This window comes from Micromonospora sp. CNZ286, from assembly GCF_014207755.1.
The window spans coordinates 2,922,050-2,978,116 of sequence record NZ_JACHIZ010000001.1; the positions used below are offsets into that span (position 1 = coordinate 2,922,050).

At 73.9% G+C, this 56,067-nt stretch carries 53 protein-coding genes, 1 tRNA gene and 1 riboswitch (1 of these 55 running past the window's edge); of the genes, 27 read left to right on the plus strand and 27 right to left on the minus strand.

All coding sequences use genetic code 11. The features are described from left to right. On the plus strand, positions 1-332 hold the end of the coding sequence (locus FHX31_RS13095) for a tyrosine-protein kinase domain-containing protein (protein WP_013286555.1). 1,117 nt of this gene lie to the left of the window's left edge; only the last 332 of its 1,449 coding nucleotides appear in the window; its start codon lies beyond the left edge, outside the window; the stop codon is at positions 330-332. On the opposite strand, the gene FHX31_RS13100 is transcribed toward FHX31_RS13095, so the two are convergent. After that, a complete protein-coding gene (locus tag FHX31_RS13100; protein WP_486481673.1) occupies positions 313-894 on the minus strand; it encodes an arsenate reductase/protein-tyrosine-phosphatase family protein in 582 nt (193 codons plus the stop codon). The genes FHX31_RS13095 and FHX31_RS13100 overlap by 20 nt on opposite strands. Positions 895-1,017: 123 nt before the next feature. Here FHX31_RS13100 and FHX31_RS13105 point away from each other — a divergent pair, with 123 nt between their 5' ends. From FHX31_RS13105 to FHX31_RS13140, 8 genes are all read left to right on the plus strand, one after another. Next, positions 1,018-2,259 carry a glycosyltransferase family 4 protein gene (locus tag FHX31_RS13105; RefSeq protein WP_184976283.1) on the plus strand — a complete coding sequence of 414 codons (1,242 nt, stop codon included), beginning with the start codon at positions 1,018-1,020 and terminating at the stop codon, positions 2,257-2,259. Between the two features lie 102 nt (positions 2,260-2,361). Continuing rightward, the gene (locus tag FHX31_RS13110; protein ID WP_184976285.1) at positions 2,362-4,146 is read left to right on the plus strand and encodes a DUF4012 domain-containing protein; all 1,785 of its coding nucleotides are present in this window, start codon (positions 2,362-2,364) and stop codon (positions 4,144-4,146) included. Positions 4,147-4,159: 13 nt separating this feature from the next. Continuing rightward, positions 4,160-4,780 (plus strand): hypothetical protein, encoded by a 621-nt coding sequence (locus FHX31_RS13115; RefSeq protein WP_013286551.1) that lies wholly within the window; start codon positions 4,160-4,162, stop codon positions 4,778-4,780. Positions 4,781-4,878: 98 nt separating this feature from the next. Beyond that, on the plus strand, positions 4,879-5,295 hold the full coding sequence (locus FHX31_RS13120) for a protein-tyrosine phosphatase family protein (protein ID WP_013286550.1): 417 nt from the start codon (positions 4,879-4,881) through the stop codon (positions 5,293-5,295). A gap of 101 nt (positions 5,296-5,396) precedes the next feature. Continuing rightward, positions 5,397-6,683 (plus strand): D-alanyl-D-alanine carboxypeptidase family protein, encoded by a 1,287-nt coding sequence (locus FHX31_RS13125; RefSeq protein ID WP_184976287.1) that lies wholly within the window; start codon positions 5,397-5,399, stop codon positions 6,681-6,683. A gap of 62 nt (positions 6,684-6,745) precedes the next feature. Next, positions 6,746-7,909: an MGDG synthase family glycosyltransferase gene (locus tag FHX31_RS13130; RefSeq protein ID WP_151016309.1), complete on the plus strand. Its 1,164-nt coding sequence runs from the start codon at positions 6,746-6,748 to the stop codon at positions 7,907-7,909. Continuing rightward, a complete protein-coding gene (locus tag FHX31_RS13135) occupies positions 7,906-8,628 on the plus strand; it encodes a polysaccharide deacetylase family protein (protein ID WP_184976289.1) in 723 nt (240 codons plus the stop codon). Before FHX31_RS13130 ends, FHX31_RS13135 begins: the two co-directional genes overlap by 4 nt. A gap of 100 nt (positions 8,629-8,728) precedes the next feature. Further along, positions 8,729-10,009 (plus strand): D-alanyl-D-alanine carboxypeptidase family protein, encoded by a 1,281-nt coding sequence (locus FHX31_RS13140; RefSeq protein ID WP_184976291.1) that lies wholly within the window; start codon positions 8,729-8,731, stop codon positions 10,007-10,009. Positions 10,010-10,024: 15 nt separating this feature from the next. Here the strand turns inward: FHX31_RS13140 and FHX31_RS13145 are convergent, their stop codons facing one another. Then, positions 10,025-11,050: a LacI family DNA-binding transcriptional regulator gene (locus FHX31_RS13145; RefSeq protein ID WP_013286545.1), complete on the minus strand. Its 1,026-nt coding sequence runs from the start codon at positions 11,048-11,050 to the stop codon at positions 10,025-10,027. Positions 11,051-11,249: 199 nt separating this feature from the next. Between FHX31_RS13145 and FHX31_RS13150 the strand changes: the two genes are divergently transcribed. The 3 genes from FHX31_RS13150 to FHX31_RS13160 are packed head-to-tail and all read left to right on the plus strand — an operon-like array spanning position 11,250 to position 13,636. Beyond that, entirely contained in the window at positions 11,250-12,215 is a 966-nt protein-coding gene (locus FHX31_RS13150) for an acetylxylan esterase (protein WP_013286544.1), read from the plus strand. Positions 12,216-12,275: 60 nt separating this feature from the next. Continuing rightward, entirely contained in the window at positions 12,276-13,085 is an 810-nt protein-coding gene (locus tag FHX31_RS13155; RefSeq protein ID WP_184977781.1) for a M15 family metallopeptidase, read from the plus strand. A 44-nt stretch (positions 13,086-13,129) separates the two neighbouring features. After that, entirely contained in the window at positions 13,130-13,636 is a 507-nt protein-coding gene (locus FHX31_RS13160) for a DinB family protein (RefSeq protein ID WP_184976293.1), read from the plus strand. 24 nt (positions 13,637-13,660) lie between these two features. Here the strand turns inward: FHX31_RS13160 and FHX31_RS13165 are convergent, their stop codons facing one another. After that, positions 13,661-14,434, minus strand: a complete 774-nt coding sequence (locus tag FHX31_RS13165; RefSeq protein ID WP_013476636.1) for an alpha/beta hydrolase — start codon at positions 14,432-14,434, stop codon at positions 13,661-13,663. Between the two features lie 147 nt (positions 14,435-14,581). On the opposite strand from FHX31_RS13165, the gene FHX31_RS13170 reads away from it, so the two are divergent. The 4 genes from FHX31_RS13170 to FHX31_RS13185 all read left to right on the plus strand — a co-directional run bounded on the left by FHX31_RS13170 (position 14,582) and on the right by FHX31_RS13185 (position 17,402). After that, positions 14,582-14,974 carry a hypothetical protein gene (locus FHX31_RS13170; RefSeq protein ID WP_013286540.1) on the plus strand — a complete coding sequence of 131 codons (393 nt, stop codon included), beginning with the start codon at positions 14,582-14,584 and terminating at the stop codon, positions 14,972-14,974. Positions 14,975-15,050: 76 nt separating this feature from the next. After that, positions 15,051-15,725 carry an HAD family hydrolase gene (locus FHX31_RS13175; protein ID WP_013476637.1) on the plus strand — a complete coding sequence of 225 codons (675 nt, stop codon included), beginning with the start codon at positions 15,051-15,053 and terminating at the stop codon, positions 15,723-15,725. A gap of 374 nt (positions 15,726-16,099) precedes the next feature. After that, positions 16,100-16,172, plus strand: a tRNA-Glu gene (locus FHX31_RS13180). A 30-nt stretch (positions 16,173-16,202) separates the two neighbouring features. After that, positions 16,203-17,402, plus strand: coding sequence for an RtcB family protein (locus FHX31_RS13185; protein WP_184976295.1), 1,200 nt, complete (start codon positions 16,203-16,205; stop codon positions 17,400-17,402). A gap of 32 nt (positions 17,403-17,434) precedes the next feature. Here FHX31_RS13185 and FHX31_RS13190 read toward each other — a convergent pair whose 3' ends face one another. From FHX31_RS13190 to FHX31_RS13210, 5 genes are all read right to left on the minus strand, one after another. Next, a complete protein-coding gene (locus tag FHX31_RS13190) occupies positions 17,435-17,599 on the minus strand; it encodes a hypothetical protein (protein ID WP_013286537.1) in 165 nt (54 codons plus the stop codon). Beyond that, positions 17,596-17,814 (minus strand): helix-turn-helix domain-containing protein, encoded by a 219-nt coding sequence (locus FHX31_RS13195; protein ID WP_013476639.1) that lies wholly within the window; start codon positions 17,812-17,814, stop codon positions 17,596-17,598. Before FHX31_RS13195 ends, FHX31_RS13190 begins: the two co-directional genes overlap by 4 nt. Next, positions 17,814-18,293, minus strand: coding sequence for a DUF2975 domain-containing protein (locus tag FHX31_RS13200; RefSeq protein ID WP_013476640.1), 480 nt, complete (start codon positions 18,291-18,293; stop codon positions 17,814-17,816). The genes FHX31_RS13195 and FHX31_RS13200 overlap by 1 nt, the downstream gene beginning before the upstream one ends. A 31-nt stretch (positions 18,294-18,324) precedes the next feature. Further along, on the minus strand, positions 18,325-18,966 hold the full coding sequence (locus FHX31_RS13205) for a dihydrofolate reductase family protein (RefSeq protein ID WP_013476641.1): 642 nt from the start codon (positions 18,964-18,966) through the stop codon (positions 18,325-18,327). 82 nt (positions 18,967-19,048) lie between these two features. Next, positions 19,049-19,642, minus strand: coding sequence for an HD domain-containing protein (locus FHX31_RS13210; protein WP_013286533.1), 594 nt, complete (start codon positions 19,640-19,642; stop codon positions 19,049-19,051). 148 nt (positions 19,643-19,790) lie between these two features. Between FHX31_RS13210 and FHX31_RS13215 the strand changes: the two genes are divergently transcribed. The 6 genes from FHX31_RS13215 (at position 19,791) to FHX31_RS13240 (ending at position 24,690) form a co-directional block, all read left to right on the plus strand. After that, the gene (locus FHX31_RS13215; protein WP_230649811.1) at positions 19,791-20,744 is read left to right on the plus strand and encodes a TolB family protein; all 954 of its coding nucleotides are present in this window, start codon (positions 19,791-19,793) and stop codon (positions 20,742-20,744) included. Positions 20,745-20,856: 112 nt separating this feature from the next. After that, positions 20,857-21,633 (plus strand): class I SAM-dependent methyltransferase, encoded by a 777-nt coding sequence (locus FHX31_RS13220; RefSeq protein WP_151014580.1) that lies wholly within the window; start codon positions 20,857-20,859, stop codon positions 21,631-21,633. A gap of 55 nt (positions 21,634-21,688) precedes the next feature. Beyond that, a complete protein-coding gene (locus FHX31_RS13225; protein ID WP_013286530.1) occupies positions 21,689-22,690 on the plus strand; it encodes a hypothetical protein in 1,002 nt (333 codons plus the stop codon). Beyond that, the gene (locus FHX31_RS13230; protein ID WP_151014578.1) at positions 22,687-23,340 is read left to right on the plus strand and encodes a sulfurtransferase TusA family protein; all 654 of its coding nucleotides are present in this window, start codon (positions 22,687-22,689) and stop codon (positions 23,338-23,340) included. The genes FHX31_RS13225 and FHX31_RS13230 overlap by 4 nt, the downstream gene beginning before the upstream one ends. A gap of 15 nt (positions 23,341-23,355) precedes the next feature. Then, the gene (locus FHX31_RS13235; protein ID WP_013286528.1) at positions 23,356-24,258 is read left to right on the plus strand and encodes an inositol monophosphatase family protein; all 903 of its coding nucleotides are present in this window, start codon (positions 23,356-23,358) and stop codon (positions 24,256-24,258) included. A 24-nt stretch (positions 24,259-24,282) separates the two neighbouring features. Continuing rightward, complete coding sequence (locus tag FHX31_RS13240) at positions 24,283-24,690, plus strand: VOC family protein (protein ID WP_047891941.1); 408 nt, start codon at positions 24,283-24,285, stop codon at positions 24,688-24,690. 14 nt (positions 24,691-24,704) lie between these two features. Here FHX31_RS13240 and FHX31_RS13245 read toward each other — a convergent pair whose 3' ends face one another. Further along, a complete protein-coding gene (locus FHX31_RS13245) occupies positions 24,705-25,481 on the minus strand; it encodes an SDR family oxidoreductase (protein WP_184976297.1) in 777 nt (258 codons plus the stop codon). Positions 25,482-25,619: 138 nt separating this feature from the next. Between FHX31_RS13245 and sigJ the strand changes: the two genes are divergently transcribed. Next, the gene (gene sigJ, locus FHX31_RS13250) at positions 25,620-26,480 is read left to right on the plus strand and encodes an RNA polymerase sigma factor SigJ (protein ID WP_091043477.1); all 861 of its coding nucleotides are present in this window, start codon (positions 25,620-25,622) and stop codon (positions 26,478-26,480) included. A gap of 17 nt (positions 26,481-26,497) precedes the next feature. Here the strand turns inward: sigJ and FHX31_RS13255 are convergent, their stop codons facing one another. Both FHX31_RS13255 and FHX31_RS13260 read right to left on the minus strand, forming a co-directional pair. Next, positions 26,498-27,397, minus strand: a complete 900-nt coding sequence (locus FHX31_RS13255) for a GNAT family N-acetyltransferase (RefSeq protein WP_184976299.1) — start codon at positions 27,395-27,397, stop codon at positions 26,498-26,500. Positions 27,398-27,473: 76 nt separating this feature from the next. Then, a complete protein-coding gene (locus tag FHX31_RS13260; RefSeq protein ID WP_184976300.1) occupies positions 27,474-28,706 on the minus strand; it encodes an SLC13 family permease in 1,233 nt (410 codons plus the stop codon). 107 nt (positions 28,707-28,813) lie between these two features. On the opposite strand from FHX31_RS13260, the gene FHX31_RS13265 reads away from it, so the two are divergent. Next, entirely contained in the window at positions 28,814-34,588 is a 5,775-nt protein-coding gene (locus tag FHX31_RS13265) for a WD40 domain-containing protein (RefSeq protein WP_184976302.1), read from the plus strand. A 71-nt stretch (positions 34,589-34,659) separates the two neighbouring features. Here the strand turns inward: FHX31_RS13265 and FHX31_RS13270 are convergent, their stop codons facing one another. From FHX31_RS13270 to FHX31_RS13310, 9 genes are all read right to left on the minus strand, one after another. After that, entirely contained in the window at positions 34,660-35,307 is a 648-nt protein-coding gene (locus FHX31_RS13270; RefSeq protein ID WP_184976304.1) for a GNAT family N-acetyltransferase, read from the minus strand. Between the two features lie 296 nt (positions 35,308-35,603). Then, positions 35,604-36,839 carry a glycoside hydrolase family 16 protein gene (locus FHX31_RS13275; RefSeq protein WP_013286517.1) on the minus strand — a complete coding sequence of 412 codons (1,236 nt, stop codon included), beginning with the start codon at positions 36,837-36,839 and terminating at the stop codon, positions 35,604-35,606. 114 nt (positions 36,840-36,953) lie between these two features. Continuing rightward, positions 36,954-38,234, minus strand: a complete 1,281-nt coding sequence (locus tag FHX31_RS13280) for an MFS transporter (RefSeq protein WP_013476650.1) — start codon at positions 38,232-38,234, stop codon at positions 36,954-36,956. After that, entirely contained in the window at positions 38,231-38,806 is a 576-nt protein-coding gene (locus FHX31_RS13285; protein ID WP_013286515.1) for a helix-turn-helix domain-containing protein, read from the minus strand. Before FHX31_RS13285 ends, FHX31_RS13280 begins: the two co-directional genes overlap by 4 nt. 47 nt (positions 38,807-38,853) lie before the next feature. After that, positions 38,854-39,402 carry a DinB family protein gene (locus tag FHX31_RS13290; protein ID WP_013476651.1) on the minus strand — a complete coding sequence of 183 codons (549 nt, stop codon included), beginning with the start codon at positions 39,400-39,402 and terminating at the stop codon, positions 38,854-38,856. A 42-nt stretch (positions 39,403-39,444) separates the two neighbouring features. Continuing rightward, a complete protein-coding gene (gene smpB, locus FHX31_RS13295) occupies positions 39,445-39,936 on the minus strand; it encodes an SsrA-binding protein SmpB (protein WP_013286513.1) in 492 nt (163 codons plus the stop codon). Beyond that, positions 39,909-40,583 (minus strand): lysoplasmalogenase, encoded by a 675-nt coding sequence (locus tag FHX31_RS13300; RefSeq protein WP_091327482.1) that lies wholly within the window; start codon positions 40,581-40,583, stop codon positions 39,909-39,911. Before FHX31_RS13300 ends, smpB begins: the two co-directional genes overlap by 28 nt. Continuing rightward, on the minus strand, positions 40,580-41,407 hold the full coding sequence (locus FHX31_RS13305; protein ID WP_013476653.1) for a sterol desaturase family protein: 828 nt from the start codon (positions 41,405-41,407) through the stop codon (positions 40,580-40,582). The genes FHX31_RS13300 and FHX31_RS13305 overlap by 4 nt, the downstream gene beginning before the upstream one ends. Then, positions 41,404-42,132, minus strand: a complete 729-nt coding sequence (locus FHX31_RS13310; RefSeq protein ID WP_013286510.1) for a FadR/GntR family transcriptional regulator — start codon at positions 42,130-42,132, stop codon at positions 41,404-41,406. The genes FHX31_RS13305 and FHX31_RS13310 overlap by 4 nt, the downstream gene beginning before the upstream one ends. Positions 42,133-42,269: 137 nt before the next feature. Here FHX31_RS13310 and htpG point away from each other — a divergent pair, with 137 nt between their 5' ends. After that, on the plus strand, positions 42,270-44,162 hold the full coding sequence (gene htpG, locus FHX31_RS13315) for a molecular chaperone HtpG (protein ID WP_184976307.1): 1,893 nt from the start codon (positions 42,270-42,272) through the stop codon (positions 44,160-44,162). A 382-nt stretch (positions 44,163-44,544) separates the two neighbouring features. Here htpG and FHX31_RS13320 read toward each other — a convergent pair whose 3' ends face one another. From FHX31_RS13320 to FHX31_RS13330, 3 genes are read right to left on the minus strand one after another with little or no spacing between them, the layout of a single operon-like run. Beyond that, complete coding sequence (locus FHX31_RS13320) at positions 44,545-45,243, minus strand: SDR family oxidoreductase (protein WP_091327494.1); 699 nt, start codon at positions 45,241-45,243, stop codon at positions 44,545-44,547. Between the two features lie 31 nt (positions 45,244-45,274). Further along, positions 45,275-45,751, minus strand: a complete 477-nt coding sequence (locus FHX31_RS13325; RefSeq protein ID WP_123110652.1) for a winged helix-turn-helix transcriptional regulator — start codon at positions 45,749-45,751, stop codon at positions 45,275-45,277. Between the two features lie 46 nt (positions 45,752-45,797). Beyond that, positions 45,798-47,360 (minus strand): LLM class flavin-dependent oxidoreductase, encoded by a 1,563-nt coding sequence (locus tag FHX31_RS13330; RefSeq protein ID WP_091327496.1) that lies wholly within the window; start codon positions 47,358-47,360, stop codon positions 45,798-45,800. A 170-nt stretch (positions 47,361-47,530) separates the two neighbouring features. After that, positions 47,531-47,676, plus strand: a riboswitch (cyclic di-AMP (ydaO/yuaA leader). Here FHX31_RS13330 and FHX31_RS13335 point away from each other — a divergent pair. Together FHX31_RS13335 and FHX31_RS13340 are read left to right on the plus strand one after the other, a co-directional pair. Continuing rightward, positions 47,675-48,334: a LysM peptidoglycan-binding domain-containing protein gene (locus tag FHX31_RS13335; protein ID WP_030273245.1), complete on the plus strand. Its 660-nt coding sequence runs from the start codon at positions 47,675-47,677 to the stop codon at positions 48,332-48,334. It overlaps the preceding riboswitch by 2 nt. A gap of 188 nt (positions 48,335-48,522) precedes the next feature. Further along, a complete protein-coding gene (locus FHX31_RS13340; RefSeq protein WP_013286504.1) occupies positions 48,523-48,972 on the plus strand; it encodes a YbaB/EbfC family nucleoid-associated protein in 450 nt (149 codons plus the stop codon). Between the two features lie 98 nt (positions 48,973-49,070). On the opposite strand, the gene FHX31_RS13345 is transcribed toward FHX31_RS13340, so the two are convergent. The 4 genes from FHX31_RS13345 to FHX31_RS13360 form a co-directional block, all read right to left on the minus strand. Continuing rightward, positions 49,071-51,134 (minus strand): M4 family metallopeptidase, encoded by a 2,064-nt coding sequence (locus tag FHX31_RS13345; protein ID WP_013286503.1) that lies wholly within the window; start codon positions 51,132-51,134, stop codon positions 49,071-49,073. Positions 51,135-51,546: 412 nt separating this feature from the next. Then, the gene (locus FHX31_RS13350; protein WP_114920484.1) at positions 51,547-53,862 is read right to left on the minus strand and encodes a transglycosylase domain-containing protein; all 2,316 of its coding nucleotides are present in this window, start codon (positions 53,860-53,862) and stop codon (positions 51,547-51,549) included. Between the two features lie 146 nt (positions 53,863-54,008). Next, complete coding sequence (locus tag FHX31_RS13355) at positions 54,009-54,671, minus strand: hypothetical protein (RefSeq protein ID WP_013476660.1); 663 nt, start codon at positions 54,669-54,671, stop codon at positions 54,009-54,011. A gap of 137 nt (positions 54,672-54,808) precedes the next feature. Continuing rightward, positions 54,809-56,017 (minus strand): hypothetical protein, encoded by a 1,209-nt coding sequence (locus FHX31_RS13360; RefSeq protein ID WP_363801976.1) that lies wholly within the window; start codon positions 56,015-56,017, stop codon positions 54,809-54,811. Positions 56,018-56,067 lie beyond the last annotated feature (50 nt).

A 56,067-nucleotide genomic window follows, 5' to 3' on the forward strand; every position in this document is an offset into this window, starting at 1 on the left:
TGGTCATCGACACCGCGCCGCTGCTGGCGGTCACCGACGGCGTGGTGGTGGCCGTGCAGGCCGACGGCGCGCTCCTGGTCACCCAGCAGGGGCGTACCTCCCGCAGCCAGGTCGCGGCGGCGGCGCACGCGCTCAGCTCGGTCTCGGTGCGCCTGCTCGGCTGCGTGCTGAACATGGCCAAGGTGGCCAAGTCGGACGCCTACCAGTACGAGGCGTACAAGGTGGTCGTGCCGCCAGCGGCGCCCTCCGTACCGGCCGACCGGGCCGGCACCCGGCGGGGCGCGAAGGCCGTGGGCGACCGGACGCAGGAACTCACCCGGCTGTCGCGATGAGTGCGAGCACGGGCCGGATCGACCGCTCGATCTCCTCGGCACAGCGCCGGAAGTCGGCGGGCGAACCGCCGATCGGGTCGCGCAGGTCCTCCGCGTCGGGGGCGGCGGGTTGCAGCCGCCCCCGGGCGCGGACCGCGGCCGACACCGCCGCCCGCAACGGCGTGCCCGCGTCCGCCTCCGCCTCGGCGGGGCGGGCCTCGGCCGCCAGCCGGGCGAACTGCCGCAGCGTGAACGTCCGGGTCAGCGCGGCCGGCGCCAGCGAGGTGCAGGCCGAGCGTTGCCGGCGGGTCGCGGTCAGCACCAGCGCCGCCCCGGTCAGGTGCTCCGGGCGCAGCCGGCGGGTGCGGAAGGCCGCCGGGTCCGCGCCGGTCCGCACAGTCACCTCGACCGCGTACGGGTGCATGGCAGCACCGTCGATCGCGTCGGTCCCCGCGCTGGCCACCGCCAGCGGCAGGCCGGCCAGCATCCGGCGGGCGATGAACTCCGCCATCGGTGACCGGCACATGTTCGCGTGGCAGACGAAGAGCACCTCGTCGACCATCTGCACCCCTCTCGTCGGCACGGTCGCGACGGAGGGTGCCGCGACGGCGTTCTTCCGGCGGTCGCGGCCGGACGCAGAGGGGATGCGGGAATGGTACGCGCTGCGGTGCCCGGCCGTCCGGAAAGCCGCGCCGGGAGCGCGGTCATGAGGGTCGGCATCCTCACCTACCACTTCCCGCCGGAGCCGGCGTTCGTCCCGGGCAGCCTGGCCGAGGAGCTGGTGGCCCGGGGCCACGAGGTACGGGTGCTCACCGGCTTCCCGGACTACCCGGGCGGCCACGTCTATCCCGGCTGGCGGCAGCGCTGGCGGCACCAGACGCACAGCGAGCGGCTGACCGTGCGCCGGGTGCCCCGGTACGCCGCGGGCGACGGTTCCGCCCGTGCCCGCGCCGCGACCTGGCTCTCCTTCGCCGGCAGCGCCGCGCTCGCCGGCCGGGGCCTGCTGCGCGACGTCGACGTGCTCTACGTCTACGGCCATCCGGCGGTCACGTTCGCGGCCACCGGGCTGCTGCGGCTGCTTGGCCGTACGCCGACCGTGCTGCACGTGCAGGACGTGTGGACGGAGCGGGACGGGCGCTCGGCGCAGGACAGCGGGTGGCCGGCGCGGCTGGAGGCCGCCACTCGCCGCCTCTACCGGGAGTCGGCGGTGGTGGCTGTCGGTTCGCCGTTCATGGCGGACCTGGTCCGCGCCGGCGGGGCCGACCCGGGCCGGGTGCGCGCCGCGCCGAACTGGACCGACGAGCGGATCTTCCGGCCCACCCAGGCCGGTCCGGCCGTGCGGCGGCTGGTCCGCCGGGACGACCGCTGCGTGGTGATGCACGCCGGGACGATCGGCGCGCACCAGGATCTGGAGACGGCGGTCCGCGCGGCGGCGGCGCTCGGCGACCGGATGGATCTGGTGCTCGTGGGTTCGGGTCCGCAGGAGCGGCGGGTGCGAGGGCTCGCCGCCGACCTCGGCGCGGACAACGTCCGGTTCCTGGAGCGACGGTCCGCGGTGGACATGCCGCAGCTCTACGCCGCCGCCGACTACCAGCTCGTGGCCCAGCGCGACCTGCCGGAGCTGCGTGGCCGGGTGCCCGGCAAGCTCCAGGCCGCGCTCTCCTGCGCCGCGCCGGTGGTCGCCTCCGCGGCGGGGGAGACGGCGGAGGTGGTGGAGCGGGCCCGCGCCGGTCTGTCCTGCCCGCCGGAGGACTGGGCGGCGCTGGCCGACCGCTTCTGGCTGGCCGCCGCCATCCCGCCGGCCGCCCGGCTCGACATGGGCAGGCGGGGACGTGACGCGTACCTGCGGGACATGTCGATGCGGGCCGGTGTGGACCGGATCGAGGCGCTGCTGCACGAGGCGGCCGAGCGACCGTCGAACCGAACAAAGTTCGCACACAGCAGTTAAATCGCCAGAGTATCGAATAACGCCCCGAACGGGCACTTTTTCATGCTAAAAAGCACTCGATCGCGAATTGTGTCTGATTCGACCGACGCATAGGGGGAATCCGTGAGCGGACCTGGTGCCATGCCCGTCCGGCGGCGCCGCTCGCGACGGCGCCGGCGCACCCGGGTCCGCCGGATCCTGCTGACCGGGCTGGTCGTCGTGTCGGTGCTGCTCAGCGCCGGTGGCTGGGTCGCGTTCCGGGGCTGGCAGGCCCGCGCTCACCTGGTGAACGCCGCCGGGCTGGCCCGGGAACTCAGCGCCCAGGTGCTCGACGGCGACGTGGCCCGGGCCCAGCGCACGCTCGCCGCATTGCAGGAGCAGGCCGCCGCCGCGCGCGGCGAGACCGGGGATCCGGTGTGGTGGGTCGGCCAGCAGACGCCGTACGCGGGGGACAACCTCGCCGCGGTGCGGCAGATCTCGGTGGCGGTGGACGATCTGGCCCGGCTGGCGTTCCCCACGCTGCTGCGCGTCGACCTCGCCTCGCTGGTGCCGAAGCAGGGCAAGCTGGATCTGGCCCGCCTGCGCGCCGTCTCGGCCGAGGTCTCCGCCGCCGACCAGGCGGTGCGCCGGACCGCCGACCGGCTGCGGCAGGTGCCCACCGGTGACCTCGTGACGCAGGTACGCGACGCGGTCACCGCGCTGCGCGCCGAGCTGGACCAGCTCGGCGAGCTGACCTCGGCGGCTGACCGCGGCGCCCGGCTGCTGCCGCCGCTGCTCGGCGCGGACGGACCGCGCAGTTATCTGCTGGTCTCGCAGAACCCGGCCGAGCTGCGCGCCACCGGTGGCATGTTCGGCGCGTACGCCGTCCTGCGCGCCGAGGGTGGGCGGATCCGCCTCGTGAAGCAGGGCAGCTCGTCGGACCTGCGCTTCTTCGACCCGCCACTCAAGGTCGACGCGGAGGCGAAGCGGCTCTGGGGCGAGCTGCCGGGCATCTATCCGGCGGACGTGAACCTCAACCCGGACTTCCCGGCCGCCGCCGCGCTCTACCGGGACATGGTGCGCCGCCGGACCGGCACCACTGTGGACGGGGTCCTGGCGGTCGACCCGGTGGTCCTGTCGTACCTGCTCGGCGTCGTGGGTCCGGTGAACGTGCCGGACGGGCCGTCGCTGGGCGCCGCCACCGCCGTACGGACGCTCCTCAGTGACTCGTACCGGGACCTGGACACGAAGGACCAGGACGAGTACTTCACCAAGGCCGCCTCGGGCGTCTTCGACACCCTGTTCACCAAGACGGTCGACCCGCGTGCACTTTTGACCGTTTTTACCCGTTCAATCAATGAACGTCGGATATTGTTCTGGAGTGTCCGATCTGAGGAGCAACGCGCACTGGCCGGCAGCCGACTGGCCGGTCAGCTCCCGGAGAAGGACTCCGTGCCGACCGTCGGCGTGTTCCTCAACGACGGCAGCGGCGCGAAGCTCGGCTACTACCTCAGGTTCTCGGCCACCGTGACGGTTGGCGAATGCCACCCGGACGGGCGCCGTGAGCTGCGGCTGCGGGTCACGGTGCACTCCACCGCCCCGAAGTCGGGCCTGAGCAAGTCGGTCACCGGGCTTGCTCTGGCTGGCGACAAGTACACCGCACGCACCTTCGTCTCCGTCCACACGCCCACCGGCGGCGCCGTGCTCACCGGCCGGCTGGACGGGCGGGACACCGCGATGGGCAGTGGCACCCACGGCCGCCGCCAGGTTGCGGTGGCGAACGTGGAGACGCGCCCGGGGCAGACCCGGACGCTCGACGTCACGGTGCTCACCGGCAAGACCGGCGCCGGGACGGCCGAGCTGGTGCACACGCCCACCGTCACCCCATGGACCACCCAAGTAGTCAACGCACCAAGCTGTGAACAGTAGGAGGGAAACCATCATGCGGCTATCCCGCATCATCATGGCGCTCACGGTGGGCCTGGCCGTAGCGGCCGTGCCGACCGCGGCCGGGGCGGCGCAGCCGCAGCCCCCGGTCTACCCGCCCGAGGTCGCGTCGCTGACCGTCTCACCGACCACCATCCGGCTCGGCGAGACGTTCACCCTGCGGGGTTCGAACTTCGCGCCGAACGAGTCGGTGCGGATCGACGTGGCGATCTCGGGCCTGCCCGCGGCCGCCCCGGCCGAGGGGACCGCGCGGCGCAGCGACGGCAGCACGGTGGCGATGGCGCCTGTCGCCTACACGCCCAACCGTGCCCAGCCGCAGCCGGCGCCGACCACGTTCACCGTGACGGCCGACGCCAGCGGCAACTTCACCGTCACCTACCGGCCGACCCGGCCGGGCCGGTACACGTTCACCGCCACCGGTCTGACGTCCGGACGGATCGCCAGCGCCACCGGCACCGTCCTGCCGCCGCGGCCGACCCGGCCGCCGCACAAGGGTGGACTGCCGGTCACCGGTGACAGCATCGGCACGCCGCTGAAGCTCGGTGGAGGCCTCGCCGCCGCCGGTGCGGTGCTGCTCCTGGCCTCCATGGCCTGGCGCCGCCGTCGCCTCGGCTGATCCGAGGCGCGCCGGGGACGACCCGGCTCGATCGTGAGTGCCCGCCGGACCCGGTCCGGCGGGCACTCACGTGTCCGGCCGACACGACACAATGAGCCATGGACGCGACACCGTGGACCGACCAGGCCGGCCTGCTCACGCTGCCCGGGGGTGCCACCGTGCGCGGACGCCGGGTCGCCGAGCCCGGTTCGCCCGCCGACTTCGCCCTGCTGCTGGCGCCCGGTCCCGAGCCGGAATGGCCGGTCCGGCGGGTCCGCTGGCCCGACTTCTGGATCCCGGCCGACCGCGCCGACGCCCTCGACGCGCTGCGGGAGGCGTGGCGGCGCGCGTACGCGGGGGAGCGGGTCGAGGTGGCCTGTCACGGCGGCGTCGGGCGCACCGGCACCGCACTCGCAGCGCTCGCCGTGCTGGACGGGCTGCCGCCCGCGCGGGCAGTGGCCTGGGTCCGCTCCCACTACCACCGGCGCGCGGTGGAGACGCCGTGGCAGCGGTGGTGGCTGCGCGGCGTGCGCTGACACCCCGGCCGGTCACCCACCGGGAGCGTCCGGTCGGCGCGGCGTCACGACACCGGTGAGCCGTCCCGACCTGATCATCGGGATCGGTAGGGTGCCTTCTCATGAGAGCCCGGGCCCTGGCCGTCGCCACCGCCGTCACCCTGCTCGCCACCGGGACGCCCGCCCCGGCCGCCGCCGCCCCGGCCACCACACCCGCCACCCCGGTAGCCGCCCCTGGCGCCGCTCCCGTGCCCTGCCCGCGCCTGCCCGCCCCGAAGGTCAGCCGGCCGCCCCGCCCGGCACCGCCGGCCACGACGCCCGAACAGGCGGCGGTGGGCGGCGAGGCGCTGGCCGGCGCCGGGCTGGTCGTGCCACCGGGCAGCCCCGCGCCCCCGGCGGTCACCGCCACCACCTGGCTCGTGGCGGACCTGGACACCGGCGAGGTCCTCGGCGCGTGTGGCGCACACGTCCCCGGCACCCCGGCCAGCACCCAGAAACTGCTGCTGGCCGCCACCATGCTGAGCCGGCTGGACCCGAAGCACGTCGCCGTCGCCACCCGCGCCGACCTGGACATCGAGCCGGGCAGCTCGGCCGTCGGCCTGCTCGTCGGCGGCCGCTACAGCGTGGAGACGCTGTGGCTGGGCCTGCTGCTCCAGTCCGGCAACGACGCCGCGAACATGCTGGCCCGCCTCGGCGCCGGCAGCGCGCAGGCAGGCGTCGCCGAGATGAACGAGCAGGCCCGCCGGCTCGGCGCCGGGCAGACGCACGCGGTCACGCCGTCCGGCCTGGACGGTCCCGGCCAGTTCACCAGCGCGTACGACCTGGCGCTCATCGCGCGGGCCTGCTTCGCCGACGCCGCGTTCCGCCGGTACGCGCTCACCGAGCGCACGCAGATCCCGGCCCAGCCCGCGCTGAAGAAGGGCGGGTTCCAGATCCAGAACGAGAACCAGCTCATCTACCGCTATCCCGGCGCGCTCGGCGGCAAGACCGGCTTCACCGAGCTGGCCCGGCACAGCTACGTCGGCGCCGCGCAGCGGGACGGACGCCGCCTCGTGGTGACGCTGCTCGGCGCCGAGGCCCGCCCGGTACGCGGCTGGCAGCAGGGCGCCCAGCTGCTCGACTGGGCCTTCCGGCTGCCCCGGGACGCCTCGGTCGGCCGGCTGGTCGAGCCGGGTGAGCGGGACGCCGAGGCGGCGGAGCCCCGGCAGGCGGCGGCCGCCGAACCGAGACGTACCGCCTCCCCGCCGTGGCGGGGACCGGCCGGGACGGCGCTGCACCGCATCGGCGACGGGGACTGGCGGGTGATCGTGCCGGTCGCCGGTCTGCTGGCCCTCACCGTCGGCGGGGTGGCGGCGGTGCTCGCCGCCCGCCGCGGCCGATCCCGCCGCCGCGGACGCCGCCGCGCCTGACCCGGTCACCGGCGCCCCGGGCGGGGTCGCGTGGACACCGGTTCCGTGGGTATGCGCCCGGCATGGAGCACCCGGGCCGGATCGTGGTGGTCTCGGCGGACATCGGCGCCGGACACGACCGGGCTGCCGACGAGCTGGCGCACCGGCTGCGTGCGCGGGGCTTCGCGGTGGACCGGCTGAACCTCCTGCACCTGCTGCCCCACCCGGTCCACCGGGTGGTACGCGAGACGTACCGGGGCGTGCTGCACCGGCTTCCCTGGGGCTACCACGCGCTGTTCCGGCTGACCGGCAGGTCGCAGACCGCCGTACGCGCGATCCGCGCACTGCTGCGGCCGTTCCGGCGTCACCTGCGCCGCCGCATCCCGCCCGACACGCGGGCCGTGGTCACCACGTATCCGTTCGCCAACCAGCTCCTCGGCCCGCTGCGGCGCCGCGGGCGGCTCCGTGTCCCGGTGATCACCTATGTGACCGATTTCGTGGTGCACCCGACCTGGCTCGCGCCGGGCGTCGACGTGTACTGCGCGGTCCGCCACGCCGAGACGCACCAGGCCTCCGCCGCCGACGTCACCGCGGTGCAGCCGCTGGTGTCCCGCGCCTTCACCCGCACCGGCCCGGAGGACCGGCGGCGGGCCCGGCAGCGGTTCGGTCTCCCGGCGGAGGGTGTGCTCGCGCTCGTCGTCGCGGGCTCCTGGGGCGCCGGCGAGGTGGCGGCCACGGTGGCCGAGGTCGCCACCGCGGGCGTCCGGCCGGTCGTGGTGTGCGGGCACAACGCGGCGCTGCGCCACCGGCTGCGCGGCGCCGGCCGGCACGTGCTGGGCTGGGTCGACGACATGCCGGCGCTGATGCGCGCCGTCGACGTCATGGTGGAGAACGCCGGTGGGCTGACCTGCCAGGAGGCGCTGGCGGCCGGGCTGCCGGTGGTCACGTACCGGCCCATCGCCGGGCACGGACGCGCGAACGCCGCGATCCTGGCCCGCGCCGGCCTGAGCCGGTGGGCTGCCACACCGCAGCAACTCGGGCCGGTGCTCGCGGCGGTGATCGGGACCGGACCGGTGGCCCCGTCCCGCGACGACGTGTCCCAGGACCCGGCCGGCCTGGTCGCCGAGGCGGCACGCCGGGCACCGCCCGCGGGCCCGGCCGGTACACGTCGCCCCCTGCTGGACCCGGTCGGCGACGCGGTCGCCGTCCTCGCCGCGCTGCTCCAGTCCACCGGCGGGCTGCGATGAGAGCCGCCACCCTCGCCCGGGCCGCCGCGCTCGTGCTGCCGGCGGTGCAGGCGGCGCCGGTGGTGACGGCGCTGCCCGCCGTACGGCGGCTGCTGCTGCCCGGCCTGCACGGGCTCGGGACGCCCGACCGGGTCGCGCTGACCTTCGACGACGGCCCGGACCCGGAGTCCACCGGCCACGTCCTGGACGTGCTGGCGGCGCACCGGGTCCGCGCCACGTTCTTCGTGCTCGGCGCGATGCTGCGGCGCCACCCGGCGCTGGGTCGCCGGGTGGTCGGCGACGGCCACGAGATGGCCGTGCACGGCTGGACGCACGACAATCTGCTGCTGCGCGGTCCGGCTCGCACGGTTCGCGATCTGACCCGCGCGTACGACCTGGTCACCGACGTGACCGGCCGTCCGCCCCGGTTCCTGCGACCGCCGTACGGCGTGCTCACCACCGCCGCGCTCGTGGCCGCCCGGCGGCTGCGCCTGCGGCCGGTGCTGTGGAGCTGCTGGGGCCGGGACTGGACCGCCACGGCCACCGCCGGCACCGTCGCACGCACCGTCCTGGCCGGGCTGGACGGGGGCGGCACGATCCTGCTGCACGACTCCTCCCGTGCCGCCGCGCCGGGCGCCTGGCGGGCCGGTCTCGCCGCGCTTCCGCGCGTGCTGGCCGAGTGTCGCCGGCGCGGATGGCACGTCGGCCCGCTCGGCGGCCACGGGCTCCGCGCGCGCTGATCCGCGAGCGGGCGGCGGAGCCTACCGCGCGCCCGCGGCGCCGGAACGCGAATCCCGGAGCCGGTGACCCGTTCGGGTCGGCGTGGCTAGCGTCCGGGTCATGAGGACCTGGGGACCCTTCGTGGCGCTGGCCGCCGCCCTGCTGCTGCCGGTGCCGGCGACACCGGCCGTGGCCGCCGTGCGCGCGCCGGTACGCCGGCTGCCCGCCGCGCCGCCCTGCCCGAACGTGCCGGCCCCGTCGGCCCGGCCGCCGCAGCCGCCACCGGCGCCCGACCCGGCCGCGCGGGCCGTCGGCGGCGCCGCGCTCGACACCGCCGGCCTGGTCGTCCCGCCCGCGTCGAGCGCGCCGCCTGCGGTGACAGCCACCTCCTGGGTGGTCGCCGACCTGGACAGCGGCGCGGTGCTCGGCGGCTGCGGCCCGCACGAGTACGGCGTACCGGCGAGCGTGCAGAAGCTGCTGCTGGCCGCCACCATGCTGCCCCGGCTGGACCCGCACCGGGAGGTGACGGTGACCGCCGGGGACCTGGCTGTCGAACCGGGCAGCTCGGCGGTCGGGCTGGTGGAGGGCGGGCGCTACCAGATCGAGACGATCTGGCTCGGCCTGCTGCTGCGTTCCGGCAACGAGGCGGCCAACGCGCTCGCCCGCCTCGGCGGCGGCCCGGACGGGCTGGCCGGCGGGGTGCGGGCGATGAACGAGGAGGCGCACCGCCTGGGCGCCCGGCAGACGCACGCGGTCACCCCGTCCGGGCTGGACGGACCGGGGCAGTTCACCAGCGCGTACGACCTGGCGCTGATCGCGCGGGCGTGCTTCGCCGACCCGGCGTTCCGCAGGTACGCCACCACCCGGATCGCGCAGATCCCGGCCCAGCCGGCGCAGCGGGCGAAGGGGTTCGCGATCTCCAACGACAACATGCTGCTGGACCACTATCCGGGCGCGCTCGGCGGCAAGACCGGCTTCACCGACCTGGCCCGGCACACGTACGTCGGCGCGGCCGAGCGCGGCGGGCGGCGTCTCGTGGTCACGCTGCTCGGCGCCGAGGTGACCACGCAGCGGGGCTGGCAGCAGGGCGCGGCGCTGCTGGACTGGGGGTTCGCGCAGCCCCGCGACGCCGCGGTGGGACGGCTGGTCGAGCCGGGGGAGCTGGACCGGTCGGCGCCACCGGCGGGCGGGGCGGCCTCGGCGCTGGCCGGGCAGGCCGGTCTGCGGGGCGGCGGGGCGGCACCCGGGCCGCGTCCCGGTACGGGCGTGACTGTGGCGGTGGGCGCGGTGCTGACGGCCGGGGGAGCGCTGCTGCTGGCCCGGCGTCGCCGTAACGCCGCCGCCGTCGCCCTGTCGGCCGGGCCGGCTCTACGGGAGCCGGAAATTCCGGAACAGGACTGAAAGGAGCGGCCCGGATCAGCGGTAGGCGGGCCCCGCTGTGCTGTCCCGCACCACGAGTTCGGTGGCCAGCTCGACCCGGGGCGAGTCGATCTCCTCGCCCTGGGCCAGCCGCAGCACCGTACGCGCGGCGAGCCGGCCCATCTCCACCAGCGGCTGGCGCACCGTGGTCAGCGGCGGTGAGGCCCACCGCGCCTCGGGCAGGTCGTCGAAGCCCACCACGCTCACGTCGTCGCAGACCCGCAGCCCGCGGCGGCGCACCGCCTCGTACACGCCGAAGGCCATCTGGTCGCTGGCGGCGAAGATGGCCGTCGGCGGGTCGTCCAGGTCGAGCAGCGCGCCACCGGCGGTGAACCCGGAGGCGTGGTAGAAGTCGCCGGGCTGCACCAGCCGGTCGTCGGCGGCGACTCCGGCGGCGGCCAGCGCGGCCCGGTAGCCGTCCAGCCGGGCCCGGCTGCACAGCAGGTGCGGCGGGCCGGCCACGAAACCGATCCGGCGGTGGCCGAGCTTGAGCAGGTGCTCGGTGGCGGCCAGGCCGCCGGTCCAGTTGGTGGCGCCGATCGCCGGCACGTCCGTGGCGGCCACGCCGGCCGCCGGGTCGACCACCACCACCGGCACGTTGAGGCGCCGCAGCTGGGCCTGCACGGCCGGGCTCAGGTGCGAGGTCACCACGATCACGCCGTCGGACGCGCGGGCGCGCAGGTTGTGCAGCCACTGCCGGGTGGAGCTGGACTCGCGGTGGATCGCCGAGACGACGGTGCCCACCCCGGCGGCGTGGCTGACGTCCTCCACGCCGCGGATGATCTCCACCGCCCACGGGCTGTCCAGGTCGTTGAAGACCAGGTCGACCAGGTCCGCCCGGCGCACCGTACGGCTGCCGCGGCGCCGGTAGCCGTGGTGTCGCAGCAGCTCCTCGACCCGTTCCCGGGTGTCCGGCGCGACGTCGGACCGCCCGTTGAGCACGCGCGACACGGTCGGGACCGAGACGCCGGCCTCCCGTGCGATCGCGGTGATGGTCACCCTGCGCTCGTCGTCCGCGCTCACCCGTGTTCCCTTCGCCGGCTGCCGGAACCGACCGGTAGACCGTCCCGCCCCACGAACATCTTGCCGTACGTCGAGGGCTTGACGACAGGCCGGACCGGCCCTAGCGTTCGCACGAGTTGCGGAAACGTTCCGGAAATGCGCCCGTCATCTTCCGACGGCTCGCCGTCCACCCCCGACGAACGACGAGGAAAACCGAGGCGTGTTCACCGACCTGACCGAGGCCGAACTCCGCACCTACCGCAGCGACCTGCACGAGCCTCCGGACTTCGACGCCTTCTGGGCTGACACTCTGGCACAGGCGCGCTCCTGCGGCGACCCCGTGACGGCGACCCCGCTGCCCACGCCGCTGACCGCTGTCGACGTCTTCGACGTCACCTTCCCCGGCTTCGCCGGACAGCCGATCCGCGCCTGGCTGCGGGTGCCGCGCGGCGCGACGGAGCCGCTGCCCACGATCGTGCAGTACGTCGGGTACGGCGGCGGCCGCGGCCACGCGCTGGAGAACCTGCTCTGGTCCGCGGCCGGCTTCGCCCACCTCCAGATGGACACGCGCGGCCAGGGCTCGGGGTGGAGCCGGGGCGACACACCCGACGTCGCCGCCGCCGGACCGCAGGCGCCGGGCATGGCCACCCGGGGCATCGAGGACCCGAACAAGTACTACTACCGGCGCTTCCTCACCGACGCGGTCCGCGCCGTGGACGCCGCGTGCGAGCTGCCCGCTGTCGACCCGGACCGGCTCGCCGTACTCGGTCACAGTCAGGGCGGCGCCGCCGCGCTCGCCGCCGCCGCGCTGGCCCCGCGGGTCCGCGCGGCCGTCGCGCACGTGCCGTTCCTCTGCGACATCCCACGCGCGATCACGATCACCGACGCCACGCCGTACCGGGAGATCCGCGACTACCTCGCCGTGCACCGCGACCGCGAGGAGCAGGCGCTGCGCACGCTCGGCTACGTCGACGCCGTCGCGTTCGCCCGCCGCGCCACAGTGCCGGCCCGGTTCTCCGTCGCGCTGATGGACGAGATCACGCCGCCGTCCACCGTCTACGCCGCCTACCACGACTACCGGGGCGACAAGGATCTGACGGTGTGGCGGTTCAACGGCCACGAGGCGGGCGGCATCGACGACGACGCCGCCGCCGTCGACTTCCTGCGTACCGTGCTGGGCGGCTGACCACCGGTTCCGCCGATGCCGGCCCGTTCGGGCTGGTAGACACGGCGGATGGGCACCGGCATGCGCGCGACGGCGGTCCTGGCCGTCGCGGCCGCGCTGCTCGCCGCCTGCCAGCGGCCCGCGCCGTCCCCGTCGCCGTCCGCGCCGCCCTCACCCACCCCGACCGGCCCCCGGGCCCCGGCGGACGTCGTGGACCTCACCACCGTCGACCCCACCGTCCGCACCGACATCCGGTACGCGGGCCCGCACAACTTCGTCGGCCGTCCGATCGACGGGTACGCCGAACCGCGCTGCCTGCTCACCCGCCCGGCGGCGCAGGCGCTGCACCGGGTGCAGACCGCCGCGCTCGCCGGCGGGCACAGCCTCAAGGTGTACGACTGCTACCGCCCGCAGCGCGCCGCCGACGACTTCGTCGCCTGGGCGAAACTCCCCGGCGAGCAGCGGATGAAGGGGGAGTTCTATCCCGGCGTAGCCAAGGACCGGCTGTTCGCCGACGGCTACATCGGCGCGCCCACCGCGCACAGCCGGGGCAGCACGGTCGATCTGACCCTGGTCCCGGTCTCCGGGCCGCCGCAGGCCGCGTACACGCCCGGCCAGGCGCTCGTGCCCTGCACCGAGCCGGCCGGGCGCCGCTTCGCCGACGACTCGATCGACATGGGCACCGGGTTCGACTGCTTCGACCCGCGCGCCCACACCGCCGACGCGCGGATCAGCGACACCGCCCGGAACAACAGGGACCTGCTGCGCCGGCTGATGTCCGCGCAGGGATTCGAGAACTATCCGCTGGAGTGGTGGCACTACCGGTACGTCGACGAGCCGTACCCGGACACCTGGTTCGACTTCCCGGTGGCCGGTTCGTCACTGCGGTGACGCGGTCGTTCCACCATGATCGATTGCGGCTAGGCTCGACGCTCATGGAGACCGAACGGATCGGCCCGCCGCTGCTCGCCGGCGAACGGGAGTCGTTGCGCGCCTTCCTCGACTTCCACCGGGCCACGCTGGCCCTCAAGTGCGAGGGGCTGACCGACGAGCAGTTGCGCCGGCAGGCGTCGCCGCCGTCCACGCTGTCCCTGCTCGGCCTGGTCCGCCACATGGCCGAGGTGGAGCGCACCTGGTTCCGCCGGGTCATCGCCGCCGAGGACGTGCCGCTGGTGTGGTCGGACAGCGGCGACTTCCAGCAGGCGTACGACGCCCGCGACGCCGACGCGGCGGAGGCGTTCGAGGCGTGGCAGCGGGAGATCGAGCACGCCCAGCGCATCGAGCGGGAGGCCGAGTCGCTCGACGTCACAGGCCACCAGGCACGCTGGGGCGAGGACGTCTCGCTGCGCCTGGTCATGCTGCACATGCTGCACGAGTACGCCCGCCACAACGGGCACGCCGACCTGATCCGCGAGGCGGTCGACGGCACCGTGGGCGTCTGAGCCCGCTCAGCGCCCGCGCACCGGTCAGCGCGTGCGCAGCGGCAGCCAGGCCAGCACGTCGGAGATCCGCGCGTCCCAGTACGCCCAGTCGTGGTCACCCGGACCGAAGTCGACGGTGACCGGCACGTCGCGCTTCCGGGCCACGTCGAGGAACCGCATGCTGTCCTCGTACAGGAAGTCCTCGGTGCCGCAGGCGACGTAGAGCGCCGGCCGGTCGTCGCCGGAGCGCTCCAGCAGCCCCACCGTGTCGTCGTCGGCGGGCACCGGGCCGTCACCCCAGACGGTGCGCCACACCGCCGGGTCGACCGGACGGGTCGCATGGTGGCGGCGGCGCGTCACGTCCAGCGCGCCGGACAGGCTGGCCGCCGCCGCGAACCGCTCCGGGTGGCGCAGCGCCCACTTCATCGCCCCGTAGCCGCCCATCGACAGGCCCGCGACGAACGTGTCCTCCCGCCGCGTGGACAGCCGGAAGAACGACCGGCACACCTCGGGCAGCTCCTCGCTGAGGAACGTCCAGTACCGGTTGCCGTGCGCCTCGTCGCAGTAGAAGCTCCGCTGCACCTGCGGCATCACCACGGCCAGCCCGAGCGGCGCCACGTACCGCTCGATCGAGGTGCGCCGGGTCCACACCGTGTCGTCGTCGGTCAGGCCGTGCAACAGGTAGAGCACCGGCGGGTCGCCGTCGGAGGCGGCGCCCGGCACGCCGATCCCGGCCGCGCCGCGATCGGGCAGCAGCACCGTCATCGACGTGCCCATGCCCAACGCCTCGGAGAAGAAGTCACACCGGATCAGCGCCATGAGGCGGCAGCGTACCTCGGAGGGGTTCGATGAGGGCGTTCCTATTGCCCCGGGACCGTCGCACGGGAAAAGATGGCCGTGCGTGCCGGAAACACACTCGTAACCTGCGCGCTGCTGGTCTCTGTCACGAGGAAGTGGGAGTCAGTCATGAGCGACGTGTCGGCCGCACTGGGTGTGCGCCTCTACCCGGACCTGGTCGAGCCCGGCGGTCTCGCCCCCGCGCTCGTGGCGACCGCCGCCGCGCACCAGCTCGACGTGGGCGAGGTTACCGCGCCCGAGCAGGGGCGCAGCCGGTTCACCTGCGCCGAGATGACCTCCGCCCGGGGCGTGGTCTGCGTCAGCCTCGGCTCCCAGGCCCGCTACTTCATGATCGACCTGCGGGTGGACGGCGACGTCCAGGCGCGGGGCGACGCCACCGATCTGCTCCAGGTCGCGCAGGTGGCGGCCGCGTGGCGGGCCGGCATCACGCTCGCCGAGCTGACCGCGCGCTACCCGTTCATGGAGGAGATGCGGCGCCACCCGGTGGCGCACGCCGGCTGAGACCGGGCACCCCAGCCCTGCCCGATCCAGGTCGACCGCCGCTCCCGGACGCGTCGTGTCGATCTAGGGTGATGCGATGACCGCCAGGCGCGTGACGACAGTACTGTTCGACTTCGCCTGGACTCTGTTCGCCAGAGACTCGGAGCGTTGGGTGGGCAACGCGGCGGCATCGATCGACCGGGCATTGGCTGCTGGCGAGGCGCACCGTATTGCTGGCGACTTCGCGGAACTGTTGCGGGAGACGGCCACGGATCCGGCCCACATCGCCCGAGATCTGGATCCGCGAGTCTGGGATCGGGCGATCCTCACCGTGCTGGAACAGATTCCTGGGGTTGACCAGGCGCTGGCATCGGTCATGCACGAAACACACGCCGAAGCAATCGAGCCGTACGCCGACACCGTCGCCACGCTGTCCGCATTGCGTGACAGCGGTGTTCGCATCGGCGTCGTCAGCAACGTCGGCTGGGACATCCGCAAATGCTTCGCGCGGCACGGACTCGACGGCCATGTCGATGCGTTCGTACTGTCCTACGAGGTCGGCTTCGTCAAACCGGACCCTCGCATCTGGGGCGCCGCCCTCGAGGCCCTCCATGCCACACCGGGCCAGACCCTGATGGTCGGTGATCATCCCGCCGGCGACGGCGGATCGGTTTCCGCCGGCATACCAGCGCTGATCCTGCCAATGGTGGATTCGCCCGCGCAGAAACGCGGATTCGATTACGTGCTCAGGCTTGCCCAGGTCCCGTCCTGACGGGTCTGCCGCTGGCACTCACGTGAAGCCCCTCGTGAAGTTGATCTCTCGGCAGAGACCTCCTTCATACGAGGGCTTCACTCGCAAATTCACGTTGCCGCCGGTGCGCGGCGGCCGTACCGTGAGCGGCAACGTTCTGGTCCACCAGGGGAGTCCACCGTGTCGCAGCAGAACCGCACCCGCGCCGAGCGGCAAGCGCCGCGCGCCGGTGTCCTGCTGCCCGAATCGGGCACGGGCCGGCGACGGCAATGGCAACCAGGGTGGTGGCGCGTCTAGCGCCGGCGCGACGATCCGCGCGAACCGCCCGCCCCAGACCGGAGCCGGGCGGTTCTCCGTGTCCGGGGTGAATCCGCCGACGGCGTCACGCCGCCGGAGGGCCGTTGGAGCAATTGGCAGCTCACCCGGTTCTCACCCGGGAGGCTATGGGTTCGAGTCCCGTACGGCCTACGTCAGACGGACATGAGCAAGGAGACGACGATGGGTTTCACCCCGCTGGCCGGTACCCGGGCACCGGTCCGGGTCTGGACCGACCCGTACGCGATCGAGGCGCAGGCGGCCCGGCAGCTGCGCAACATCGGCGCGCTGCCGTGGGTGCAGGGCGTCGCGGTGATGCCGGACGTGCACTTCGGCAAGGGCGCCACTGTCGGCTCGGTGATCGCGATGCGGCAGGCCGTGTCGCCGGCCGCGGTCGGCGTGGACATCGGCTGCGGCATGTCGGCGGTGCGGACCTCGCTGACCGCCGCCGACCTGCCCGACGACCTCGCGCCGCTGCGGTCGGCGATCGAGGCGGCGATCCCGGTCGGCTTCGCGATGCGTGACGACGCCGTCGATCCGCGCCGGGTCCGGGGGCTGGAGCAGGCGGGCTGGGACGAGTTCTGGCGGCGGTTCGGGACGCTGGACCGGAAGGTGGCGCAGCTCCAGACGCGGGCGCAGCGGCAGCTCGGGACGCTCGGCGGCGGCAACCACTTCATCGAGGTCTGCCTGGAGCAGGGTGGCGCGGACGACGGCCGGGTCTGGCTGATGCTGCACTCCGGTTCCCGCAACATCGGCAAGGAGCTGGCCGAGCGGCACATGGCGGTGGCGCGCGGCCTGCCGCACAACACCGACCTGCCGGACCGGGACCTCGCGGTGTTCCTCGCCGGCACGCCCGAGATGGAGGCGTACCGGCGGGACCTGTGGTGGGCGCAGGAGTACGCCCGGCGTAACCGGGCGGTCATGCTCGCCCTGCTCTGCCAGGTGGTCCGGGAGGCGTTCCCGCACGCCGGCTACGACGAGCCGATCTCCTGCCACCACAACTATGTGGCGGAGGAGAACTACGACGGGGTGGACGTGCTGGTGACCCGCAAGGGCGCGATCCGGGCCGGCCGGGGTGACCTGGGCATCATCCCGGGCTCGATGGGCACCGGCTCGTACATCGTGCGCGGGAAGGGGAACCTCGACGCGTACTGCTCGGCGTCGCACGGCGCCGGGCGGCGGATGTCGCGGGGGCAGGCGAAGCGGACGTACAGCACCGCGGACCTGGCCGCGCAGACCGCCGGGGTGGAGTGCCGCAAGGACGCCGGTGTGGTCGACGAGATCCCCGGCGCGTACAAGGACATCACCGAGGTGATGGCCCAGCAGGAGGACCTGGTCGAGGTGGTCGCCCACCTCAAGCAGGTCGTCTGCGTGAAGGGTTGACCGGCAGGGCCGGCGTCGAGGGGGCGCCGGCCCTACCGGGTACGCCGGGCGACGCGTACGCCGATGGCGACCGCGCCGATGACGAGCAGTGCGGACAGGAACTGGAGGCCGGGGGAGTCGTCGGCCTCGCCGTACACGAAGCCGGTGACGCCGAGCACGACGGCGAGCAGGGCGACGACGACGGCCAGGTATCTCATCGCTCCTCCTCGTCGGCGACCCATTCGAGCAGGTCGCCGGGCTGGCAGTCGAGCACCCGGCACATGGCCTCCAGGGTGCTGAAACGGACGGCCTTGGCGCGGCCGTTCTTGAGTACGGCGACGTTGGCCGGGGTGAGCCCGACGCGCTCGGCGAACTCGCCGACGCTCATCTTGCGCTTGGCCAGTTCGACGTCGATGCGCACGACGATCGGCATCAGATCACCGCTTCCATGTCGGTGCGCAGCGTGGTGGCCTGGCGCAGCAGCGCGCGCAGGACGACCATCAGCAGCCCCAGCACGCTGACGCCGGTGACCAGCAGGAACAGCAGCAGTGGCAACCCCGGGTCGTCGGCGTTGAAGCCGACGTAGAGGAACACGCCGACGAGCACCACCCAGGCGGCGGCGACCGCCCAGACGATCCCGTCGACCCAGCCCAGGGACGCCTCGGTGAAGATGCGGTCGTTCTTGACCAGGGTGAGCAGGTGCCAGGTGCAGACGATCACCACCTGCACGCACAGCACCCAGAAGATCGTCACCGCGGTGGCGGGCCACCGCAGGTACGCCATGTCCGGGTTCTCGCGCGCCATGTGCGCGAACTGCCCGGGCAGCGACATGGTCTGGAACAGCACCAGGATCGCGAACAGCAGGACCAGGAAGGCGCGGAGTGGTGTCACCGCGCGTTGCGCCGTCAACATGCATCGACTATCGCGCGTAACCTATCGAAAGTCAATCGGTATCACTCGCGCGGCGGCCGACGGCGTACCTGACGTGCACCGCGTGGCGCGAGTGGTGCACGGCGCGGATCTCCAGGTCGACGTCCCGGTCGAAGCCCTCGAAGAGCCGCTTCCCGCGACCGAGGATCACCGGCGCGGTGGACAGGCCCAGCTCGTCGACCACGCCGGCCGCGAGCGCCTGCCGGATCACGTCGGCGCCCCCGCCGATGACCACCGCGCCGTCACCGGCCGTACGCCGGGCCGCCGCCAGCGCCGCGTCGAACCCGTCGACCATGAGGAAACCGGCGTCCGGGTCGGGCTGGTCGGCGGTGCGGTGGGTGAGCACGACCAGTGGCGCCTCGAACGGGTTGCTGCCGCCCCAGGCGCCGGCGCTGTCGTACATCCCCCGGCCGCACAGCGCGGCGCCGACGCCCGCCAGCAGCTCGTCGAAGTACGCGCGGTCCTCGCCGGTCATGCCGGTGCCGGGTTCGCGCGGCGTGTCGTACGTCCACGGCCCGCCCATCACCCAGTGGTGCAGCCGCTCGCCGCCGACGCCCAGCCCCTGGCCCGCGTGGTCGTCCGGACCGGTGACGTAGCCGTCCAGGGACACGGTGACGAACGCCCGCACCCGGCCCCGCGCTTCGCTGGTGCTCATGCTTCCTCCCGGAGATCGGAGAACACCGACCCGGGGCAGACCGCCCTCGCGCGGCGGACTCATCGGCGCCGCCGGTCCGACGTCAGCCGTAAACCGGATGTTCCGCCTGGAACGCCAGCCGCCGGTCCGCGCCGGCGGCCAGCTCGGCGAGGACGTCGTCGAGGTCCAGGAACGTCTGCCAGCGCTCCTGGCCGGTGATGGCGGCGAGCCGGTCGACCACGAGCTGCTCCAGGTCGGTGACCCGGCGGCCCTTCCACACCTTGTCGGCGAGGCTGACCAGCAGGTCCTCCAGCTGTACGCCGGGGGAGTGCCAGGCGGCGTGGGTGACGGCGAAACGGGCCCGCTCCTCCGGTACGCCGAAGCGCAACAGCAGCTGGTAGCCCGCCTCCTCGTGCGCCGACCCGGGGCCGGTCAGCTCGCCGGGGTGCTCGACCTTGCCGAGGTCGTGCACTGCGGCGCCGAACAGCACCGCCTGCCTGTCGAACGGCACCGCGCCGAACCGGTCGGCGAACGCGGCGGTCAGGTGCCAGGCGACGTCGTGCACCAGCCGCAGGTGCGCGCCGAGGCGCGGCGGGGCGGCGAGGGCGTCCAGCAGCTCGACCGCCACGCCGGGAAGCGGGAGCAGCGGCGGGTCGCCCGGTTCGGTGAGGGCGCGGCGCAGCGCGTCGGAGGTCATCGGGGCGAGCGTACCGGGCCGCCTCGGGCTCACCTCTGGTGATGGACGAGCAGCCGAGCGTGAAGCGGCCACTCGTCCGATTCCGGTGCGTCGATCCACTCGCGAGTGTGGGGGCCACGTCTCACACGGGGGTTGTCGAATGACCGCAATGAATCGTCGTGCCCTGCTGCGTACCGCCGCGCTGACCGGAGTCGCCGCCGCGACCGGGCTGGCCGTCGGGCCCCACGCCGCGTCCGCCGCACCCGCGTCCGCCGCCGACGTGGTGAACGGGTCGTGGCTGGTCAGCGTCGGCTGGGGTGTGCTCCAGGTCGACCCGGGCCGCACCACGCCGCGGGAGCTGCTGCCGAACGGGGACCACGCGAAGGCCTCGCCGGACGGCCGGTACGTGGCCTGGGTCAACACGGCCCGCTCGGGCGACGGCACGCTGGAGCCGTACGTGGCCGTGTACGACCGGGTCACCGGCCAGAAGCGCACACTGCTCGCCGACCCGTTCGGTGTCCGCTACGGCGCGCCGACGTGGTCGCCGGACGGCACCGAGATCGCGCTGGTCACCGGGCAGGGCAACGACCGGCTGATCGCTGTGGACGTGGTCACCGGCGCCACCCGCGTGCTGGTCGAGGGGCACTCCATGAGGGACCCGGACTGGTCCCGGGACGGCTCGATGATCGTCGTACGGTGGCGCAGCCGTTCGCAGGGCTGGCAACTGCGGGTGCTGGAACTCGCGACCGGCACGGTGCGGCCGATCTACACGCCGGTGGCGGGCGAGATGTTCATCTCGCCGGTCTTCATGCCCGACTCCGGGCGCGTCGTCTTCTGCACCAACCGCTGGCACCTGGACCGGGAGGTCTACAACCAGTCGCTGGCGTCGGTGCGCATCGGCGGCACCGGGCTGAAGAAGCTCACCGACGAGCCCCGGTTCTACCTGTCGCCGGTGTTCTCCCCGGACGGCCGCTACTGCGCCGCGCTGTCGATCCCGCCGGAGAACGAGTACCCGGACGGCGGCAACATCATCGTGTCCACCAGTGGCTTCGGCGAGCAGTGGTGGATCCCCGGCGACGAGTACGACGACAGCACCCGGCTGGACTGGGCGCGGGCGATCTGACGTAGCGCCGCGCGCACATCCGGTGGGCCGGATGTGCGCGCCGCCGGGCGTAACCGGTGCGAGGCTTGGTGCGGACGCCGCCGAAGGGGCCGGCGTCCGCTGTGGAGGGGTGATGGCCGAGCCGCCGACCGGGACGTCGTCGCACCGCGCGCAGGCGCACGGCAGGCACGCCAACCACCGCCGCTACCACGACGGCGCCGAGGTCGACGGGTACGTCGACGACCCGTACCACCGGGTGCGCCGCGCGGTCGCGGCCCGGCTGATGGCCGAGGGGGTGACCCGACGCGGGCCGGTGCTGGAACTGGGCTGCGGACCGCGCGGCATGCTCGACCCGGCCGCGCTGCCCGGCCCGGTGGTGCTCGCCGACACGGCCGAGACGGCGCTGCGCACGGCCCGCGCCGTGGCCCGCGGACGGGCGCTGCCGGTCTGCCTGGACGCCACCCGCGGGCTGCCGTTCCGGGCGGGCAGCTTCGCCGGGCTGCTCGCCGGCGAGCTGATCGAGCACGTGTACGACCCGCTGGCGCTGCTGCGGGAGTGCCACCGGGTGCTGGCGCCCGACGGCCTGCTGGTGCTCACCACGCCGAACCTGGCGCCGGTGCAGGACCGGCTGGCGTTCCTCGCCGGGCGGGCGCCACGTCAGGTCGATCCGCTGCACCCGTACCTGTGGCTGCACATCCGCCCGTTCACCGCCTCGCTGCTGCGCCGGACGCTGCGCCGGGCCGGGTTCACGCCGGTGGCGCTGCGGTCCAACGAGGTCGGCTGGCGGCTGCCGGGCGGCCGGTGGGTGGCCTCGCGGCGGCTGGCCCGCGCCGCACCGGGGCTCGGCGGTTCGCTGATCTGCGCCGCCCGCCGGCACGGCGCACCGCCACCACAGCAGAACAGGGCGTGATGGCGACATTGACAGCGGGCTATCATGAGGGTTCCGTCGTCGACCGGGGGATGTCATGACGCGCCTGCTCGCCTGGGTCGTGACCAATCTCGACGCGTTCATCGGCCTCGTCCTGGCCCTCACGGTGTCCGTGCTCGGCCTCACCAACGCGGTCGACCAGGAGGTCGTCAACAGCGCGATCCTGCTGGTCCTGGGCCTGCTCGCGCAGGCGATGCTGCGGGACCGGCTGCGCCGGCGCACCACCGAGCGGGAGGTCCGCCAGGTCATCTCGGACACCCGCGACCGGCTGACCGACCTGGTGCCGCAGATGCAGGAGATCACCGGGCCGGAGGGCGCGCTGAACCGGGCCCGTGAGGCCATCGACAGCGTCTCCATGGTGCGCGTGCTGCACGGCAGCGAGGTCGGGCAGGCGCTCGCCGAGGCGCGGAGGCACACCGACCAGTGGAGCTTCAAGGGTGGCACCGGCACCTACCTGCGCGCGGTCACGCTGCCGGACTGTCTGGAACACGCCCGGCGGCGCAACGCCACGCTCACCGTCGCGATCGAGATCATCGACCCGACCGACGAGGAGGTCTGCGAGCGGTACGCGCGGTTCCGGCGCAGCCTCGACCCGGACGCGCCCGGCGAGCCGTGGACCGTCGACCGCACCCGCAAGGAGTCGTACGCGACCGTGCTGGCCGCCTGCTGGCACCTGCAACGCTCCGGCCTGCTCACCATCGACGTCCGGCTCTCCGCGCAGATGACCACGTTCCGCTACGACCTCTCCTCCTCCTGCGTCGTCATCACGCAGGAGAACCCGCAGACGCCCGCGCTGCGCATCGACCGCGGCGAGGTCTACTACAACCGTTTCAACATCGAGCTGGACTACAGCCGCCGGCAGAGCCGGCGCGTGCCGATCGAGGCGGCGGCCCAGGTCAAGCTCGACGACGAGCCGTCGGTCGAGCAGGTACGGCGGTTGTTCACCGCCCTCGGCCTGACGCTGCCCCGGTCCTTCGGCGACCGTGAGGTCGCCGGCATCATCGGCAAGGCCGTCCAGGCGAGGAACCCCTACTCATGACCAGTTACGCCGACCTCGAACGGGAGATCGACCGGGGCACCCGGCCGGAGATGCTGCGCGGCTGGGTGCTGGACGTGCTCGGCGACGTCGCCGACGGGCGGCGGCCGGTGCGCGCGGTCCGGCACCCGCTCGGCTTCACCTGCCTGCCCGTGGAACGCGACGGCCCGGACGGCATCTGCGTGCACGCCTGGCCGGCCGACCCGACGCCGGTGCGCCCGACCACCTCCACCATGCACTCGCACAGCTGGGACCTGCTCAGCCACGTGCTGCACGGGACCGTCCGCAACGAGCTGATCGAGGTCGACGACGCGCCGGCCGACCCGGCCTGGCGGATCTACGAGGTGCACAGCCTCGGCGAGGTGGACGAGATGGCCGCCACCGACCGGCTGGTCACCGCGATGACCGCGACGGTGGAGACGCACTCCGCAGGCGACTCGTACGCGCTGCGTGCCGGCGGTTTCCACACCTCGGAGGTCGACGCCGGTGAGCCGGCGGTGACAGTGGCGCTCGGCCGGACCACTCCCGGCGCGTGCGACCTGAGCCTCGGCGCGGTGGACGGGCGCAGCCACCGGGTACGCCGGGACCGCTGCGACGCGGCGGAGACCGCGCGGATGGCGCGGGAGATCGCGCGACTGGTGGCACGGGGCTGACTGGCTGGAGGAGCCATGGACGTGGAGCCGAGCAGAGGCGGGCCCGACCTGCGCGACGCGCACCGGTTCGCGGTGGAGGCAGCGCAGGCGGCGGGCCGCCTGCTGCGCCGGGGCACCCGGGGGGAGGTGCACGCCCGGGCCAAGAACGACACCGGTGACCTGGTGACCGACCTCGACCTGGCCGCCGAGCGGCTGATCGTCGACCGGATCCGGGCCCGCTGGCCGGAGCACGGCGTGATCGCCGAGGAGGGCGGCGAGTACGCCCCGGACACCGCGTGGGCGTGGCTCGTCGACCCGCTGGACGGCACCAACAACGTGGCGATCGGGCTGCCCGCGTACGTGGTCGGGATCGCCCTGTGCGACAACGGCTCGCCGGTGCTCGGCGTGGTGCACGACCCGGTCGCGGGCCGGACCTGGTCGGCGGTGCGCGGCCGGGGCGCGTTCGTGCACGCGTCCGGCCCGGCCGCGCGGCCGCTGCGGGCCGCGCAGCGCCCGGTGCCGTCCGCGCCGGTGCTGGCCTGGACCCAGGGGCACGAGGTACGCCGGGACGACAGCACCGCCCGCGCGCTGAAGGTGGTGCTGGACACCAGCGCCCGCCGGGTGCTGCAACTGTGGGCGCCGCTGCTGTCCTGGGTGATGCTGGCCCGCGGCGACATCGACGGCATCGTCGGCTACCGCCCCGAGGCGGTCGACCTGCCGGCCGGGATGCTGCTCGCCGTCGAGGCCGGCATGGCGGTCCGCGCGCTCGACGGCGGCACGTTCGACGACCGGTACGGCTGCCCCGCCGACCGGCGCAGCTTCGTGGCCGGGCCGCCGGAGACCATCGACCGGCTGGTCAAACTGGTCACCGCGGCACAGTGGATCGAGCCGCAGGTACGCCGCCTCACCCCGGTCGGCCTCGGCTCGGTCGGCTGGTGAGCCGGGTCGGCTAGCCTCGGCGGGATGGCCGCCAGACAGCTCAAGATCGGGCTCCGGGTCCGCGACCTGGACCGCTCCCACCGGCTCTACCTGCGACTCGGCTTCAAGGAGATCCCGCAGACCGACCAGACGAACCTGCGTTACCTCACGTTCGGCCACACCTGGCTGATCCTGTCCGACCTGCACCGCCACGGGCACCACAACGCGGAGCGGGAACGCGAGGTCAAGGCCGGGCCGCCGGGGCTCGGTGTCGTCCTCACCGTGCCCACCGCCGACCTGGACGCCACGTACGCGCTGTGGCGCGACGAAGGGCTGCCGGTGACGCTGGAGCCGGAGGACGTGGGATGGGCGCGGATCTTCTACGGGCTCGACCCGGACGGCTACGAGGTCATGTGCGAGCAGTTCCACCCGCCGTCGCGCGCCGCCTCCTGACGCACCGTGGCGGGTCAGGCGACCGGCCGCGACGGCTCCCGCTCGGCCAGGAAGCCCGTCCAGGTCCGCACGCCTCTCGCGGCGCCTGGCCGGGCCAGGTTCGCGCCCTCCCGGTACGCCCGGCCGGCCCGCCCGGGAATGCGCACCGGCAGCCGTGCCCGGCGCTTCCCGGTGGCCGCCAGGTGTCCGGTCAGCAGGTCACCGATGCCGTACGTGTCCGGCCCGGCCAGGTCCGGCACCAGCCCGGCCGGTGCGCCCAGCGTCAGCTCGGCCAGCCGGGCCGCCACCTCGGCCGCGTCGACCGGCTGCAACCGCAGCCCACCCGGAACCGGCACCACCGGCAGCCGCGTCATCGCCGTCAGCATCGTGAACACCAGGTCGTGCACCTGCGCGGCGCGCAGCACGGTCCAGGGCACGCCGGAGTCCGTCACCGCGCGCTCGGCGTCGAGCTTGGACCGGATCCAGGCCAGCGGCACCCGGTCGGCGCCGGTCACCGAGATGTGCACCAGGTGGGCCACAGCTGCCCGGTGCGCGGCGCGGGCCAGGTGGGCGGTGGCACGGTCGTCGCCCTTCGCGCCGCCGGCCAGGTGCAGCACAGTGGACACCCCGCTCAGGGCGGGGCCGAGGTCCGCGCCGCCGAGCAGGTCGGCGGCCACGTGGGTGACACCGTCGCCGGGCCGCCCGCCGCGCCGGCTGAGCACGCGCACCGGGTGCCCGGCGGCGCGCAGCAGCGGCACGACGTGCCGGCCGATCGTGCCGGTGCCGCCGGTGACCAGAATGGGTGCGTTCATCGTCGTCCTCCCGTTGTCGGTGCTGCCACCTCGACCCGCGCCGGCCTGCCGACGTGACAGGTGTGACGGCTGTCACCTGTGGTCACATCGGTGACCCGGCGCGGGTCGAGTCGATGTGCGGGAGGGGAGGCTCAGGTGATGGACCTGGCGGAGCGGTTCGAGCGGGAGCGGCCACGGCTGCGCGCGGTGGCGTACCGGCTGCTCGGGTCGCTCACCGACGCCGAGGACGCGGTGCAGGAGACCTGGCTGCGGCTGTCCCGCACCGACGCGGACACCGTGGAGAACCTCGACGCCTGGCTCACCACTGTGGTCGCCCGGGTCAGCCTCAACACGCTGCGGTCCCGCGCCGCCCGCCGGGAGGACCCGCTGGACGTACGCCTACCCGATCCGGTGGTGGACACCGGCGCCGACGATCCGGCGCACGCCGCGGTGCTCGCCGACTCGGTGGGCCTGGCGCTGCTGGTGGTGCTGGACACGCTGACCCCGGCCGAGCGGCTCGCGTTCGTGCTGCACGACATGTTCGGCGTGCCGTTCGACGAGATCGGCCCGCTCGTCGACCGCTCGCCGGCGGCGGCCCGGCAGCTCGCCAGCCGGGCCCGCCGCCGGGTACGCGGGCAGGCGCCCATCCCCGATCCGGACTTGTCCCGGCAGCGGGCGGTGGTCGACGCCTTCCTCGCCGCCGCCCGCGACGGTGACCTCGACGCGCTGATCGCGGTGCTGCACCCGGACGTGGTGCTGCGCTCCGACGCCGGGACCGCCCGCGCCCGCCACACGGTCGTGCTCACCGGCGCGACGACTGTGGCGGCGCAGGCCACCACGTTCGGCCGGCTGTTCCCGCACGCCCGGCCGGTGCTCGTCAACGGCGCCGCCGGGGTGCTGGTGACCGCCGGCGACCGCCCGCTGTCGGTGATGGCGTTCACCGTCACCGGCGGCCGGATCGCCGCCGTGGACGTGATCGCCGACCCGCGCCGGCTGGCCGCGCTCGGCCTCGCCGGCTGACCCGGAGTCGCGGACCGTCAGTCGACCAGGGCCAGGTTGGCCATGTCGACCACCGGGCGGAAGCCGAGCCGGGCGTAGAGCCGGTTCGACACCGGGTTGGCCTGGTCGGTGAACAGGCACACCCGCGCGCCCTCGGCGGTGAGCAGCCGGCACACCTCGGCGACGGCGTTGCCGGCCCAGCCGCGTCCGCGCTGCTCCGGTGGCGTGTAGACGGGTCCGACGCGAGCCACGCCGAACGACGTCGGGTGGGCGGCGGTCAGGTGCACCGGGCGGCCCGACCCGTCGGTCCAGAACCAGACCCGGCCGTCCCGGATCCGGCGCAGTAGCTCGGCGCGGTCGGGCGTCTCGTGTGCGCTGGTGCCGGGCGGGCGGCCCGCCTGCTCGTCGGCGTCGGCCGTGAACGCGCCGAACCACGCGGCGACCAGGTCGACGTCGTCGGTGGTGGCCGCCCGCAGCGCGCCGGGGACCGGAGCCGGTGGTGCCAGTTGGTCGAGCACGTGCAGCCGGGTGTGCTGGGCCACAGCGACCCGCCCGCCGTCGAGGCGTGCCACCTCGTCGGCGCAGGCGCGCGCGGCGGGCAGCGCGCCGTTCACCGCGCGGACCCGCTCGCCGCGCCTCTGCCACGCCCGGGCCAGCGCCACCGCGGCCTCTTGCGGCATCGGCAGCAGGAACGACGGTCGCGGCGGGAACGGCGCGGTACGCATCGCGGCGCCCACCACCGCCCCGGAGGACTCGCGCACCACCAGCCACCAGTCGTCCTCGGGCAGCGCGACGCCCTCGGCGCGGCGGGCCGCCATCCGCTGCGCGACGGTGGCGACCACAGTGCCGACCACCGGATCGGCCGCCAGGTACGCCTCGGCGGCGGCGAGGAACTCGCCCGGGTCGGTGCAGAAGTGCAGCGTGGGCGCGGCGGTCATGCGGGCACGGTAGCCGCCGCCCGGGATCGGGCCGTACCGGTTTTCCCGCCCCGGCTCAGGGGGCGATGCCGCGATGCTAGGCGCCGGGACCGACAAGAAGCGCCGTCACGGTGGCGGCGGTGGCGAGCACGGCGAGCGCGGCACTGGTGGCCACGAACCGGCCCAGCGGTACGGCGACCCCGGCGGCCCGGCAGCGCTCGTACCAGATCAGTGTCGCCAGCGACGCCCACGGCGTGGCCAGCGGACCCACGTTCGTGCCGATCAGCAGCGCCAGCAACTGGGTGTGCCGGTCGGCCGCGATCACCGCCTCGCCGGCCAGGTATGCGGGCAGGTTGTTCACCACGTTGCTGAACAGCGCGCCGACCGCGCCCGCCCGCAGCGCCCCCTCCGCGCCCGGGTCGGTGCCGATGAGCGTGCCCATCACCGTGTCCAGGCCGTGCCGGCCGATGGTCTGCACCACCAGGAACAGCCCGGTCACGAACACCAGCAGCCGCCACGGCACCAGTGCCGGACGCAGCCGGTGCCGGGCCCGGACCGCGAAGCCGGCGACCAGGATCGCGGCGGCCGCCCCGGAGGCGATGCCGATCTCCACCCCGGCGAGGATCCCGGCGACGAACAGCAGGCAGGCCGCCAGCGCGGTGCGGTAGAGCACCCGGTCCGGCGGCACGTACGGCGGCGGCGGGACGAACGGGTCGGCCCCGGCGCGCGCCGGACGCCAGTACCACCACCACAGCAGCAGCGCGGTCACCGCGACGGCGACCAGTTGCGGCCACCACATCCGGGCCGCCCACGGCACCGGGTCCAGGTCGACCCGGTCGCTGGCCAGGATGTTGGTCAGGTTGGACACCGGCAGCAGCAGGCTCGCCGTGTTCGCCAGCCACACGGTGGTCATGGCCAGCGGCGTCGGCGGCACGTTCAGCGCCCGGGCCAGCGCGATCATCACCGGCGTGAGCAGCACCGCCGTGGTGTCCAGGTTGAGCGCGATCGTGGTCACCGAGGCGAAGCCGACGCACAGCCAGAACAGGGCCCGGAAACTGCCCCGCGCGGTCACCGCCACCCGGGTCGCCAGAGCGTCGAACACCCCGGCCACGGCGGTCAGCTCGGCCAGCACCACCACCGTGCCGAGGAAGATCAGGATGGGGATGATCCGCCGCATCGTCGCCTCGGCGTCGGCGCGGGGGAGCAGCCCGGTGAGCACGAACACCGCTCCGAGCACGGCCAGCCCGATCGCGATCCAGTCCAGCACGTGCAGGCGGCCCCAGCGGGAACGGTCGGGCACGGCGTTCGGCGGATCGCCGGGGGTCTCCACGAGGGATGATCCTCGCACATGCCGGCGCGGGCGGAGGAGCCCGACGCGGGACGATCCGAGCTGCCGAGGGTGTCGATCTGTTGACCGTCGGTGGCCATAATGACCATGTGGTTGTAGGCGCGCACCCCACCCGGTCCGACCGCCCCATCGATTTCTTCATCAGCTACTCGCCGGCCGACGAACGCTGGGCCACGTGGCTGGCGTGGGAGTTCGAGGCGGCCGGCTATCGCACGTTGTTGCAGGCGTGGGACTTCGTGGCAGGCACCAACTTCATCGACTTCATGGACCGTGGCGTCCGCGAGGCCGAGGTGGTGGTGGCGGTGCTGTCCGAACGCTACCTGCACTCCACGTACGGCAAGCTGGAGTGGCAGGCCGCGCTGCGCGCCGACCCGGACGGCACCGGCAACAAGCTCGTCACGGTACGCGTCGAGGACTGCCCGATCGACGGCCTGCTCGCCACCATCACCTATGTGGACCTGGTCGGTGTGGACGACCCGGCGCAGGCCCGCAACCGGGTGCTCGACCGCATCCGGGAGGCGCTCGACGGCCGGGCCAAGCCGATGCGGCAGCCGGCGTTCCCGCACCACCCGGCCGACCCGCACGGGGTGCTCGCCGCGCCCGCCGCCGGAGCGCCCGCGCCCCGCCGCGCCCGGCGTACCCCGATCAACCCGCCGCCGTTCCCGCCCGCCGCGGCGGCGCCACCGACCGCCCGGGACACCGTCACCGTGCTCCAGGTCGCCGGGCCGCGCTTCGGCCGGGGCGTGATCACCCCCGGCGCGCCGGTCACCCCGGGCGAGGTGCAGGAACACCTGATGGGCGACCTCACGCTGCTGATGAACGACGGCGTGCCCCGGCCGGACCTGCTCGTCGTCGCCGGCAACCTCACCGAGTCGGGCAGCCCGCGCGAGTTCTCCGACGCGCTGAGCTTCCTCACCGGCCTGCGGGTGCTGCTCGGGCTGGAGCCGCACCGGCTCGTCGTGGTGCCCGGCCCGCGCGACGTGACTATGGCCGCCTGCCGCGCGTACTTCGCCACCTGTGAGGCCGACGACGTCGACCCGCAGCCGCCGTACTGGCCGAAGTGGCGGCACTACGCGCGCCTGTTCGACGACCTCTACCAGGGCCTCGACGACCGGATCTTCGACAGCGAGCAGCCCTGGACGCTGTTCCCGGTGCCCGACCTGCGGGTGGTGGTGGCCGGGCTGAACTCCACCATCGCCATCACCCACCGCGAGGAGGACCGGTACGGCTTCCTCGGCGAGGCGCAGTCCAGCTGGTTCGCCCAGCGGCTGCGCCACTACCAGCAGTCCGGCTGGCTGCGGCTGGGCGCGATGGCGCACGCGCCGGGGGCGCGCAGCCCGTACGCCGACGAGGTGCCGCCGGACCCGGTGTCGCTGCGCGACCGGGGCTCGGTCAACCGGCTGGTCGGCCCGATGCTCGACCTGCTGCTCTCCGACGCCGCGCCGTCGGCCCGGGTGGACCCGGTGGTGCCGCTGGCCGCCGCGCCCCGCGACGGCCGGGCGCAGGTGCTGCGGCTGGGCGCGGACGGGATGACCCGCTGGGTGCTCGGCCGCGACGACCGGCTGGCCGGCGGCGCGGTGACCGCCGTGTCCTGGCCGCACGCCGAGGCCACCTTCGGCGCGTCCGGCCCGGCCCAGGTACCCGACCCGCGCCGCCCGGTCGCCGTCGAGGGGGCCACCCAGGGCGCCGCGGTGGCCGCCGCGCCGGTCGCACCGGTGCAGCGGCTGCTGGACCGGCTCGCCGAGGTCTGCGAGGCCCGCTACGACCGGGTGGTGGTGCGCCGCGTCGACACCGACCCGCCGCACCTCTACATCAGCTACCGCTCCGACGGGGTGGTCCGTCAGCAACGCGTCGGCGCGCACGTGGGCACCCCCACCGCCGCCGACGTGGACGTCTTCGCCCGGCGGGTGCACGCCACCGACCCGGACATCGCCTCCGAGCTGGTCTACGACGGCGACCGCGTGCCGCGCGGGCTCGCCGAGGAGGCACAGCGGCGGGGCGTACGCGTGCTGCACCTGACCGAGTTCCAGGGCCTGCTCGACCTGCGCGAGTACGTCGCCGCGCAGACCGCCCGGCTCCAGGCGGACCGGCTCTACCCACCCGGGCAGTACGTGCCGCAGCGCTACCGCCACCTCGTCGGCGCCAACCAGCGCGTCCGCGACGACGTGGTGGACGAGCTGCTGGAGACCGTCTCCGCGCCGGACGGCCGGTTCGTGCTGGTGCTCGGCGACTTCGGCCGGGGCAAGACGTTCGCGTTGCGGGAGGTGGCCCGCCGGCTGCCCACGGCCGCACCCGACCTGATCCCGATCCTGGTGGAGCTGCGGGCGCTCGACAAGGCGCACTCCGTGGACGGCCTGGTCGCCGCGCATCTGGCCAACCACGGCGAGCAGGTGATCGACCTCAAGGCGTTCCGCTACATGCTGCGCCAGGGTCGCATCGTGCTGCTGTTCGACGGGTTCGACGAGCTGGTCGCCCGGGTGACGTACGACCGGGCGGCCGACCACCTGGAGACGCTGCTCCAGGCCGCCGAGGGCAACGCGAAGATCGTGGTGAGCAGCCGTACCCAGCACTTCAAGACCAACTCGCAGGTGCTGACCGCGCTCGGCGAGCGGGTCGGCCTGCTGCCGCACCGGCGCGTGCTCGCGGTGGAGGACTTCACCCCCGGGCAGATCGAGGCGTTCCTGCGCAACCGGTACGGCGGCGACGAGCGGGCCGCCCGCGAGCGGATGGACCTGCTCGCCGGCGTGAAGGACCTGCTCGGGCTCTCCCGCAACCCGCGCATGCTCGGCTTCATCGCCAACCTGGACGAGGGGCGGCTCGCCGCCGTGGCCGGGGCGGGCGGCACGTTCAGCGCCGCCGCGCTGTACCGGGAGATCCTGGAGTCCTGGCTGGACTTCGAGGAGCGCCGCACCCAGGGCATCCCGGGCGCACCGGTCAGCCTGCGCCGGCCCGAGCTGTGGCAGGCGGTGAGCCGGCTGGCGTTCCAGCTCTGGGAGAGCGGCGAGGCATACCTGCGCCTGGCCGAGCTGGCCGAGTCCACCGGCCAGCTCGCCGGGCGGGCCGACTCGCGGCTGTCCGGCCCGCAGGCTGCGCACGCGGTCGGCGCGGGCAGCCTGCTGGTCCGTACCGACGACGGGTTGTTCGGGTTCATCCACACCTCTGTGATGGAGTGGCTCGTGGCCGAGGGGGTGGCCGAGCAGATCAACAGGGGCGAGGAGCCGGGCGCGCTGGCGGTCCGGTCGCTGTCCGCGCTCGCGGTGGAGTTCCTCGGCGACCTCGCCGACCCGGCCCGCTGCACCGCGTGGACCGCCCGGGTGCTCGGTGACGAGTCGGCGGGCGAGACGCTGCGCGCCAACGCGCTGCGGCTGTCCGCCCGGCTGCGCCTGCCCGACCGGGCCGACCTGCGCGGCGCGGTGCTGCGCGGCGAGGACCTGTCGCACCGCGAGCTCGCCGGGGCCGACCTGACCGGGGCCGACCTGACCGACGCGCGGCTGGTCGCCACGAACCTGACCGAGGCGCGGCTGGAGCACGCCCGGCTGCGCGGCGCCCGCCTGGACCAGGCCCGCCTCGCCGGGGCCGACCTGCGCGACGCGGAGATGGCCGGGGCCCGCCTGTTCCGTACCGACCTGCGGGGTGCGCGCGTGGCCGGCAGCAGCTGGCACCGCACCGCGCTGATCGATGTCAGCGCCGACCCGGCGCTGCTGCGCGCCCCGGAACTGCGCGGCGCCGTCGTCGCGCCGGGCCGTCCGGTCGCGCCGGGCCTGGCCCCGCCCGCCGTGGGCGTCGGCTACGGCTTCGAGGTGGGCCGGCTGCCGGTGCCGGTGGCGTACAGCCCGGACGGCGCGGTGCTCGCCGTCGGCAGCGACGACGGCGGTGTGCTGCTCTGCGACACCGCCACCGGGCTGCCGGTGCGCACGCTCCAGGGACACCGGTCCCGGGTGTACGCGGTCCGCTACGACGCCGCGTCCCACCAGCTCGTCACCGGCTCGGCCGACCTCACCGTACGGCTGTGGGACGCCGACCACGGCGACGTGCGGCACGTCATCGAGGACGTCTTCACCGGCTGGGTGTGGCCGATGCTCACCGACGGCCGCCGCGGCCGCCTGGTGGTCGGCGACGCGGCCGGCGTGGTGCGGCTCTACGACACCCGTGGCGCCCGGCTGCGTCACGAGTGGCCCGGCCACTCCGCGCCGATCTGGGGCACCTCGTTCAGCCCGGACGGGCGGCGCGTGGTGGTGGCCGACAGCGCCGGCACGGTCCGCGGCTGGGACATCCCCACCGGCAAGCTGGCGTTCGAGGTGCAGGAGCCCGAGGTGGTCTACCGTGTCGTGCACTCACCGGACGGCCGGCTGCTGGCCGCCGTCGGGCAGCACGGCCGCGTCTGGATCCGCCGGGCCACCGACGGCGAGCTGCTGCGCGCGCCGCGCGGCCACGAGGCCGACGTGTACGCCCTCGACATCCACCCCGACGGCACGCTGATGGCCACCGGCGACACGCACGGCGCGCTGCGGCTGTGGGAGACCGAGACGGGCCGGCCGGTGCGGGTGCTCGGCCGGCAGCGCGGCGCGATCTACAGCGTCCGGTTCAACGGCGACGGCAGCCTGCTCGCCACCGCCGCCAGCGACGGCGCGATCCAGCTCTGGGACACCGACGACGGGCAGGTGCGGCACGAGCTGACCCGGCACCGCGGCTCGGTGTGGCCGGTGGTCTGGCGGCCGGACCAGAACCAGGTGGCGACCAGCAGCAACGACGGCACCACCCGGCTGTGGGACGTCCGCAGCGGGCAGCTCCAGCACACGCTGCGCGGGCACGGCCGCAAGGTCACCGCGCTGTCCTTCCGCGACGACGGCGAGGTGCTCGCCGCCTGCGGCAACGACGGCGTGATCCGGCTCTGGGAGCCGCGCACCGGCCGCCTGGTGCGGCAGCTCGCCAGCCCGGCCGACCGGCTGCTGTCCGTGGTGTTCTGCCCGGATGAACCGCTGGTGGCCACGCCCAGCGGCGACGGCGGCGTGCACCTGTGGAACACCGACACGGGCGCCGACGAGCGCGAACTCAACGTGGACACCGACCACGTCTGGGCGGTCGCGTTCAGCCCCGACGGCGACGCACTCGCCACCGCCAACGACGACGACACGGTACGCCTGTGGTACCGCCGTACCGGCCGGCACTTCGCCACGCTCACCCCGCACCGGGGGCGCGTGCGCACCGTCGCGTTCAGCCCCGACGGCGAGACCATCGCCACCGGCTGCGACGACCAGGCGGTACGGCTCTGGGACGCCGCCACCGCCACCTGCCGGCTCACGCTCGAACACCACACCGACCGGGTCTACTCGGTCGGCTTCAACAGCGAGGGCACGCTGCTCGCCAGCGCCGGTAACGACGGCACGGCGGTGGTCTGGGACGCGGTCACCGGCGAGCGGCGCCTGGTGCTCACCGAGCACGACGGCCGGCTCTGGTCCTGCGCGTTCAGCCCGGACGGCAACCTGCTCGCCACCGCCGGCGACGACCTGGTGATCCGGCTGTGGGATCCGGTCACCGGCCGGCTGCACGGCACCCTTGCGGCGCACACCCGGCGCGTCTGGTCGGTGCACTTCAGCCCGGACAGCAGCCTGCTCGCCAGCGCCGGTGACGACGGCACGGTACGGCTGTGGGACGTGGCCGACCCCGAGCACGCCCAGTTGCGGACCACGCTCATCGGCCTGCCGGACGGGTGGGCGGCGGTCAGCCCGGACGGCCGGTACAAGCTGGACGGCGACCCGGGCGGCCAGTTCTGGCACGTCATCGGCACGTGCCGCTTCGAGGTGGGCGAGCTGGACCCCTACCTGACCCAGGTCCGCCGCCTCTCAGTAGACGCCCCCTTCTGAACCCCCCCCGGCCCCGGTGATCAAGGAGTTCGTGTCCGGATCGGACGTCGTCTCCGACACGAACTCCTTGGTCAACTCCGGGCAGGCGGGGGAGACAGGGCGGCAGGTCCGGTCCAGCGGACCTCGCCGTCGTGCCACACGTCGGTCGGGGCCAGGCCGCAGGCCGTGGCCACCGCGGCCGACGCGCGGTGGTCGGGATGGATGTGGGCCACGAGGGTACGCACACCGCGCCGCCCCATCCAGCCGACCATGCCACGGGCGGCCTCGGTGGCGATCCCGCGCCCCTGCCACCGTGTTCCCACCACCCAGGCGATCTCCGCGACCGGTCCCGCGGTGGCCGGTGTCGCCTCGTCGAGGTGCCGGTGTCCTACCGCCCGCGCGCCCGCCGTGGCGGCGTCCGTCACCGTCCCGTGTGCCTCGGTGACTGTGGCCTGGATGAAGCCGGTCAGCCGGCCGCCGTCCCGGAGCCGGATGACCCAGTTGCACCACGACTCGGCCGGGTCGGGCGAGCCGGCGACAAGCCGTTCGTAGCGGGCCCGCAACGCCGCCGGGGTGGCGGGTTCGCCGCCGATGAAGGTGTGCAGCGCCGGGTCGGCGAGGACGGCGGCCATCTCCTCGGCATGCTCGACACCCAGCGGCAGCAGGACCAGCCGGGCGGTGGGGATCGGTTCCGGCGTGAACCCGCTCATCGACGTCAGCGCGCCGGTCGACTCATCCATGATCGCGCTTCCAGTAGAGCGATGACCTGGTCTCGCGGGAGCGAAACGGACCTCACGGTATCCCAGACCCGCCCAGAGAAACGCAACGCCGTCCCCGACCCTCCAGGGCGGGCAGCCCCGGGCCGGCAGCCCTCGCTGATCTTGCAGTTTGTGCCCGGGCGAATGGGACATTCACGTCACCGCTCGGGCCGAAAGTGCAAGATCGCGGGGGAGAGGGGGAGGGAGGGCGGGGCGGGGGCGGGGGATGAGGGGCGCCGGGGCGGGCGGGGTGCCGCCCGCCCCGGGTCGGGGACCGGTCAGCGCCGCCACTTCTGGTTGGCGCCGCCGGTGCAGTCCCAGATCTGCAGCCGGGTGCCGTCGGCCGAGCTGGGACCCGTCGCGTCCAGGCACTTGTTCGCCTGGGGGTTCACGATGTCCCCGGCCGCGCTGAACACCCACTTCTGCGCGCCGGTGCCGTTGCAGTCGTAGAGCTGCACCTTGGCGCCGCTCGCGGTCGATCCGGCGGCCACGTCGAGGCACTTGCCGAGTGCGCGGACCGAGCCGTCGGCGTTCCAGGTCCAGCGCTGGGCGGCGGTGCCGTTGCACGTCCAGAGCTGCACCGGGGTGCCGTTGGCGGTGCTGGCGCTCGCCACGTCCACGCACTTGTTGCCGTACCCGACGATCTGGCCGCCGGTGCCCCCGCCGCCGTTGTCCCAGGCCTGGACGCGGACGTAGTCGACGGTCATGGTCTGCGGGAACGTGGTGCTGCCGTCCGGCGAGCCGGGCCAGTTGCCGCCGACCGCCACGTTCATGATCATGAAGAACGGGTGGTCGAAGACCCAGCGGTTGCCGCCGATGTCGGCGGGCGTCTTGCGGGAGTACGCGACGCCGTCGAGGTACCAGGTGATCGAGTCCGGCGCCCAGTCCACTGTGAACGTGTGGAAGGCGTCGGCGAGCGCCTGGCCGCCTGGCAGCGAGGTGGACGCGCCGACGCCGCCGCCGCCGGAGTAGCCGGGGCCGTGCAGCGTGCCCCAGACGGTCGACGGCGCGTAGCCGACGTTCTCCATGATGTCGATCTCGCCGCTGCCGGGCCACGGGTTCGTGCCGATGTCGTTGCCGAGCATCCAGAACGCCGGCCACAGCCCTTGTCCACGCGGAACCTTGATGCGTGCCTCGAACCGCCCGTACGCCTGGGCGAACGTGCCGTTGGTGAGCAGCCGGGCCGAGGTGTACTGGCAGCTTCCGTACCAGCAGGAGTAGCCGCCCGGGTTCTCCTTGCGGGCGGTGATGACCAGGTTGCCGTTGCCGTCGAGCGCGGCGTTGCGGGTGCTGTTCGTGTAGTACTGGAGCTCGTTGTTGCCCCAGCCGCCGCCACCGATGTCGTAGCGCCACTTGCTCGCGTCGGGGGCGGCCCCGGCCGGGCCGTTGAAGTCGTCGGACCAGGTGACCGCGCCGGGGGCGGCGGCCGCCGGGGTGCTGGGGACGGCGGTGAGGGCGGCGGTGAGGCCGACCGCTGTCACCGCCAGGGCGGCGAGGGTACGGATGGTGCGCACGGGGCGCCTCCTGCGGGGGTGGTGGCCGTTACCGTCACGGCGGCCGGCCCCGCCCAACGGTTAACAAACCATACAAATAGACTTCGATGAAGGTATGAATGAAGTCGGTCGATGTCAAGAGAGCGCTTCCCGCTGGCGCTCCGACGTCGGCTCGGGCTCCCGCTGCCGCACCACAGTGGATCGGCGCATGTCCCGCCACGGCCCGCCCAGCAGTGGCGTCAGCACCACCAGCAGGTAGCAGGCGCCCATCACGACGAGCGTGGACGTGGGGCCGAACCGGTCCGCGGCGAATCCCGCGCCGACCGCGCCGGCCGGCATGGCCGCCCACGCGCCGGCGCCGATCACGCCGTACACCCGGGCCCGCATGGCCGGCGGCACCCGCTCCAACTGGACCGCGCCCATCAGCGGGTTGAGCGCGCCGGCGGCCAGCCCGGCCATCGCCACCACGGCGGCCACCACCGGCAGCGGCGGCGCGGCGGCGAGCGCCCACAGTGGTGGGGCGCCGCACAGCACGTACGCGGTGACGAACGTGGCCCGGCGGGGCAGCCGGTGCCCGATCGCGCTGAACACCAGCGAGCCGACCAGCGCCCCACCACCCATGACACCCACCAGCAGGCCGAACGCGGCCGGGCCGCCGAGTTCCCGTTCGGCGACCACCGGCAGCAGCACGTTGCTCTTCGCCGCGTCGAACAGGTTCGTCACCAGCACCAGCAGGACCATGGCGCGCAGCAGCGGCTCCCGGACCAGGAAGCGCAGCCCGGCGGCGAACTGCCGCCAGTAGCCGCCGGTCTCCGGCTCGCTCCCGTCGTCGGACGGCCGCAGGCCGCGCGGCACCAGCAGCGTCACCACGAGAGCCGACACGGCGAACGTCACCGCGTCGAGCGCCAGCACCGGCACCGCCCCGAACACACCGACCAGCAGGCCGGCCACGGGTGCGCCGATCATCCGGGCGCCGCGCGAGGTCGCGTCCTCCCACCCGGCCGCCCGCTCGATCGGCACCCCGGCCGCCGCGGCGGCCTCCGGCAGCAACGCGGTGCGCGCGGTCTGCCCCGGCGTGTCGAGCAGGCCGCTGACGAAGACCAGGGCCAGCAGCGCCGGGAACGGCAGGCCGACTGTGGCGTGCAACAGGGGTACGGCGGCGATCGTCACGCCGGAGACCACGTCGGCGAGCACGCTGGAGCGCCGGTAGCCGATCCGATCGACGAGCACGCCGCCGAACGCGCCGCCGAGCACCACGGGCGCGGTGGCGAACGCCCCGGCCAGCCCGGTGGCGGCCGGTGAGCCGGTCTCGGCCAGGACGTAGAGCGGCAGCGCGATGAGCGTGAGCACGTTGCCGGTCAGCGAGACGGCGTGCCCGATCAGCAGTCCGGCCAGGGGCCGGCGGTCGCGGGTCACTGCGGCCCCCGGTACGCCTGCCAGATCAGCGTGACCATCTCGGCGCCGGGCCGGCCGGGTGCGCCGCGCTCCTGCCAGCGCCGGCCCAGCGCGGACAACTCGTCGCGCAGCTCGACCAGTTCGTCAGGTGTCAGGCGCAGCACCATGTCGCTGCTGGTGGTGCCGCGGACCCACGCCGGGTCGAGGCTCGCCTCCGACTCCAGGTATGCCTGGTAGCGGTCCACATAGCGCTGCATGGCGGCCTGGCGCAGCATGTTGCCGGCGAGGCGGCGCTCCGGGTCGTCCAGCAGTTCGAGCGGATCCCAGTCGGTGGTGGCGTGCGCGGCCCGCCACCACCGCTCGCGCCGGTCCCGGGCCAGCTCGGGCGCCTCGGCCACGAAGCCGTGCTCGGCCAGCTTGCCGACGTGGTAGCTGACCGACCCGACCGCCTCGCCGGTCCGCTCGCTCAGCATGCCGACCGTCTGCGGGCCGCGCAGGCGCAGTTCGCCGAGCAGCCGCAGCCGGGTGGGGTGGGCCAACGCCCGCATGGCTCGCGGGTCACTCACCCGCCGGTTGCCGGTTCCGTCAGTCATGCCGCCAGGTTAGACCGACAAGGAATGATGTACAAGGAGTCTTGTATTCATCGCGCTGCTTCCGGTGTATGGCGGTACAGGTCGCGCAGCAGGCACACCTCGGACAGGTGGTGGATCACCTCCCGGTTGATGTGCAGCACGAGCGTGGCCATCGGGACGTCGGCGAACGGCCCCTCAGCCGGGCCGCAGGGGCGGGCGAGGCCGTCCTCGCCGAGCGCCTCGACCCCTGCCGTCCAGGCGGCGTACTCCTCGTCGAGCTGGGCCAGCGCGCCGGCCGCGGTCGGGGAGTAGGGGAACGAGGCGTAGTCGGTGGGCGCGCGGCCGAAGTGCGACGCGTTGCGCATGGCCAGCACGCCCACGATGACGTGGGCCAGCCGCCAGGCGATGGTGGTGAACGGCGGCGGGTCCGGCTGCGGCATCGCGAAGTCGATCGCCGGAATGCCGTCGTCGCCGCGCGGGCGCACGCTCCAGCAGCCGGGGACCGGCTCCCAGAGGTATTCGTCGTCGGTGAGCCCGGCGAGGCGGTCGCGCAACTGGTAGGTCCAGTGCCAGGTGAGCTGCTCGCGGAGCAGCGGGTTCCAGGTCAGATCGGTCATGCGCCTCAGCGTGCCACCGCCCTGGGACAGAAAACGGCGCGCTCAGCCCCGCCGCGCCGCCGTCCGGCCCTTGAGCCGGCGGCCCATCTCCCGGGCGATCTCGCGTTTGGCGTCCCGTTCGGCCAGCGCCTGGCGCTTGTCGTACGACCGGCGGCCCCGGGCCAGGCCCAGCTCCACCTTGGCCCAGCCGTCGGCGAAGTACATCGACAGCGGCACCAGCGTGATGCCGCCGTCGCGCAGCTTCTCCAGGATCCGGGCGATCTCCACCCGGTGCAGCAGCAGCTTGCGGGTGCGCCGGGGCGCGTGGTTGGTCCAGGTGCCGAAGCCGTACTCGGCGATGTGCAGGCCGTACAGCATGATCTCGCCGTCGCGCTCCTGGGCGAACGCGTCGACCAGCGACACCCGCCCCTCGCGCAGCGACTTGACCTCGGTGCCGGCCAGCACGATGCCCGCCTCGTACGTCTTGAGGATGTCGTAGTCGTGCCGCGCCTTCTTGTTCGAGGCGATCAGCTTGCGCCCGTTCTCCCTGGCCACGCGAGCAGAGTACCCGCCGGGGGTGGCTGCGGGCCGGTCGCCGGGCGCGCCGCGGCCACCCAGCCGGTGGTGATCAGCAGCAGCGCGGCGCAGTAGGTGGTCATCACCAGCAGGCCCCGCCCGGGCAGGTCCACACCGGCCGCGCCCACGCCGATGAGCAGGTCGGAGACGAGGAAGAGCGCCCCGCCCGCGGCGACCCGCGCGGACACCCCGGTCGCGGCGGCGGCCATCAGGCACAGCGCCAGGCTGTAGCCGAGCACCGGCAGCCGCAGCGGCCCGAGCATGCCCCAGAGCAGCGCGTTCGCGCCGGCCCAGGCGAGCAGGTAACCGGCCCACGCCACGCCCCGGGCACGCCGGTACCGGACGAAGGCGGTGATGAACGCGATCTGGGTGACCAGGAAGAAGCCCATGCCGGCCAGGAACGCGGTGTCTCCCGGCAGGAGCAGGGCGACGTCGCCCGCGGTGGCGGCGACCAGGCCGACCGCCACCGCGTCAACGCGGTGGCGGTGTGCCCAGAGGTACGCCAGCAGCACCGGCGCGAGCAGCGGCTTGGCCAGCCACTGGAGCGCGGTCGAGTCGAGCGCGACCCCGACCAGTTCGACGGCCGCGACCAGCCCGAACAGGGGCAGCAGCCAGGAGCGCCTCATCGGGCCGGCTGCCAGCCGGGACGGCCGAACAGGTAACCGAGGCGGTGTCGCCAGGAGTCGGCCCGGCGTACGTCGGACCAGATCGCGGCGAACTCGTGGGTGGCCACCCGCAGCGGGTTGTAGGTGCCGATGTTCTTGGTGAGCCCGTAGCGCGCGGTGGCCCGCTCCGGCTCGAAGCTGCCGAACAGCCGGTCCCAGACGATCAGGATGCCGCCGTAGTTGCGGTCCAGGTACTCGGTGTTCGAGCCGTGGTGCACCCGGTGGTGCGACGGCGTGTTGAAGATCCATTCGATCGGCCGGGGCAGCACGTTGATCCGCTCGGTGTGCAGGAAGAACTGGTACAGCAGGCTGACCGACTGCTGGAGGAAGATCATCCACGGCGGGATGCCGAGCAGCGCCAGCGGCAGCCAGAACGGCAGCGAGGTCATCGGCGTCCAGCTCTGCCGCAACGCGGTGGAGAAGTTGTAGTAGACGCTGGAGTGGTGCACGACGTGGCTGGCCCAGAGCACGCGTACCTCGTGGTGTGAGCGGTGGAACCAGTAGTAGGCCAGGTCGTCGGCGAAGAACAGGATCACCCAGGTCCACCAGTCGCCGGGCGACAGGTGCACCGGCGCCACGGTCCACAGCGCCGCGAACAGGCCGACTGTGAGCAGCTTCCACGGGAAGCCGATGATCTGGCTGCCCAGCCCCATCGACAGGCTGGTGGTGGTGTCGCGCAGCTCGTAGCCGCGTTCGTCGTCGTCGGGCAGGAAGCGGTAGGAGACCGCCTCGATGACGATCAGGAGCAGGAACGCCGGGACGGCGTACAGCACGGCGGGGATCATGCGCGCGCTTTCCTTCCGGGTGTGGGGGTGGTGGGGGTGGTGACCGGCGCGGTCAGCAGCGCCCGGGCGTGCCGGGCCGCCGCCGCGCCCTGACCGGAGGCGACCGACGCGGCGAGACGGCGGTGCCCGGCCACGTCCAGCAGTTCGGCGGCGCGGGCGTCCGGGGGGACGTCGCCGACCGCGAACGTGCCGGCCACCAGGCTGTTGAACGCGAGCTGGTAGGCGGTGTTACCGCTGCCGCGCACGACCAGCCGCCAGATGGCGATGTTCGCCTCGTTCATCAGGTCCAGGTCGGGGGCCAGGTCGCCGTACTCCTCGGCGGCCCGGACCAGGGCGGCGACGACCGCCGCGTCCGCGCGCTCGGCGCAGAGCCGGGCCGCGTCGATCCCGACGCAGGCCCGCATCTCCAGCATGTCGCGCACCAGCGTCTCGACCGGGAGTACGTCAGTGGAGCGGGCCAGGGACAGCGCCAGGTCCAGCCCGGCGTGGACCCGCCAGTCCAGTACCCGGGTCGCGCCGCCCTGGCTGACCCGGACCAGGCCGAGCTGTTGCAGGCGGCGCAGCGCCTCCCGGACCGCGTGCCGGTTGACCTCGAACGCGCCGGCCAGCTCCCGCTCGCCGGGCAGCGTCTCGTCCGGTGCGTACCGGCCGGACACGATCGCGTCGCGCAGCCGCCCGAAGACGTGGTCGGAGACCGAGACACGAGGCGCGGGATCGAAGGTCATGCGCAGAAGTGTGGCCCCGAACACATCAACCCGTCAACTGGTTGTACCAGTGGATTTCCGGGGCGGCCGGTGCGTGCCGCAGCCGTCACCCCTCGTATCCTTTCCGCCGTAGGCCCGCCAGAGGAGAGGGAGTCGGTGTGAGCAACCGCGTCGAGACGTTGGAGTTCCAGGCCGAGGCTCGTCAGCTGTTGCAGCTGATGGTGCACTCGATCTACTCGAACAAGGACGTCTTCCTGCGCGAACTGATCTCGAACGCGTCCGACGCGCTGGACAAGCTGCGGCTGGAGTCGCTCGTCGACAAGGAACTGTCGGCGGACACCTCCGACCTGCACATCGAGATCGAGGTCGACAAGGACGCCCGTACGCTCACCGTGCGGGACAACGGCATCGGCATGAACCGCGACGAGGTGGTCGGCCTGATCGGCACGATCGCGAAGTCCGGAACCGCCGAGCTGCTGCGCAAGCTGCGCGAGTCCGCCGACGCCGCCGCGTCCCAGGACCTGATCGGCCAGTTCGGCGTCGGGTTCTACGCCACGTTCATGGTCGCCGACAGGGTGACGCTGCTGACCCGCCGCGCCGGGCAGTCCGGCGGCACCCGCTGGGAGTCCGCGGGCGAGGGCACCTACTCGATCGAGGAGGTCGAGGACGCGCCCCAGGGCACCTCGGTCACGCTGCACCTCAAGCCGGTCGACACCGACGACAACCTGCACGACTACACCGCCGAGTGGACGATCCGCGAGATCGTCAAGCGCTACTCCGACTTCATCTCGTGGCCGATCCGGATGACTGTCGACAAGCCCGGCGAGGACGGCGCGACCACCCGCGAGGAGCAGACGCTCAACTCGATGAAGGCGCTCTGGGCGCGCTCGCGGGACGAGGTCGACGAGGCCGAGTACAAGGAGTTCTACCGGCACGTCGCGCACGACTGGGCCGACCCGCTCGAGACGATCCACATGCGCGGCGAGGGCACCTTCGAGTACGAGGCGCTGCTGTTCCTGCCGTCGCACGCCCCGCTCGACCTGTTCTCCCCGCAGGGCCGCCGGGGTGTGCAGCTCTACGTCAAGCGCGTGTTCATCATGGACGACTGCGACGCGCTGATGCCCAACTACCTGCGCTTCGTCAAGGGCGTCGTGGACGCGCACGACCTGTCGCTGAACATCTCCCGGGAGATCCTCCAGCAGGACCGGCAGATCCGCGCGGTGCGCCGGCGGCTGGTCAAGAAGGTGCTCGCCACGCTCAAGGACATGTCCGCCGAGTCGTACCGCACGTTCTGGACCGAGTTCGGCGCGGTGGTCAAGGAGGGTCTGCTGGAGGACCCGGACAACACCGAGACGCTGCTGGAACTGGTTCGCACCGCCAGCACCCACGACCCGGCCGAGCCGACCACGCTGCGCGACTACGTGGAGCGGATGAAGGACGGCCAGACCGAGATCTACTACGCCACCGGCGAGAACCGGGCCACCATCGAGAACTCGCCGCACCTGGAGGCGTTCCGCGCCAAGGGCTACGAGGTGCTGATCCTCACCGACCCGGTGGACGAGGTGTGGGTCGAGCGCGTCGGCGCGTACGACGGGAAGACGCTGCGCTCGGTCGCCAAGGGGCAGGTGGACCTGGAGACCGAGGAGGAGAAGGAGAAGGCCGAGGCGGAGCGCCAGGAGTACGCCGACCTGCTCACGTTCCTCGGCGGCGCGCTCGCCGACAGCGTCAAGGAGGTGCGCCTGTCCACCCGGCTGACCACCTCACCGGCCTGCGTGGTGGGCGACGCGCACGACATGACGCCGACGCTGGAGAAGATGTACCGGGCGATGGGCCAGGAGGTGCCCCGGGTCAAGCGGATCCTGGAGCTGAACCCGGCCCACCCGCTGGTCACCGGGCTGCGCAAGGCGCACGGGGAGGGCGGCGACACGGCCGCGCTGACCGAGACCGCCGAGCTGCTGTACGGCATGGCGCTGCTGGCCGAGGGCGGCGAGCTGGCCGACCCGGCCCGGTTCACCCGGATCCTCGCCGACCGTCTCGCCCGCGGCCTGTAGCCCCACCCCGACCCGGTTCGCCCGACCCGCCCCGGCGGGCCGGCGTGATCGACTCCATGCCGCCGAAGTGGCGGTATCGGCATGCCACCGATACCGCCACCTCGCCGAGCCGGTGTCGACCCCGCTCGGAAGTCGATGGTCGGGCGGGTGTCGTGATCCACTCCAGCTCGCCGAAGTGGTGGTATCGGACGGGCTCTGACCCCGCCATTTCGCCGAACTGGTGTTGATCACGGTGGGTCTCCCAGACTGGGGACGAGCGCTTGGGTGTCCCAGGGTGGGGGAGGCTGGTCCCGTTTGGAGGGACCTCAGGCGGTTGTCGTGGCAGCCGGTTGGTCGGCAACGGCTCGCCGAGGTGGCGCCGCCACCTTGGAGGCGGGTCGGCTCAGGGGAGCGCGGGGTAGAGCGCGGCCACACCGCCGGACAGTCCGGCCTGGACCCGGCGCGCCACGTCGTCGGCGAGGATCTCGTAGCTGTCGGACTCGATGCCGTCGGCGGCGAGCCGGGCGACGTCGGCCGGGTGGGCCTTCGGGCCGGGTACGGCGGCGGCCATCTCGGTGTCCATGTAGCCCACGTGCAGGCCCGCGACGCGGACGCCCCGGCCGGCCAGCTCCAGGCGCAGGGCGTTCGTCATCGACCACTCGGCGGCCTTCGCCGCGCCGTACGCGCCGACGCCGGGGAACGTGAACCAGGACAGCGCCGACAGCACGTTGAGGATCGTGCCGCCGCCGTTGGCCACGATCTGCGGCGCGAACGCCCGTACCACCGACAGCGTGCCGAGGTAGTGCGTCTCCATCTCCAGCCGGATCTGCGCGAGGTCGCCGTCGAGCAGGTCGGTGCCGGTGCTCACGCCGGCGCTGTTGACCAGCAGCGTCACGTCCCCGGCCCGCTGCGCGGCGGCGGCCACCGACTCGGGGTCGGTGATGTCGAGGCGTACCGGGGTGACTCCGGGCAGGTCCACGGTGTCCGGGTTGCGGGCGCCGGCCCAGACGGTGGCGCCGCGTGCGACGAGTTCGGCGGCCAGGTGCCGGCCCAAGCCGCGGTTGGCGCCGGTGACCAGGGCGGTGCTTCCAGCGATCTTCATGTCTCGCTCCGAGGTGTGGGGAAGGGAGGGGTCAGGCGGACAGCAGGCCCGGACCGGGCAGGACGGCCAGCTCGCCGGGGGGTACGTCGTGCCCCGCGCCGCAGCGCAGCCGGGCGTGCACCGCGGCGCCGCACTGCTCGTGGGCCACCCGCACCGCCGGGCCCGCCTCGTCGGCGGCGTACGTGTCGCCCCACTGCCGCAGCGCGACGAGCACCGGGATCAGGTCGCTTCCCTTCGCAGTGAGCACGTACTCGTCGCGGGTGCGCTGCCCGGGCTCCCGGTAGGGACGCCGGTCGAGCAGCCCGTCGGCGACGAGCTGCTTGAGGCGTGCGGCGGCCACCGGCTCGCTGACGCCGACCCGCCGGGCGAAGTCGTCGAAGCGGCGGGTGCCGAACGACGCCTCCCGCAGCAGGAGCAGCGTGGTGCGGTTGCCGACCACCTCCAGCGCCCGGGCGATCGAGCAGTTGGCGGTGGACCAGGAGTCACGCTGCGCAAGGAGGTCCGTCATGGCGTCGACGGTACCCCCTGACTTAAGAAAGCAGAAGTCAGCTACCTCACAGCTGGCCGGGGAAGAACCCGTGCCGGGCCAGCGGCTCGACGATCTGGTGCTCCTCGTACGACAGGTGCGACAGCAGCATGTCGGTGAGCAGGTCCACCGCCTCCTGGAGCTGCGTGAAGTCGCCGGGCCGCCGGACCAGCTCCACGAGCGCCCGGTCGACGCTCTCCACCACCCCGTGGATCACCACGTGCTCCTCCTCGAGGCGGTCCAGCACCGCGGCCAGCCCGGCCTCTGAGCGGCGCAGGTGCGGGAAGACCGAGGCGTCCTCCAGCCCGTGGTGCTGGGTGACCATCGTGCAGTAGGCCGCGCAGTACGCCCCGAGCGTCCAGTTGTTCTGCCGCATGGTCATCTCGTTGAGCGCGGCCCGCGCCCGGCCCGGCGAGACCGAGCCCTGCTTGACCTGTTCCAGCAGGTCGCGCACCTGGGCCAGCTCCTGGCGCAGATGGTCGTGCACGTCCACCAGGTGCTGCCCGGCGGCCTGTCCCCGGGCCGGGTAGACGTGTCCGGCCGGCGGCGGCGGAGCGCTCGGGCGGGTGGACTCGTCCCACGGGCGGCGCGCGCTCAGGCGTACCCCCGGGTCGGGGGTGGGGGTGACGCCGAGCATGCTCGGGCCGCCGGCGGTGGTCGGCTCGTCGGCGGCCTCCCGGGCGCCGCCGGCGGGCGTGGCGCGCTCGGCGGCGACCAGCTCCCGGACCGCGGGCGCCACCTCCTGGCCGAAGATCTGGATCGCGCGCGGCTCGTCGCTGCCGAGGATGAACGTGGTGATGCCGTGCTCCAGAGTGAGCCCGGCCAGTTCCTCCACCCACTGCTCCGGCGGCCCGGTCAGGAAACCGGCCGACGAGCGGGCGAACGCGCCGGTCACGTTGAGCATGCGGCGGATCGCGGCCGGGTCGCGCCCGGCGGCCTGGGCGCCCTCGTCCACGAGCGCGTTCAGGGCGGGCAGCTCGTCGGGGCCCTTGGGCAGGTACGACAGGGACGGCAGCCAGCCGTCCGCGGCGCGGCCCACCAGGCGCAGCATGCGCGGCTTGTAGGCGCCGACCCAGATGCCGACCGGATGCGCGGGCACCGGGCCGCGCTTGGCGCCGACCACCCGGTAGTGCTCGCCGTCGACACGGATCATGCCGCGGCTGCCGGTGTCCCAGACCTCGCGGATCACCCGGATCGCCTCGTCGAGGGCGTCGACGGCGGCGCCGGGGGACAGGCGCCGCCCGCCCGCCGCCTCGATCGCGTCCCAGAACGCGCCCGCGCCGAGTCCCAGCTCGACCCGGCCGCCGGTGAGCAGGTCCAGGCTGGCGACGCTGCGGGCCAGCACCACCGGCTGGCGCAGCGGCAGGTTGAGTACGTTGCCGGCCAGGCGGATGCGCTCGGTGGCGGCGCCCACGTAGGACATCAGCGTCCAGGTGTCCAGGAAGCCCGGCTGGTACGGGTGGTCCTGGAACGTGACCAGGTCCAGCCCGACCTGCTCGCAGAGCCGGGCGAGCGCCACCACCTGGTCGGGCTGCCCGGCGGCGGGGGTGAGGAAGCCGCCGAAGGTCAGCTCGTGTCCGTGATCGGTCATCCGTCCGCCCTCCCGTGATCTTGCCTGGCCCTGCCACCGTAGCGCCGCCGCCGGTAGCCCGGCCGGGTGAAGAGCATCACAAGAAGTGGATGATCGTCACAAATCGCTCCTAGCGTCGGTTTCGTTCGCAGACGCGGACACCGCGGGCCGGAAACGCCAAATCCCGCCGCCGTCCCCGGTAACCGAACCTCGCGCGGGAGCGGGGGAACCACACGTTCCACGGTGCATCGTCACCTCGGGGTGAAGCCGCCACCGGCGGCCGGGCTCCTCGGCCCGAACCCGACAGCTCACCTCGTCGGCGTGGAGGAATCCACATGGCAACTGAATACTCAGCCCGAAGCCGCCGTACCGCTCTCGGGGCGGTTCTGGCCGGCGCCGCCGTCGGCGCCGCGACCCTCTTCGGCCCGGCCGCCCCGGCCAGCGCGGGCGTCAACTGGGACGCGGTCGCGCGCTGCGAGTCAGGCGGCAACTGGAAGATCAACACCGGCAACGGCTACTACGGCGGGCTCCAGTTCTCCCGCGCCACCTGGAACGGCTACGGCGGCAAGAAGTACGCCGCCCGCGCCGACCTGGCCAGCCGGTCCGAGCAGATCGCCGTCGCGGAGAAGGTGCGGCGCGGCCAGGGCATCGGCGCGTGGCCGGTCTGCGGCAAGAAGGGCGGCTCGGCGAGCGCGGCGACCCGGTCCGAGCGGGCCACCACAAAGGCGGCCCCGAAGCGGGCCGCCACGCGCGAGGCCGCGCCGGAGCGGGCGGCCACCCGCAGGGCCGCGCCGGAGCGCGCCACGACGACAGTGGCGCCGCAGCCGTCGTCCGGCGCCGGGACGTACCTGGTCCGGCGTGGGGACACGCTGTCGGAGATCGCCGTGACGCAGCGCGTCGACGGCGGCTGGCGCGCCCTGCACGAGCGCAACCGCGCAGTGGTCGGCGACGACCCCGGCCTGATCTTCCCCGGTCAGCGGCTGCGGCTGCGCTGACAGCGGTCCGAGAACGCCCGGCCGGGGCGACCCGGCCGGGCGTCCGCCCCGTCCGCGACACGCCGCGTCGACGGTGTCCGGCCTGCTCCCGGCGTCCGGGAGACGGTCCGCGACGGCGGTGACCGCGATTCGTCGGAGCCGGTTGCTAGTGTCACGATGCTCGGCTAAGACGTGAAGAAAGCGCGGATATGACCAACGACCCGTTCTCGGCGGCCGCGAGCATCGACGAGCTGCTGACCCGCACGCAGCAGGCGCTCACCGCGATGCGCTCCCGGGCGTCGGCGCACGCCGACGGCGAGCCCGGCGACCTGCTGCGCGCCGAGGGCACGGCCGCCGGCGGCCGGGTCCGCGCGGTCGCCGTCCAGGGTGGCCGGCTGGATTCCGTGACGATCGACCCGGAACTGGCCGGCGAGCCCTTCGACGTCCTCTGCGGACACTTCGTCACCGCCGCCAACGCCGCGCTGTCCGAGCTGGACGCCCGGGTCAGCGCGTCGGCGCGGGCCGACGCCGACGCGCTCGCCGCCCGGCTCGGCAGCATGGGCGACCAGGCCGAGCTGTTCGGCCGCGCGATGCACGAGGCGGCCGCGCGGATCCACCGCGACCGCGGCACCGCGTCCCAGGGCGCGCGCCGGGCCTGACACGGCGAAACGGCCGGCCTGACACGGCGGGACGCCGGGCCTGACACGGCGAGGCGGCCGGCCGCCGGGAGGACGACGACCGGCCGCGCACGCCACGGTCAGCTCAGGGTGACCGCGGTGTCGTCGACGACGAAGGACGTCTGCAACGAGCTGTCCTCCACGCCGCTGAACGAGATGGTCGCCGTGGTGCCTGCGAGCGACGAGATGTCGAAGGACCGCTGCACGTAGCCGGTGGCCTTGTTCAGGTTGGAGTACGTGGCCAGCGTGGTGCTGCCCGCCTTGACGGTGAGCTTGTCGTACGCGGTGCTGGTGGTCGACTCCGCGCTGTCGATGTGCAGCCAGAAGCTCAACGTCGCCCGGCATCCGGCCGGGATCGTCACCGACTGGCTGAGCGTGTCGGTGTGCGACGAGCCGTACCCGTCCAGCCACGCCTTGTACGAGCCGCCGTGCGCGGCCTGGCCGCTGTCGGTGGTGATGACGCCGGACGAGGCGCTCCAGCTCACGTTGCCGGACTCGAAGCCCGGGTTGGCGAGCTTGTTGCCGGAGCAGCCGCCCGACGGCGGGGTGGTCGTGGTGCTCGGGGTGGGCGTCGGGGTGCCGCCGGCGCAGGTCGGGTCACCGGACTGGGCCGGCACGCTCACCGCGTCCCAGGCCGCCTTGACCGTGTTGAACTCCGCGCAGCTGCCCGGGTAGAGGTTCTTCGCCGCCTGCAGCGTCCAGGTGCGGTACTTCAGGTACGACGAGGACGAGGTCTTCAGCAGCATGCCGTTGTACATGATCTTCATGGCCTTCTGGATGCCCAGGCCGGTCACGCTGCTGCCGTTGCAGGTCGAGCTGGACGGCTGCCCGTTGGTCGGGCTGCTGCCGTTGGCGAGCAGGTAGAACCAGTGGTTGCCCGGGCCGGCCGCGGCGTGCACCTCGGTCGACGGGATGCTGCTGGAGTAGCAGTTCGGGTCGCCGAGCGCCGACGGGTTGTACATGTTGCGGATCGGGCCGGAGCCGACCAGGTTGATCTTCTCGCCGACCAGGAAGTCCGGCGCGTCGTAGCTGGACGGCTCGTTGGCGAACCACTCGGTGGCCGCGCCGAACGTGTCAGCCACGAACTCCTGGGTGCCGCCGCCGGAGATGCCGCCCGGGGTGTTGTCGTCGATGCCGTGGCCGATCTCGTGCGCCACCACGTCCAGCGAGCCGATCCACTGGCCGGCGGTGTTCTTGCCGATCTGCACCTGGCTGCCGTCGTAGTAGGCGTTCTGGTCGTTGAGGCCCACCCGGATCGGCCAGTAGCCGCCGTTGCCGTTGGCGCCGTTGCGGCCCAGCCACTGGGCGAGCATCTTGTGCTCGGTCTGCGCGGAGAACAACGCGTCCACGCAGCCGGTCTCCTTGTTGGTGGCGGTGCCGTTGCCCCACACGTCGTCGGAGCCGCTGAACGTGGTGTTGTTGGCCGCGTCCTGGCAGCTCAGGTTGGTGACGGTCGGGTCCTTCATGGTGTACGTGGAGCCCGACTGGGTGGTGTTGAGCGTGAGCGGGCTGGGCCCGTTCCAGGCTCCGGTGCCGGTGCCGCGGACGACGTGCTCCTGCTTGCGCAGGACCGCGCCGGTGCGGGCGTCGACGTCGACGGTGAGCCGGCTCGGCCCGTCCGCGCCGGTGCCGCGAACAGTGGTCTCCCAGGCCAGCGCCGGTGCGGCGCCGAGCGTGTAGACCACGAGCGTGGTGCCCTCGACCGCGTTCACGGTCTTGAGCTGGGCGCGCGCCGTCTTCGCGGCGGCGGCCGGAGTCAGCGCGGGCGTGGTGGCGAGGGCGCCGATGGGCCGCTGCTGGGCGACCGAGGCGTACTTCAGGTTGCCGGCCGAGTCCGTGGCGAGCACGAAGTCGCCGCCGACCACCGGGAGGCCCTTGTAGGTGCGCTCGTAGGGTACGTACTGGGTGCCCTCGGAGGAGATGACCGGCTTCTGGACGAACGCGTCGTCGGAGCCGGCCTGCAGGTAGGCGGGGCGGTTCGCGACCAGGGCGCGGGCCGAGTCGGCGGCGGTCGCGCGGGCCTGCGCCGGGTCGGGGGCGGCGGGTCCGGGTGGCGCGGCCTGCACGGCGGCGGCGGTGCCTGCGGCGAGCAGGCCGGCCGCGGCCGCGCCGGTGAGCGCGGCGAGGCGAGGTGAGAGTTTCACGGGGGTTTGCTCCTGTTCTACAGGCGCGCCGCACGGAGCCCGGTGGGGACGGGCGGCGCGGTGGTGCGAGGCAGGGTGACGGCCGGTCACCGGAGCTGCCGGCGTGGCTCCGGGTCGACAGATCGACCGTCGCGATTCGCCGGGGGTCGGCGGCTCGCTGGTGCACAATCACACGCCGCCCGAGCCCGGAGCAATGGGTGACCTGGGCAACGACTGACAGTCGGGCGCGCCGCCGCGCGCGCCGATCCAGGCAACCATGATCTTCAATAGGCCCTGATCAGGGCGAACATCGCCGACGATGGATGGACGCCGGTGCAAATTGCGGACGTTGCCGCTGTGTGCGAATGGCGCGCATAGACGCGAGGCCGCCGTCAGCGCGGCCGGGCGGCGGCCGGACCGCCGCCCGGCCGGGTCAGCGTGGGCCGCGGGTCCGCGTCGGCGACACGGTGGGCAGCGGCGGCAGCGACGGCGTCAGCGTCGGCCGCGAGGTCGGCCGCCCGGTCGGGTCCGGGCTCGGGCTCGACGAGGACGGGCTCGGGCTCGGCGACTCCGACGGCGTCGGCGCGGCGGTGGTCGCCGGCGGAGGCGCCGACCGGGTCGGCTCCGGGGTCTCGCCGGGGAACTTCGGCTGACCGAAGCGGTACTTGTCCGGGTCGAGCTTCATGGCCGCGGTGGCCCGGGTCATGAACTGCCGCCAGATCGGCGCGGCGCCGGTCGAGCCGTACACCTCGTAGCTGCCGCCCCTGGTCCGCAGCGGCTTGCCGTCGGTGGTGCCCAGCCAGACGGCCGAGGCGAGCGCGCCGGTCCAGCCGACCATCCAGGTGTGCACGTTCTGCGTGGTGCTCTGCCCGGCCTGCCAGGTGCCGGTCTTCCCGGCGGAGTCCCAGCCGTTGCCCAGCTCGGCGGCCCGCACACGGCGCAGCGTCCAGTCGAGCTGGTCGATCGCCTCCCGGTCCAGGCCCAGGTCCGTCGTACGGAGCTGCTCGGTCCACACCTCCTCGTCGTCCTTGGTCACCGACCGGACGAAGTGCGCGTCGGCACGCTTGCCGCCGGCCGCGAACGTCGCCATCCCGTTCGCGTGGTCCTGCACGGTGATGCCGTACTGCCCGATCCCGACCTCGGTGGAGAACCGCTTCGCCACCTCGTCGGCCGGGTCGCTGCGCAGGTCGACGCGCTGCGGCCGGGGATTGCCCCGCACCGTCTCCCACATCGACTCCACGCCGGCCTGCCGCGCGGTCTCGATCACCTTGGCGGTGCCCAGCTTCTCGGTCAGCTCGAAGTAGGTCACGTTCAGCGACGCGACAGTGGCCTCCCAGAGCGCGCAGTCCGGCTGGCAGGGCGCGCGCTCCGCGTTGCGGATCGGCCCGGCCGCGCTGCCCTTCGTCCGCCCCGAGGCGGGGAACTCCTTGGTGTCCGGCGAGTCGAACCGCTGCTTCACCGAGATCCCGTCGCGTACGGCGGCGGCCAGGTCGTACACCTTGAACGACGACCCCGGCGGATGCTGGCCGAAGCCGCGGGTCTCGCCGTTCTCGTCGTAGTACCAGCCGGCGTAGTCCGCGCCCGAGCCCTTGTCGCCGCCGTAGTAGCCGAGCACCCGGCCGGTGCCCGGCTCCACCGCCACCAGCGCGGCCTGCCAGTTGCGCGGCTGGCCGCGTACCGCCTGCGGCGCGGTGTCGCGGCGGATGTCCGCCGCCGCCTCGGCCGCGTCCTGCACGCGCTTGTCGATCGTGGTGACGATCCGGTAGCCGCCGTCGCGGATCACCTCGTCCGGCTTGCCGCGGAACGGCTCGGTCTCGCGCAGCTCGGCGAGCACATGGTTGACCACCAGGCCGGTCGGCCGGTCCAGGTCGGAGCGGCCCGCGTCCTTGTCGATCGGCCGGACCGTGTCCGGGTACGCGAGATCCGCCGCCTGCTGCGGCGTCAGGTAGCCGAGCTTGACCATGCCGTCGCGGATGTAGTTCCACCTGTCGATCGAGTTCTGCCGGGCCAGCGCGTTGCGGCGCGGATCGTAGCCGGGCGAGCCCTCCGGGTCGGCCGGGTCCGCCTCCGGCTGCTTCACCATCGCGCAGAGCACCATCGCCTCGGCCGGCGTGAGCTGCCGCGCGGCGGGCGCGTCCCGGCGCACCGTCTTGCCGAAGTACGTCTGCGCGGCCGCCTCGATGCCGTACGCGCCCCGGCCGAACGGCACGGTGTTCAGGTAGAAACCGAGGATCTCCTCCTTGGAGTACGCGTCGTCGAGCTTCCACGCGATCACCGCCTCGCGCAGCTTGCGGGAGTAGGTGACCCCGCGCAGGTCCGCGGCGATGCGCGCGTACTGCTGGGTGAGGGTGGACGCGCCCTGCCGCTGCCCGCCGCTCACGTTGGCCCAGGCCGCCCGCATCACACCCTTGAAGTCGATGCCCTGGTTCGTCCAGAACGTACGGTCCTCGGCCGCCACGATCGCCTGCTTCGCCGAGTCGTTCATCTGGTCGTACGGCACGATGGTGCGGTTCTGCGCGCCCAGCTTCGCCATCGGCGTGCGCCCGTCTGCGTAGTAGACGGTGGTGGACTCGGGCAGCTTCAGGTCGCTGGGCGTCGGCACGCTGTCGAAGTAGTAGCCGCCGGCGACCAGCCCGCAGCCGGCCAGCAGCGTGCAGACCGCGAGGACGACCAGCAGACGCCGCCGCTTGCGCCTGGGGCGCACCTGGGTCGCGCCGCCCGGTTCCGGGGTGGATCCGCTGTTCCGCACGCGTTACCTCCGACTGCTCGGCTGAGTCGTGCCCGGCTCGCAGGCTAACCGAGCTGCGCCGACGGCACCGGCCGAAGAAGCCGGACGGTGTGGCGCCGGTCCGGGCCGGGGCGGTGGTCGTCCGCCCCGGCCCGGGGCTCAGCCGGTCAGCGTGCCGCCCAGCCGACGGCCCGGTCGTCGCGTTCCCGGCGGGCGGCCCGGCGGGTCCGCCACCTGTCGTTGCCGCCCGCGTGGAACGGCGCCGACCGCCACAACGACCGCACCGGCGTGCCGTCCGGGGCGGCGAACGTCTCCCGTTCGGCGTAGCCGAGCCGCCGCAGCAGCTCCTCCTCCTGCTCACCGGCGCACGGGTGCGCGTACGTGGGCAGGCTCAACGTGTCCATCCGGCGCTGCGCCGCGGACAGCGCCTGCGTCGCGCCGCCCCGGGGCGCGGCCAGCAGCGCCAGATGGTTGTGCGGCTCGGCGGGACGGCGTGCCGCCAGTTCCTCACCGAGGCGGCGGAACCGGTCCTCGTCCGCCCCGGCGGCGCCGGCGAGCCGGTCGGCGTACCGGTGGGGGACGGGGATCGGGCGGTAGCGGTGGAACCACACGGTGGCGGCGCTGCCGTCTGGCAGCAGGAACGCGTCGCCGAACAGCAACGCGTGTTCGGTCCAGATCCGCGCCACGGCGGCGAGGACCGGCAGGCGGCGGGACTTGTCGGGGACGAGCCAGGCGGCCAGCGCGGTGGGCGCGAGGGCCTCGGCGACGAGATCGGCGATCCGGCCGATGTCGCACCATCGGGCGCGGACGACGGGCAGGGCTGTGCTCATGAACGAACTCCTGTTTTCCAGGCGTGGTCGGGTCGGTTACGGGCGCCGGACGACTGTCGACGGCGCCGCCGCGGCATGCGGCAGTCGGGCGGGACACGCCCGTGCTCCGGATCGGAGGTGGTGCCTGTGGAGTCCGCTCAGGCAGGTCTGGTGCCGGGGCGCGACGTGCGCGACGGCGGCAGCGGGTCGGCCGCCGGTCGCGCGTACCCGTCGGTCAGCGTCGGCAGTCGCCAGCGGTTCGCGTCCGCGTCGGCGGCCTCGCTGTGCACCGCGCCGCCGCCGTGGGTGACGCCGTCGAGCGGCAGCGGCAGGGCGGGTGTGGTCGTGACGTGCGCGGCCGGACCGACGGTCGCCGGTGCCCGGCTGCGTACGGGCTCGACCCACCGCGTGCCGACGACGGTGAGGCTGCGCGCCGCCGGGGCGGCGAGGACCGGCCCGCCGAGGCGGGGCGGCGTGTCGTGCGTACGCTCGGGAGCCGGTGCCGGCGTCGCGGCCGGGTCGGCCGGGACAATCGGGGCGCCGGGAGCGGCCGGGCCGGGCACGGGCTCGCCGGGCGCCGGGGGCGAGCCGGGTTCCGGCGCGGCCGGCGGGTCGATCAGATCGGTCACCGGGCTGAGCGGATCGAGCACCGGATCCAGCGGGTCGAGTACCGGTTCCAGGCCCCGCCAGACCGGGCCGAGGATCGGGCGCAACGGCTCCACGACCGGGGCCAGCACGTCCGCCACCGGGTCGAGCACGCCTGCCCTCACCGGGTCGGTGACCGGGCGCAGGCCCTCCGCGACCGGCGCGAGCACGTGGTCGCGTACCGGGTCGGTGACCGGGCGCAGGCCGTCGGTGACGGGCGTGAGCACGTGGTCGCGGACCGGCGTCACCACCGCGTCGACCACCCGGCCGGTGACCGGCGCCGCGGGGGCCGGCTGGGCATTCGGCCGGCCCGTGCCGGGCAACGGCGTTCCGGACGCGGGCGTGCCGGGCTTCGGCGCGGTCGCGTCAGGTGCGGGCACCGGCGCGGCGGAGTCGGACGCAGGCGCGGGTGCGGCGGGGCCGGGTGCGGCGGGGTCGGGAGCAGGCGCGGGCGCGGCGGGCGTCGCCGGCTGCGCCGCGGCGTCACCGGATCCGGTGGAGGGCGCGGCGCCCGTTCCGGACGTGGGCAGGCCGAGCACCGTTCCGAGCGTGTGGGTGAGCACCCCGACGGTGGCGGTGAGCGGGCCGGACGGCTCGCGGTCGGCGGCGTGGGCGGCCGAGCCGGATGCGACCTCGTGGGCGCCCCAGACGACCGCCACGGCACCGAGCAGCAGGCCGAGGCGCAGCGTGCAGCGCGCCATCCACCCGGTCCGTTCCGACATCCCGCACCCTTCGGATCCACGCCCGGCGGCACCGATCGACGCCCCGCACT

Coding starts and splice junctions, on each gene's coding strand:
- FHX31_RS13125 (WP_184976287.1), top strand. CDS start 5,397: ATGAGAGCCCGGGCCCTGGCCGTCGCCACCGCCGTCACCCTGCTCGCC.
- sigJ (WP_091043477.1), top strand. CDS start 25,620: ATGGACCTGGCGGAGCGGTTCGAGCGGGAGCGGCCACGGCTGCGCGCG.
- FHX31_RS13305 (WP_013476653.1), bottom strand. CDS start 41,407: ATGATCCCCGCCGTGCTGTACGCCGTCCCGGCGTTCCTGCTCCTGATC.
- FHX31_RS13330 (WP_091327496.1), bottom strand. CDS start 47,360: ATGACCGATCACGGACACGAGCTGACCTTCGGCGGCTTCCTCACCCCC.
- FHX31_RS13240 (WP_047891941.1), top strand. CDS start 24,283: ATGGCCGCCAGACAGCTCAAGATCGGGCTCCGGGTCCGCGACCTGGAC.
- FHX31_RS13190 (WP_013286537.1), bottom strand. CDS start 17,599: ATGAGATACCTGGCCGTCGTCGTCGCCCTGCTCGCCGTCGTGCTCGGC.
- FHX31_RS13195 (WP_013476639.1), bottom strand. CDS start 17,814: ATGCCGATCGTCGTGCGCATCGACGTCGAACTGGCCAAGCGCAAGATG.
- FHX31_RS13270 (WP_184976304.1), bottom strand. CDS start 35,307: ATGGATGAGTCGACCGGCGCGCTGACGTCGATGAGCGGGTTCACGCCG.
- FHX31_RS13185 (WP_184976295.1), top strand. CDS start 16,203: ATGGGTTTCACCCCGCTGGCCGGTACCCGGGCACCGGTCCGGGTCTGG.
- FHX31_RS13290 (WP_013476651.1), bottom strand. CDS start 39,402: ATGACCGATCTGACCTGGAACCCGCTGCTCCGCGAGCAGCTCACCTGG.
- FHX31_RS13130 (WP_151016309.1), top strand. CDS start 6,746: ATGGAGCACCCGGGCCGGATCGTGGTGGTCTCGGCGGACATCGGCGCC.
- FHX31_RS13175 (WP_013476637.1), top strand. CDS start 15,051: ATGACCGCCAGGCGCGTGACGACAGTACTGTTCGACTTCGCCTGGACT.
- FHX31_RS13170 (WP_013286540.1), top strand. CDS start 14,582: ATGAGCGACGTGTCGGCCGCACTGGGTGTGCGCCTCTACCCGGACCTG.
- FHX31_RS13230 (WP_151014578.1), top strand. CDS start 22,687: ATGACCAGTTACGCCGACCTCGAACGGGAGATCGACCGGGGCACCCGG.
- FHX31_RS13105 (WP_184976283.1), top strand. CDS start 1,018: ATGAGGGTCGGCATCCTCACCTACCACTTCCCGCCGGAGCCGGCGTTC.
- FHX31_RS13205 (WP_013476641.1), bottom strand. CDS start 18,966: ATGAGCACCAGCGAAGCGCGGGGCCGGGTGCGGGCGTTCGTCACCGTG.
- FHX31_RS13160 (WP_184976293.1), top strand. CDS start 13,130: ATGGAGACCGAACGGATCGGCCCGCCGCTGCTCGCCGGCGAACGGGAG.
- FHX31_RS13120 (WP_013286550.1), top strand. CDS start 4,879: ATGGACGCGACACCGTGGACCGACCAGGCCGGCCTGCTCACGCTGCCC.
- FHX31_RS13355 (WP_013476660.1), bottom strand. CDS start 54,671: ATGAGCACAGCCCTGCCCGTCGTCCGCGCCCGATGGTGCGACATCGGC.
- FHX31_RS13140 (WP_184976291.1), top strand. CDS start 8,729: ATGAGGACCTGGGGACCCTTCGTGGCGCTGGCCGCCGCCCTGCTGCTG.
- FHX31_RS13245 (WP_184976297.1), bottom strand. CDS start 25,481: ATGAACGCACCCATTCTGGTCACCGGCGGCACCGGCACGATCGGCCGG.
- FHX31_RS13255 (WP_184976299.1), bottom strand. CDS start 27,397: ATGACCGCCGCGCCCACGCTGCACTTCTGCACCGACCCGGGCGAGTTC.
- FHX31_RS13310 (WP_013286510.1), bottom strand. CDS start 42,132: ATGACCTTCGATCCCGCGCCTCGTGTCTCGGTCTCCGACCACGTCTTC.
- FHX31_RS13220 (WP_151014580.1), top strand. CDS start 20,857: ATGGCCGAGCCGCCGACCGGGACGTCGTCGCACCGCGCGCAGGCGCAC.
- FHX31_RS13165 (WP_013476636.1), bottom strand. CDS start 14,434: ATGGCGCTGATCCGGTGTGACTTCTTCTCCGAGGCGTTGGGCATGGGC.
- FHX31_RS13285 (WP_013286515.1), bottom strand. CDS start 38,806: ATGACTGACGGAACCGGCAACCGGCGGGTGAGTGACCCGCGAGCCATG.
- FHX31_RS13325 (WP_123110652.1), bottom strand. CDS start 45,751: ATGACGGACCTCCTTGCGCAGCGTGACTCCTGGTCCACCGCCAACTGC.
- FHX31_RS13320 (WP_091327494.1), bottom strand. CDS start 45,243: ATGAAGATCGCTGGAAGCACCGCCCTGGTCACCGGCGCCAACCGCGGC.
- FHX31_RS13335 (WP_030273245.1), top strand. CDS start 47,675: ATGGCAACTGAATACTCAGCCCGAAGCCGCCGTACCGCTCTCGGGGCG.
- FHX31_RS13135 (WP_184976289.1), top strand. CDS start 7,906: ATGAGAGCCGCCACCCTCGCCCGGGCCGCCGCGCTCGTGCTGCCGGCG.
- FHX31_RS13300 (WP_091327482.1), bottom strand. CDS start 40,583: ATGAGGCGCTCCTGGCTGCTGCCCCTGTTCGGGCTGGTCGCGGCCGTC.
- FHX31_RS13115 (WP_013286551.1), top strand. CDS start 4,160: ATGCGGCTATCCCGCATCATCATGGCGCTCACGGTGGGCCTGGCCGTA.
- FHX31_RS13225 (WP_013286530.1), top strand. CDS start 21,689: ATGACGCGCCTGCTCGCCTGGGTCGTGACCAATCTCGACGCGTTCATC.
- FHX31_RS13155 (WP_184977781.1), top strand. CDS start 12,276: ATGCGCGCGACGGCGGTCCTGGCCGTCGCGGCCGCGCTGCTCGCCGCC.
- FHX31_RS13215 (WP_230649811.1), top strand. CDS start 19,791: ATGAATCGTCGTGCCCTGCTGCGTACCGCCGCGCTGACCGGAGTCGCC.
- FHX31_RS13340 (WP_013286504.1), top strand. CDS start 48,523: ATGACCAACGACCCGTTCTCGGCGGCCGCGAGCATCGACGAGCTGCTG.
- FHX31_RS13200 (WP_013476640.1), bottom strand. CDS start 18,293: ATGTTGACGGCGCAACGCGCGGTGACACCACTCCGCGCCTTCCTGGTC.
- FHX31_RS13210 (WP_013286533.1), bottom strand. CDS start 19,642: ATGACCTCCGACGCGCTGCGCCGCGCCCTCACCGAACCGGGCGACCCG.
- FHX31_RS13235 (WP_013286528.1), top strand. CDS start 23,356: ATGGACGTGGAGCCGAGCAGAGGCGGGCCCGACCTGCGCGACGCGCAC.
- FHX31_RS13360 (WP_363801976.1), bottom strand. CDS start 56,017: ATGTCGGAACGGACCGGGTGGATGGCGCGCTGCACGCTGCGCCTCGGC.